At 54.9% G+C, this 52,962-nt stretch carries 69 protein-coding genes and 6 tRNA genes (2 of these 75 only partly in view); 72 read left to right on the top strand and 3 right to left on the bottom strand.

Annotation, left to right across the window (positions count from 1 at the left end):
- The 39 genes from ACTQY1_RS04425 to ACTQY1_RS04235 form a co-directional block, all read left to right on the top strand.
- Positions 1-14, top strand: the 3' end of a protein-coding gene (locus ACTQY1_RS04425) for a hypothetical protein (protein ID WP_441373843.1). 382 nt of this gene lie to the left of the window's left edge; the window shows 14 of its 396 coding nt (coding positions 383-396); the start codon falls outside the window, past its left edge; the stop codon is at positions 12-14.
- Positions 7-447 carry a single-stranded DNA-binding protein gene (locus ACTQY1_RS04420; protein WP_441373842.1) on the top strand — a complete coding sequence of 147 codons (441 nt, stop codon included), beginning with the start codon at positions 7-9 and terminating at the stop codon, positions 445-447. Before ACTQY1_RS04425 ends, ACTQY1_RS04420 begins: the two co-directional genes overlap by 8 nt.
- 11 nt (positions 448-458) lie before the next feature.
- Positions 459-800, top strand: a complete 342-nt coding sequence (locus tag ACTQY1_RS04415; protein WP_441373841.1) for a hypothetical protein — start codon at positions 459-461, stop codon at positions 798-800.
- A 178-nt stretch (positions 801-978) separates the two neighbouring features.
- Positions 979-1,182 carry a hypothetical protein gene (locus ACTQY1_RS04410; protein WP_441373840.1) on the top strand — a complete coding sequence of 68 codons (204 nt, stop codon included), beginning with the start codon at positions 979-981 and terminating at the stop codon, positions 1,180-1,182.
- Between the two features lie 390 nt (positions 1,183-1,572).
- Entirely contained in the window at positions 1,573-2,073 is a 501-nt protein-coding gene (locus ACTQY1_RS04405; protein ID WP_441373839.1) for a hypothetical protein, read from the top strand.
- Positions 2,074-2,254: 181 nt separating this feature from the next.
- Complete coding sequence (locus ACTQY1_RS04400) at positions 2,255-2,596, top strand: HNH endonuclease (protein ID WP_441373838.1); 342 nt, start codon at positions 2,255-2,257, stop codon at positions 2,594-2,596.
- 174 nt (positions 2,597-2,770) lie between these two features.
- Positions 2,771-3,130 (top strand): hypothetical protein, encoded by a 360-nt coding sequence (locus ACTQY1_RS04395; protein WP_441373837.1) that lies wholly within the window; start codon positions 2,771-2,773, stop codon positions 3,128-3,130.
- Complete coding sequence (locus tag ACTQY1_RS04390; protein ID WP_441373836.1) at positions 3,127-4,794, top strand: terminase large subunit; 1,668 nt, start codon at positions 3,127-3,129, stop codon at positions 4,792-4,794. The genes ACTQY1_RS04395 and ACTQY1_RS04390 overlap by 4 nt, the downstream gene beginning before the upstream one ends.
- 16 nt (positions 4,795-4,810) lie before the next feature.
- Positions 4,811-6,088: a phage portal protein gene (locus ACTQY1_RS04385; protein ID WP_441373835.1), complete on the top strand. Its 1,278-nt coding sequence runs from the start codon at positions 4,811-4,813 to the stop codon at positions 6,086-6,088.
- The gene (locus ACTQY1_RS04380) at positions 6,078-6,677 is read left to right on the top strand and encodes an HK97 family phage prohead protease (protein ID WP_279002466.1); all 600 of its coding nucleotides are present in this window, start codon (positions 6,078-6,080) and stop codon (positions 6,675-6,677) included. Before ACTQY1_RS04385 ends, ACTQY1_RS04380 begins: the two co-directional genes overlap by 11 nt.
- 15 nt (positions 6,678-6,692) lie before the next feature.
- Entirely contained in the window at positions 6,693-7,862 is a 1,170-nt protein-coding gene (locus tag ACTQY1_RS04375; protein WP_441373834.1) for a phage major capsid protein, read from the top strand.
- A gap of 14 nt (positions 7,863-7,876) precedes the next feature.
- Positions 7,877-8,188 (top strand): head-tail connector protein, encoded by a 312-nt coding sequence (locus tag ACTQY1_RS04370; protein ID WP_441373833.1) that lies wholly within the window; start codon positions 7,877-7,879, stop codon positions 8,186-8,188.
- Positions 8,185-8,544, top strand: a complete 360-nt coding sequence (locus ACTQY1_RS04365; protein WP_441373832.1) for a phage head closure protein — start codon at positions 8,185-8,187, stop codon at positions 8,542-8,544. Before ACTQY1_RS04370 ends, ACTQY1_RS04365 begins: the two co-directional genes overlap by 4 nt.
- Entirely contained in the window at positions 8,528-8,950 is a 423-nt protein-coding gene (locus tag ACTQY1_RS04360) for an HK97 gp10 family phage protein (protein WP_279002462.1), read from the top strand. Before ACTQY1_RS04365 ends, ACTQY1_RS04360 begins: the two co-directional genes overlap by 17 nt.
- Positions 8,943-9,443, top strand: coding sequence for a phage tail terminator family protein (locus tag ACTQY1_RS04355; protein ID WP_441373831.1), 501 nt, complete (start codon positions 8,943-8,945; stop codon positions 9,441-9,443). The genes ACTQY1_RS04360 and ACTQY1_RS04355 overlap by 8 nt, the downstream gene beginning before the upstream one ends.
- Positions 9,444-9,450: 7 nt before the next feature.
- Positions 9,451-10,635, top strand: a complete 1,185-nt coding sequence (locus ACTQY1_RS04350; RefSeq protein WP_441373830.1) for a phage tail sheath C-terminal domain-containing protein — start codon at positions 9,451-9,453, stop codon at positions 10,633-10,635.
- Positions 10,636-10,648: 13 nt separating this feature from the next.
- On the top strand, positions 10,649-11,086 hold the full coding sequence (locus tag ACTQY1_RS04345) for a phage tail tube protein (protein ID WP_441373829.1): 438 nt from the start codon (positions 10,649-10,651) through the stop codon (positions 11,084-11,086).
- Between the two features lie 11 nt (positions 11,087-11,097).
- Positions 11,098-11,517: a phage tail assembly chaperone gene (locus tag ACTQY1_RS04340; protein WP_279002458.1), complete on the top strand. Its 420-nt coding sequence runs from the start codon at positions 11,098-11,100 to the stop codon at positions 11,515-11,517.
- 26 nt (positions 11,518-11,543) lie between these two features.
- Entirely contained in the window at positions 11,544-11,702 is a 159-nt protein-coding gene (locus tag ACTQY1_RS04335) for a hypothetical protein (protein ID WP_441373828.1), read from the top strand.
- Between the two features lie 2 nt (positions 11,703-11,704).
- A complete protein-coding gene (locus ACTQY1_RS04330; RefSeq protein ID WP_441373827.1) occupies positions 11,705-14,002 on the top strand; it encodes a phage tail tape measure protein in 2,298 nt (765 codons plus the stop codon).
- Positions 14,002-14,760: a hypothetical protein gene (locus tag ACTQY1_RS04325; RefSeq protein WP_441373826.1), complete on the top strand. Its 759-nt coding sequence runs from the start codon at positions 14,002-14,004 to the stop codon at positions 14,758-14,760. The genes ACTQY1_RS04330 and ACTQY1_RS04325 overlap by 1 nt, the downstream gene beginning before the upstream one ends.
- 12 nt (positions 14,761-14,772) lie before the next feature.
- Positions 14,773-16,305: an XkdQ/YqbQ family protein gene (locus ACTQY1_RS04320; protein WP_441373825.1), complete on the top strand. Its 1,533-nt coding sequence runs from the start codon at positions 14,773-14,775 to the stop codon at positions 16,303-16,305.
- Between the two features lie 4 nt (positions 16,306-16,309).
- Positions 16,310-16,714: a DUF2577 family protein gene (locus ACTQY1_RS04315; RefSeq protein ID WP_441373824.1), complete on the top strand. Its 405-nt coding sequence runs from the start codon at positions 16,310-16,312 to the stop codon at positions 16,712-16,714.
- Between the two features lie 2 nt (positions 16,715-16,716).
- Positions 16,717-17,148: a DUF2634 domain-containing protein gene (locus ACTQY1_RS04310; protein ID WP_441373823.1), complete on the top strand. Its 432-nt coding sequence runs from the start codon at positions 16,717-16,719 to the stop codon at positions 17,146-17,148.
- A 4-nt stretch (positions 17,149-17,152) separates the two neighbouring features.
- A complete protein-coding gene (locus ACTQY1_RS04305; protein ID WP_441373822.1) occupies positions 17,153-18,241 on the top strand; it encodes a baseplate J/gp47 family protein in 1,089 nt (362 codons plus the stop codon).
- Positions 18,238-18,876, top strand: coding sequence for a putative phage tail protein (locus ACTQY1_RS04300; RefSeq protein ID WP_441373821.1), 639 nt, complete (start codon positions 18,238-18,240; stop codon positions 18,874-18,876). The genes ACTQY1_RS04305 and ACTQY1_RS04300 overlap by 4 nt, the downstream gene beginning before the upstream one ends.
- On the top strand, positions 18,876-19,835 hold the full coding sequence (locus tag ACTQY1_RS04295) for a phage baseplate protein (RefSeq protein ID WP_441373820.1): 960 nt from the start codon (positions 18,876-18,878) through the stop codon (positions 19,833-19,835). The genes ACTQY1_RS04300 and ACTQY1_RS04295 overlap by 1 nt, the downstream gene beginning before the upstream one ends.
- Positions 19,836-19,849: 14 nt before the next feature.
- On the top strand, positions 19,850-20,572 hold the full coding sequence (locus ACTQY1_RS04290; RefSeq protein ID WP_441373819.1) for a hypothetical protein: 723 nt from the start codon (positions 19,850-19,852) through the stop codon (positions 20,570-20,572).
- A 12-nt stretch (positions 20,573-20,584) separates the two neighbouring features.
- Complete coding sequence (locus tag ACTQY1_RS04285) at positions 20,585-21,817, top strand: DUF6273 domain-containing protein (RefSeq protein ID WP_441373818.1); 1,233 nt, start codon at positions 20,585-20,587, stop codon at positions 21,815-21,817.
- A gap of 48 nt (positions 21,818-21,865) precedes the next feature.
- Entirely contained in the window at positions 21,866-22,312 is a 447-nt protein-coding gene (locus ACTQY1_RS04280; RefSeq protein ID WP_441373817.1) for a hypothetical protein, read from the top strand.
- A 267-nt stretch (positions 22,313-22,579) separates the two neighbouring features.
- Positions 22,580-23,776 (top strand): reverse transcriptase domain-containing protein, encoded by a 1,197-nt coding sequence (locus ACTQY1_RS04275; RefSeq protein WP_441373816.1) that lies wholly within the window; start codon positions 22,580-22,582, stop codon positions 23,774-23,776.
- A 20-nt stretch (positions 23,777-23,796) separates the two neighbouring features.
- Positions 23,797-23,940, top strand: a complete 144-nt coding sequence (locus tag ACTQY1_RS04270) for an XkdX family protein (RefSeq protein ID WP_441373815.1) — start codon at positions 23,797-23,799, stop codon at positions 23,938-23,940.
- Positions 23,927-24,088 (top strand): hypothetical protein, encoded by a 162-nt coding sequence (locus tag ACTQY1_RS04265; protein WP_441373814.1) that lies wholly within the window; start codon positions 23,927-23,929, stop codon positions 24,086-24,088. Before ACTQY1_RS04270 ends, ACTQY1_RS04265 begins: the two co-directional genes overlap by 14 nt.
- Before the next feature lie 20 nt (positions 24,089-24,108).
- Entirely contained in the window at positions 24,109-24,246 is a 138-nt protein-coding gene (locus ACTQY1_RS04260; RefSeq protein WP_441373813.1) for a hypothetical protein, read from the top strand.
- A 3-nt stretch (positions 24,247-24,249) separates the two neighbouring features.
- Positions 24,250-24,603: a hypothetical protein gene (locus ACTQY1_RS04255; RefSeq protein ID WP_441373812.1), complete on the top strand. Its 354-nt coding sequence runs from the start codon at positions 24,250-24,252 to the stop codon at positions 24,601-24,603.
- A complete protein-coding gene (locus ACTQY1_RS04250; RefSeq protein ID WP_441373811.1) occupies positions 24,596-24,778 on the top strand; it encodes a hypothetical protein in 183 nt (60 codons plus the stop codon). The genes ACTQY1_RS04255 and ACTQY1_RS04250 overlap by 8 nt, the downstream gene beginning before the upstream one ends.
- A complete protein-coding gene (locus ACTQY1_RS04245; protein ID WP_441373810.1) occupies positions 24,768-25,349 on the top strand; it encodes a GH25 family lysozyme in 582 nt (193 codons plus the stop codon). Before ACTQY1_RS04250 ends, ACTQY1_RS04245 begins: the two co-directional genes overlap by 11 nt.
- 14 nt (positions 25,350-25,363) lie before the next feature.
- A complete protein-coding gene (locus ACTQY1_RS04240; protein WP_441373809.1) occupies positions 25,364-25,663 on the top strand; it encodes a hypothetical protein in 300 nt (99 codons plus the stop codon).
- Positions 25,664-26,157: 494 nt separating this feature from the next.
- Positions 26,158-26,400, top strand: a complete 243-nt coding sequence (locus tag ACTQY1_RS04235) for a hypothetical protein (RefSeq protein WP_441373808.1) — start codon at positions 26,158-26,160, stop codon at positions 26,398-26,400.
- A 157-nt stretch (positions 26,401-26,557) separates the two neighbouring features.
- Here the strand turns inward: ACTQY1_RS04235 and ACTQY1_RS04230 are convergent, their stop codons facing one another.
- Positions 26,558-27,118, bottom strand: a complete 561-nt coding sequence (locus ACTQY1_RS04230; RefSeq protein ID WP_329777840.1) for an ECF transporter S component — start codon at positions 27,116-27,118, stop codon at positions 26,558-26,560.
- 169 nt (positions 27,119-27,287) lie between these two features.
- Here ACTQY1_RS04230 and ACTQY1_RS04225 point away from each other — a divergent pair, with 169 nt between their 5' ends.
- The 8 genes from ACTQY1_RS04225 (at position 27,288) to ACTQY1_RS04190 (ending at position 33,724) form a co-directional block, all read left to right on the top strand.
- A complete protein-coding gene (locus ACTQY1_RS04225; RefSeq protein ID WP_154487702.1) occupies positions 27,288-27,878 on the top strand; it encodes a hydrolase in 591 nt (196 codons plus the stop codon).
- A 93-nt stretch (positions 27,879-27,971) separates the two neighbouring features.
- On the top strand, positions 27,972-28,772 hold the full coding sequence (gene udp / locus ACTQY1_RS04220; RefSeq protein WP_022487171.1) for a uridine phosphorylase: 801 nt from the start codon (positions 27,972-27,974) through the stop codon (positions 28,770-28,772).
- Positions 28,769-29,992, top strand: a complete 1,224-nt coding sequence (locus ACTQY1_RS04215) for a phosphopentomutase (protein ID WP_154487704.1) — start codon at positions 28,769-28,771, stop codon at positions 29,990-29,992. The genes udp and ACTQY1_RS04215 overlap by 4 nt, the downstream gene beginning before the upstream one ends.
- On the top strand, positions 29,989-30,603 hold the full coding sequence (locus ACTQY1_RS04210) for a hypothetical protein (RefSeq protein ID WP_308664301.1): 615 nt from the start codon (positions 29,989-29,991) through the stop codon (positions 30,601-30,603). Before ACTQY1_RS04215 ends, ACTQY1_RS04210 begins: the two co-directional genes overlap by 4 nt.
- A gap of 12 nt (positions 30,604-30,615) precedes the next feature.
- Positions 30,616-31,401, top strand: a complete 786-nt coding sequence (locus tag ACTQY1_RS04205; RefSeq protein ID WP_154487706.1) for a ZIP family metal transporter — start codon at positions 30,616-30,618, stop codon at positions 31,399-31,401.
- Positions 31,402-31,527: 126 nt separating this feature from the next.
- Positions 31,528-33,165, top strand: coding sequence for a hydroxylamine reductase (hcp, locus tag ACTQY1_RS04200; protein WP_022487175.1), 1,638 nt, complete (start codon positions 31,528-31,530; stop codon positions 33,163-33,165).
- A gap of 6 nt (positions 33,166-33,171) precedes the next feature.
- Positions 33,172-33,333, top strand: coding sequence for a hypothetical protein (locus tag ACTQY1_RS04195; RefSeq protein ID WP_022487176.1), 162 nt, complete (start codon positions 33,172-33,174; stop codon positions 33,331-33,333).
- Between the two features lie 19 nt (positions 33,334-33,352).
- Positions 33,353-33,724: a DUF488 domain-containing protein gene (locus ACTQY1_RS04190; protein WP_022487177.1), complete on the top strand. Its 372-nt coding sequence runs from the start codon at positions 33,353-33,355 to the stop codon at positions 33,722-33,724.
- Between the two features lie 21 nt (positions 33,725-33,745).
- On the opposite strand, the gene ACTQY1_RS04185 is transcribed toward ACTQY1_RS04190, so the two are convergent.
- Positions 33,746-34,582: an alpha/beta hydrolase family protein gene (locus tag ACTQY1_RS04185; RefSeq protein ID WP_288311005.1), complete on the bottom strand. Its 837-nt coding sequence runs from the start codon at positions 34,580-34,582 to the stop codon at positions 33,746-33,748.
- Positions 34,572-35,861: a dicarboxylate/amino acid:cation symporter gene (locus ACTQY1_RS04180; protein ID WP_022487179.1), complete on the bottom strand. Its 1,290-nt coding sequence runs from the start codon at positions 35,859-35,861 to the stop codon at positions 34,572-34,574. Before ACTQY1_RS04180 ends, ACTQY1_RS04185 begins: the two co-directional genes overlap by 11 nt.
- Before the next feature lie 713 nt (positions 35,862-36,574).
- Between ACTQY1_RS04180 and ACTQY1_RS04175 the strand changes: the two genes are divergently transcribed.
- The 25 genes from ACTQY1_RS04175 to ACTQY1_RS04055 all read left to right on the top strand — a co-directional run.
- Complete coding sequence (locus tag ACTQY1_RS04175; RefSeq protein WP_022487180.1) at positions 36,575-37,150, top strand: biotin transporter BioY; 576 nt, start codon at positions 36,575-36,577, stop codon at positions 37,148-37,150.
- Positions 37,140-38,360 carry a thiolase family protein gene (locus ACTQY1_RS04170; protein ID WP_022487181.1) on the top strand — a complete coding sequence of 407 codons (1,221 nt, stop codon included), beginning with the start codon at positions 37,140-37,142 and terminating at the stop codon, positions 38,358-38,360. Before ACTQY1_RS04175 ends, ACTQY1_RS04170 begins: the two co-directional genes overlap by 11 nt.
- 18 nt (positions 38,361-38,378) lie before the next feature.
- The gene (locus tag ACTQY1_RS04165; RefSeq protein ID WP_022487182.1) at positions 38,379-39,704 is read left to right on the top strand and encodes an AMP-binding protein; all 1,326 of its coding nucleotides are present in this window, start codon (positions 38,379-38,381) and stop codon (positions 39,702-39,704) included.
- An 84-nt stretch (positions 39,705-39,788) separates the two neighbouring features.
- Positions 39,789-41,222: a hypothetical protein gene (locus tag ACTQY1_RS04160; RefSeq protein WP_288311001.1), complete on the top strand. Its 1,434-nt coding sequence runs from the start codon at positions 39,789-39,791 to the stop codon at positions 41,220-41,222.
- Positions 41,223-41,255: 33 nt separating this feature from the next.
- A complete protein-coding gene (locus ACTQY1_RS04155; protein WP_022487184.1) occupies positions 41,256-41,891 on the top strand; it encodes a YSC84-related protein in 636 nt (211 codons plus the stop codon).
- Positions 41,888-42,592: a tRNA (N6-threonylcarbamoyladenosine(37)-N6)-methyltransferase TrmO gene (tsaA, locus tag ACTQY1_RS04150; protein WP_279126789.1), complete on the top strand. Its 705-nt coding sequence runs from the start codon at positions 41,888-41,890 to the stop codon at positions 42,590-42,592. Before ACTQY1_RS04155 ends, tsaA begins: the two co-directional genes overlap by 4 nt.
- A gap of 162 nt (positions 42,593-42,754) precedes the next feature.
- A complete protein-coding gene (locus tag ACTQY1_RS04145) occupies positions 42,755-43,375 on the top strand; it encodes a hypothetical protein (RefSeq protein WP_308664298.1) in 621 nt (206 codons plus the stop codon).
- A 1-nt stretch (position 43,376) separates the two neighbouring features.
- Complete coding sequence (locus ACTQY1_RS04140) at positions 43,377-44,801, top strand: lipase family protein (RefSeq protein ID WP_308664297.1); 1,425 nt, start codon at positions 43,377-43,379, stop codon at positions 44,799-44,801.
- Entirely contained in the window at positions 44,788-45,681 is an 894-nt protein-coding gene (locus tag ACTQY1_RS04135; RefSeq protein ID WP_308664296.1) for an amidohydrolase family protein, read from the top strand. Before ACTQY1_RS04140 ends, ACTQY1_RS04135 begins: the two co-directional genes overlap by 14 nt.
- Entirely contained in the window at positions 45,678-46,148 is a 471-nt protein-coding gene (locus ACTQY1_RS04130) for a YhcH/YjgK/YiaL family protein (protein WP_441373807.1), read from the top strand. The genes ACTQY1_RS04135 and ACTQY1_RS04130 overlap by 4 nt, the downstream gene beginning before the upstream one ends.
- 26 nt (positions 46,149-46,174) lie before the next feature.
- The gene (locus tag ACTQY1_RS04125; protein WP_441373806.1) at positions 46,175-46,546 is read left to right on the top strand and encodes an ABC transporter ATP-binding protein; all 372 of its coding nucleotides are present in this window, start codon (positions 46,175-46,177) and stop codon (positions 46,544-46,546) included.
- The gene (locus tag ACTQY1_RS04120; RefSeq protein WP_441373805.1) at positions 46,543-47,196 is read left to right on the top strand and encodes a MotA/TolQ/ExbB proton channel family protein; all 654 of its coding nucleotides are present in this window, start codon (positions 46,543-46,545) and stop codon (positions 47,194-47,196) included. The genes ACTQY1_RS04125 and ACTQY1_RS04120 overlap by 4 nt, the downstream gene beginning before the upstream one ends.
- Positions 47,193-47,615 (top strand): ExbD/TolR family protein, encoded by a 423-nt coding sequence (locus ACTQY1_RS04115; protein ID WP_022487192.1) that lies wholly within the window; start codon positions 47,193-47,195, stop codon positions 47,613-47,615. The genes ACTQY1_RS04120 and ACTQY1_RS04115 overlap by 4 nt, the downstream gene beginning before the upstream one ends.
- Entirely contained in the window at positions 47,602-48,402 is an 801-nt protein-coding gene (locus ACTQY1_RS04110; RefSeq protein WP_441373804.1) for a TonB family protein, read from the top strand. The genes ACTQY1_RS04115 and ACTQY1_RS04110 overlap by 14 nt, the downstream gene beginning before the upstream one ends.
- 104 nt (positions 48,403-48,506) lie before the next feature.
- Positions 48,507-50,489: a TonB-dependent receptor plug domain-containing protein gene (locus tag ACTQY1_RS04105; RefSeq protein ID WP_441373803.1), complete on the top strand. Its 1,983-nt coding sequence runs from the start codon at positions 48,507-48,509 to the stop codon at positions 50,487-50,489.
- Between the two features lie 11 nt (positions 50,490-50,500).
- On the top strand, positions 50,501-50,665 hold the full coding sequence (locus ACTQY1_RS04100) for a flavodoxin family protein (RefSeq protein WP_441373802.1): 165 nt from the start codon (positions 50,501-50,503) through the stop codon (positions 50,663-50,665).
- Between the two features lie 107 nt (positions 50,666-50,772).
- A tRNA-Asn gene (locus ACTQY1_RS04095) sits at positions 50,773-50,847 on the top strand.
- Between the two features lie 3 nt (positions 50,848-50,850).
- A tRNA-Glu gene (locus tag ACTQY1_RS04090) sits at positions 50,851-50,925 on the top strand.
- Positions 50,926-50,933: 8 nt separating this feature from the next.
- Positions 50,934-51,009: transfer RNA gene (locus ACTQY1_RS04085), tRNA-Val, on the top strand.
- A 50-nt stretch (positions 51,010-51,059) separates the two neighbouring features.
- Positions 51,060-51,136 (top strand) — tRNA-Pro (locus ACTQY1_RS04080).
- 11 nt (positions 51,137-51,147) lie between these two features.
- Positions 51,148-51,221, top strand: a tRNA-Gly gene (locus ACTQY1_RS04075).
- A gap of 8 nt (positions 51,222-51,229) precedes the next feature.
- A tRNA-Arg gene (locus tag ACTQY1_RS04070) sits at positions 51,230-51,306 on the top strand.
- Positions 51,307-51,675: 369 nt separating this feature from the next.
- Positions 51,676-52,209, top strand: coding sequence for a transcription repressor NadR (locus tag ACTQY1_RS04065; protein WP_022487195.1), 534 nt, complete (start codon positions 51,676-51,678; stop codon positions 52,207-52,209).
- A 142-nt stretch (positions 52,210-52,351) separates the two neighbouring features.
- The gene (locus tag ACTQY1_RS04060) at positions 52,352-52,822 is read left to right on the top strand and encodes a DUF805 domain-containing protein (protein WP_022487196.1); all 471 of its coding nucleotides are present in this window, start codon (positions 52,352-52,354) and stop codon (positions 52,820-52,822) included.
- 135 nt (positions 52,823-52,957) lie between these two features.
- Positions 52,958-52,962, top strand: partial view of an AAA family ATPase gene (locus ACTQY1_RS04055; RefSeq protein ID WP_022487197.1) — the start only. 913 nt of this gene lie beyond the right edge of the window; 5 of the gene's 918 nt are visible here — the first part of the coding sequence; its start codon is at positions 52,958-52,960; its stop codon lies beyond the right edge, outside the window.

Genomic DNA, 52,962 nt, shown 5'->3' with positions numbered 1-52,962 from the left:
AGAACCATGAATAGAATCATCCTCTTGGGCCGTCTGGTGCGGGATCCGGAAGTCCGGGTCACTCCCACGGGAAAAACGGCCTGCACCTTCACTCTAGCTGTTGACCGTCCCTTCACTGCGAAGGACGGCCAGCGGGAAGCAGATTTCATTCCTATCCAGACCTGGAATAAAACCGCAGAAATCTGTGGGAACAGCCTGAGCAAAGGACAGAGAGCCCTGGTGGAGGGCCGGCTGCAGATCCGTAGCTTTGATGGAAAAGACGGGAACAAGCATTATATGACGGAAGTCATTGCCGACTGGGTGGAATTCATCGAGCGGAAGGGCTATGGCAGCAATCCGGCTGCCGGCCAGAAGAAACCTGAACCGGAAAAACAAGGGTTCGAAAGGTTCGGACAGGATGTGACCCATGATTCTGACTTTCAGTTTGATGAAGAAGTTCCGTTCTAGGAGGTGGCAGCATGGTCAACGGGAAAAAGAAAGGCAAGAACGGGGAACTGGAAGTGGTCCGGCTCTGCCGGGCACAGGGCTATGAAGCCAGGCGCTCTGCCCAATTCTGTGGCAATAACGAAGAGGGCACTGCCGATGTGGTAGGCCTGCCGGGGATCCACATCGAGGTCAAGCGGGTGGAGCACCTGAACCTGGACGATGCCCTGGCGCAAGCCACCAGGGACGCAGGGAAGACTACGGGGAACATCCCAGCTGTTTTCCATCGAAAAAACGGCACCAGATGGAAGGTGACCATGGGGGCAGACGACTGGTTCCGGCTCTACCGGGAATGGGAAGCGGGAGGAAAGCCATGAAAGTCGTGGACGCCAAAAGGCAGGAAGCCAGGATTAAAAAGCGCTGCACTGGATGTCAGTGGGCAAGCCCAAAGGAATTCCAGAAGTATGACAGGCTTTGGCCGTTTGTGACCTGTACTGGCTGTGCTGGAAAGAAATGTTTTGAGGTGACTATCTGCCCATATCGGGGGGAATGAAAATGAGCATGTACAGCTTCAAAGGAAACTTCAAGAAATGCGAAGAGTGCGGGGAGACTTTTTACAAGCATCCTTCCGTTGATAGATGGAAATACAAAATCCATGACTTTATGGGCATCCATTGGTTCTGCGGGTATAACTGCATGATGAAATGGGAACGTCGGAAGGAACGGTACATGGCCAGAAAAGGAAGGAGGCAAAGATAGTGGAAAACATGGTGATCTTTGGATTAGGCATGCTTCTGGGCGGATTCATTTCCGGATTCGTCCTGAGCCTAGTCATGATTCATAGGCGTTTGGAGGATTAGGTATGGCAAGAAGGAATAGACGGAAGATCTTCAAAGGATTGGATGAAATGCAGGAACTGATTGACAGAGAAGACTCCAGACGGATCTATTTTGGGAAATGTGCTTATTGTGGTCGGAATCTTGGCCCTGCAGACTGGCATTGGATGCGAGACGAATTTGGCCAACGGGTCCGAAAATGCAATAACGAGAGGCGCTGCTATGCCAGCCGGAAATCGGAAGCGGATGCAGCCTTCAGGAGAGCAATGCGGAAATAATTCGGAAATAACGAACAGGTAAGGGAGGAAAGGGAATGAAAAGCAGTACGAAAACGATTCAGGACCTTTTGGAGCATTATAATGAAATCCAACAGTACATTACCAATGTGAATGCAGACATCGAGGACTGCCAGAGGATGTTGGATCTGGAAGCTGCTCCGAAATCTCCCTGCCTTTCAGCAGTTGGCGGCAGCGGAGGAGAAAAGTGTTCCTCCGAAGAAAAAGATGTTTTCCATCGGGAAAAGCTACAGACACAGTTGGAAAACTACCGGGCAGAACTAGATAAAATCGAACCGACTTTCAACCGGCTGAAGAGGAGCTTGGAAAGCCTGAAGTCATTTGACTTTATCCAGTTCCGGATCCTGAAGGTGAAATACATCCAGGGCAAGACCTGGGACGCAGCATCCTATTATTCAGGTCTGCCGAACAGTACCTGCAGGAGCCAGGCAGATATGGCTCTTTACCGACTGAGCATCATGGTATTTGGATTCGATGATATCCCGGAACAGCTTTCCCTGGACTTTTTACAGAGTTAGCAGATTTTCGCAGAATTCCGCAGAATTCAAGCAGAAACAGGCAGATCTCCGTGATAGACTGATAGTATAAAATCGAATAAGGAAAACAAAGTCATGCAGACAGCATGGCTTTTTCTTTTGCCCAAAATAAAAACAAAAATAAAAATTGAAAATCAAAAGTGAAACAGGAAGTGGAAACGAAATGGCCAGGGATTTCAGTCGGGACATATACAACAGCCACCGCTGGAGGAAGGTGGCCAAGGCCTATGCTGAGAGCCAGCACTACGTGTGCGAGCGTTGCCACAACCGTAGCTTCGTGGGCACGGGCAAGCCGGCCAGGTTCATCGTCCATCACAAGCAGCACCTGACTCCTGATAACGTGACGGACGACAGCGTGGTCTATGGGTGGGACAACCTGGAGCTACTGTGCATCTACTGCCACAATGCTGTGCACGGGCAGGGGCTGGACCGTGAGGTGCTGTTCGACGACGAGGGGCAGCCGGTGGGGCTCATAAACCACAATACAATCTCAAAAACAAAATGACTTTGAGCCTATACCTGTTAGGGGTACCCCCCTACGTGAGCCCTTGATTCCTGAAAAAGCTACGCCGGGGGCGGGCCTTCGCTTAAAACGCAAGGTGACCGCCAGGGGGGTGTAGTTATCCTCAAATTAAGGGGGGTATAGGTAATCTGGTAAAAACAAAAAGAAGGTGAGGAAATGAGCAGGCTAAAACCGGAAACACAGATCAAGAGACGGATCCAGGAGATAGAAGGCATCCTGGCTACGGCAGACGAAGACAAGCTGGCCCTGGTGAGGCCGCTGATTACCCAAGTAGCCCACCTGGAAGTCCAGCTGGAAGGTCTGATGGCCAAACTGGAAGCCGAAGGCTTCGTGGAGGAGTACAAAAATGGTGAAAATCAGTTTGGGACAAAAGAGAGCACGGTGTCTAAAGCATATTCATCCACCTTCAAGAACTATGTCAATGCAGTCCGGACCCTCATTCAGTGTCTGCCAGTGGCGGCCCAGCCGGACGCTGAGGATGCCCTGACGGACTTCATCAAGGAACGGCCACGATGAACTACATCGAAAAGTACTACAACCAGATTGAATCCGGGAAAGCTGTGGTCTCGGAAAAGGTCCGGAGAACCTACAAGCACCTGATGGACAAGCTGGTTCGGGACGGTGACTCTGCTTACATCTACGATGACCGGAAGGCCCAGTACGTCATTGACTTCATCCAGACATTCTGCAAGCACTCCAAGGGCAAGTGGGGCGGCAAGCCGGTGGTCCTGGAATTATGGCAGAAGGCTCTGATCAGTGCCCTGTTCGGTTTCGTGGATAAATACACGGGGCTCCGGGAATACCGGCAGCTGATTCTGATCATCGGCCGGAAGAACGGAAAATCCACACTGGCCTCCTGCATAGGGCTCTATCTCCTTGTGGCCGACGGGGAAGCAGGTCCGGAAATCTATTCTGCTGCTACGAAAAAAGACCAGGCCAAAATCATCTGGAAGGAAGCCCGGTCCATGATCAAGAAAAGCCCGGCCCTGGCCAAGCGCCTGGCACTGCGAGTCAGTGAAATCCGGTGCGGATTCAATGAAGGGACCTTCGAGCCTTTAGGCAGTGACTCCGACAAGCTAGATGGACTGAACGTCCATGGCGTACTCATCGATGAACTTCACGCATTGAAGGACAAAAACCTGTATGACGTCCTGGTTGACGGCATGACCGCCCGGGAACAGCCCCTCTGTGTGATCACCACCACCGCAGGCACGGTCCGGGACAACATTTTCGATTTGAAATATGACGAATGTGAACGGATCATCAAAGGATATGACGATCCAGAAGGCTATGTGGATGAAACGGTACTCCCGATTGTCTACGAGCTGGACAAAAAAGAGGAATGGGCCTATCCAGACTGCTGGGCAAAGGCTAACCCGGGCCTGGGAAGCATCAAGAACCGGGAAATCCTGGCTCAGAAGGTATACCAGGCCCAGCATGATGCTTTGCGGGTTAAGAATTTGCTCTGCAAAGACTTCAACGTCAGAGAGACAAGCGGCCAGGCCTTCTTTAGCTTCGACCAGCTGAACAACGAAGCCACCTATGATCTCAAGAGCCTCCGGCCTAAATACGGCATCGGGGGATTTGACCTTTCTGAAACCACGGACCTGACCTGTGCTACCATGCTCTTCTGTGTCCGGGACGATCCAAACATCTACGTAAAGCAGATGTACTGGATCCCGGAGGAACTGCTGGACAAGCGGGTGCGGGAAGACCAGGTACCTTATGACATCTGGAAAGAAAAAGGATGGCTGCGGACATCGCCCGGCTTCCGCAATGACTACCGGCTCATCCTTCAATGGTTCGTCGATGAAATGGAACAGGACGACATCTATTTATTTAAATGCGGCTACGACCGATGGTCAGCCCAGTACCTGGTTCAATCTATGGAAGAACGGTTTGGAGAAGACATCATGGTCCCTGTTGCCCAGGGCAAGCAAACACTGTCTGGGCCTATGAAGAACCTGGCCGCCGACATGACGGCCGGCCGGATCATCTACGACAACAACCCTGTTCTGAAGTGGTGCATGGCTAACGTGGCCGTGGATGTGGACCGGAACGATAACATCCAGCCCTGCAAGACCAGCAACCCACGGAAGCGTATCGACGGCTTTGCTTCTCTGCTGGACGCTTACACGGCGTATGAGAAATACAAGGAAGACTACATGAACCTTATCTAGGGAAGGGGGTGAAATCATGGAAATCAGATCGATGTTCAATACCATCTTTGGCAAGCTGTTCAACGGGCCCAGGAATCTGACCAGGGCCAAACTGTTGGACGGCTATTCCAATGACTTCATCCCATTTCACGGGGACGCTTATGACAATGCCACTGGCCGAAACTGCATCGACACCATTGCCCGGCATGTAGGGAAGCTGCATCCGCGGCATATCGTCCGAAAAAATGGGAATATCGTCAAGAATGCGGACAGCCGGCTGCAGTACCTCCTGGGGAACCGGCCGAACCCTCTCATGACGGCCAGCGAGTTCCTAGAAAAGATCACGGCCCAGTATTACTGCTACAATAATCTCTTTGTTTATGTCCAGCGTGACATGAACGGAAATGTGATAGCCATCTGGCCGCTGAATTTCGCTTCCACAGAGCTTTTTGAGGACGACAAAGGGAATCTATACTGCAAGTTCTTTTTCAACTCTGGAGAGCAGGCTACGGTCCCATATGGGGAACTGATCCATATCCGAAGGCACTTCTGCCGGGATGAACTGTTCGGGGACCCGGAGGGCAAGATCCTGGCCGAAGACATCAACCTGCTGAAGGCTGTGAAAACTGCAGTGATCAACGTTGTGAAGAACTTCACCAAGCTCCGGGGAATCATCCAGTGGACCGGAACGGTCCGGCCAGAAGACCAGGAGAGCATGTGGCGGAAATTCGTGGAAAGCTTTGCGGGTCCTTCTAATGGCAGCGGGATCGGCTCCCTGGACAACAGGGGCAAATTCCAGCAACTTACCACTGATACCCAGACCTTCAGCGACAAGCAGATGCGGTTCGCTCGGGACAACCTTTACAAGTATTTTGGCGTTTCCGAGCATATCGTTTCCGGGGAGTTCACAGAAGAAGAATACCAGGCTTTCTATGAAAGCACGGTGGCTCCCATTGCTTTGAAGCTTTCCCAGGAATTCACCGAAAAGATTTTCACACCGAAAGAACGGGGATATGGGAACGAAATCGTGTTCGAAGGGAACCGACTGACCTATATGAGCACGCGTTCTAAAGTACAGATCGCTGCTGCTATGATCCCGGCTGGGGCCATTAAGCGGAACGAAATCCGGGAACTGTTCGGGTATGCAGGCCTGCCTGGCAAGGAAGGTGAAGAAATCGTGGTTTCCCTGAACTACGTCAAGAGCCAGGACCAGAGTAAGTATCAGATCGGGGCTGACGAAGACCAGGACAAAAAGAAGAAAAAACGGACGGAAGATGATGACACAACGGAAGGAGGTGATGGGGATGACGAATAGAGTTGAAATCCGGAATGTCGAAATCCGGGCGGCGGACGGAGGAGGGGAAGAACTCCATGTGGAGGGGTATGCTGCGGTTTTCCAACAGCGGACCCTGCTTTGGGAATCTCCCTTCAGCGGCACCAAGTACTACGAAATCATTGCTCCGGAAGCCGTGGACAGCCGGACGGACATGAGCGATGTGATTCTGCGGTATAACCACAGCGATGCAGCCTTGATTCTAGCCAGGAGTTCCAATGGGACGCTGACAGTCACTCCGGATGAAACCGGCCTTAAAATTTCCGCCAAAATCGCTCCGACTACGGCCGGCAAGGATATCTACCAACTGATCAAACGGGGAGATATTTCCAAAATGTCCTTTGCCTTTGCCGTAGACAAAGACGAATGGGAAAATGACCAGGCAAACAAGACCCAGACAAGGACTATCCGTCATATCAGCATGGTCTACGATGTGTCCCCGGTGGATGTCCCTGCTTATGACGGCACCAGCATCACCGCCCGGAACGGGCAATCCGTTGTTGACGAATTGAAGGAGCGGGAAGCCCAGGAAAAACTGCGGCAGAAGCTCATTGTCCAAACCTATCTGTGAGAAAAGGAGAAAATCATGAATCCGAGACTGCTTGAAATCAGAAAGAGAAAAGAAGAAATCCGCGCGGCCCTGAATGGCAACGAAAAAGTGGACCTGAAGGCCCTGCAGGAAGAACTACGAAGCCTGGACGCCGAACAGAAAGAGCTGGAAGAACGGGAAAGGGTGGCCCAGTCCATTACCCTTGGCAATGTACCGGAAAACGTCCAGCAGCGGCAGAATCCTGCGGCAGCAGCACGTCCCGCCCAGGGACTGGACTCTGAAGAATACCGGAAAGCCTTCATGGCCTATGCCCTGCGTGGTACCCCTATTCCGGCTGAATTCCGGTCCGATGCGGTAGCCAGTACGAAGGATGCCGGGGCGCTGATCCCTCCGACTACGCTGAACCGCGTCATTGAAAAGGTGCGTACCTATGGCAATATCCTGCCTCTGGTGACCCGGACCGCCTATAAATCCGGCCTGGCCATCCCGACTTCCGACGTGAAGCCTGTCGCTACCTGGGTAGCCGAAGGCACCGGCAGCGACAAACAGAAAAAGGTCCTGGGGACTATTACCTTCAGCCACTTCAAGCTGCGCTGTGCTGTGGCGGTTACCCTGGAAGCTGAATACATGACCCTTTCTGCCTTTGAAGACGTGCTGGTGAACAACATTGCCGAAGCGATGGCAGTTGCTCTGGAAGAAGCCATCATCAAAGGGAACGGAACCAGCCAGCCGACCGGGATCATCCATGATCTGAGCAAAGGTCAGACTCTGAATGTAGCATCCCTGAGCCTGGATACCCTGGTCAAGGCGGAAGCTGCTCTTCCCCAGGCCTATGAAGCCGGATCTGTCTGGGTGATGACCAAATCCACCTGGATGCAGTTCGTGGGCATGACGGACAGTGCCGGCCAGCCCATTGCCAGAGTCAATGTCGGAATCAACGGGGTACCGGAACGGAACCTGCTGGGACGGGACGTTAAACTTTGTGACTATCTGACCGACTTCTCCAGCACCCTGACCAAGACTGATGTGTTCGCTTTCATTTACCGCATGAAGGACTATGTACTGAACACCAACTACAATGTCGCCATGAAGGTCTACGAAGACAATGAAACCGATGACATCATCAGAAAATCCATCATGGTGGTTGACGGGAAGCCCGTAGATTTCAACTCCCTGGTGTTGCTGACCGGCAACAAAACTGCCTGAACGAGGTGAGAACTATGGCCGTGACGCTGTCTCAAGCCAAGAACTGGCTGAAAATCGACTCTGACATCACGGAAGATGATGAACTGATCACGGAGCTGATCTCTGCGGCCAACGAGTACATCGAAGGAAGAACGGGGAAGCGGAACAACGGATCGGCCTTGTATGACCAGTGTATCAGGCTTTTGGTCTGCCATTGGTATGAGAACAGGGCTATCTACAGCTCCAAGCCGGGAGCCATCAACCCGATTCCCCATTCAGCCGATGCACTTATCATTCACATTGCTCAGTGCGGCATTTTCCCAGTGATAGGAGATGATGCCCCATGATCAACGTGGAAATCGGCACCCTGGACAAACGGATCCGGTTGCTGAAATACGCTGAAACAGAGGATGAATATGGGTTGACACACCAAACCCTGGTGGATGCTATTGGGCACAGACTGTGGGCCAGAATCGAACCGGCCAGGGGCAAGACCTACTATGAGCAGTACAAGGATAAGGTGGAACTGGTGACCAAGATCACCGTCCGCTACCGTCCGGGAATCACCGATGCCATGCTGGTACAGTACGGTGGCCAGACCTACAAGATTACCTCAGTGGTGGATCCCTACCAGGCTCATGTGAAGCTGGAGCTCATGTGCAATCTGAAGAGAGTGGGTGAGGCTGATGGGGATTTCCATTGATGAATTTGTGGAAAAAATAGACAAGATGGCTGCTGCCTATGGATCCGACGCTTCCGACGTGCTGGAAGAGGGCGCGAAGGATATGCAGAAGGCCCTCCGGAAAGACTCTCCAGTGGGCCATGCAAAACACAAGCACAAATTGAAAAATTCCTGGAAGATGGAAGTCATCGACCGTCTGGGACAGGAACCGGAAGCTCACATCCGGAGCACCGCTCCTCATTTTCACCTGGTCAACCGGGGCGTGCAGCATCCGAAAGATCCGCACGGCAAAGACAAGCCGGAATGGTTGGACGCCTTGAACAAGCATGTCGGTTTTATGCAGCGTTCTGTAGCAGACCATTGGCCAGAAATCAAAAAGAAAATGGCCGAAGGGTTCTATGGGAAGGTGCGTGGGCATCTTGGCTGAAGTCGTAAAACAGGCCCAGGTTCTGAGCCTAATCATTCAAAAATTAACAAAAGAGTTCAACTGCAAGGTTTATTCCGATGAAGTCAAGGAGGACTTCCGGAAGCCTTGCTTTTTTATTGCCGCAACAAGTGTGATGAAGCCTATGACCGTGGCCTGGATGCAGAAAGAGCTGACGGTGGGAATCACCTTCTATCCAAAGGACCAGGACAAGAACGAACTGGTCTATATGGATACCATCGATCGAGTCCAGGCTCTTTTCCAGGTTGGAATCCAGCTGAAGGAACGGAACCTGAAGATAGAAAGCATCGAGGACGACCGGGTGGGAGAAGAACAGGACATCTTGCAGGTCCGGATCACGATCCCTTATCTGGAACAGGTGACCGGAGATCGCAACCACGGATCCGATCTCATCGAGGAAGTGGACATGGAAACCATCCATGACGGCGGCAGAAACCATCAGGAAATCTTTCCTGATGTCATTGCAAAGGAGTGAATAAGATATGGCAAAACTTGGAATGCCTTCTGTCAATATCGCTTTCATAGAAGCCGGTATTGAGGCTATCCAGCGCAGCCAGCGAGGAATCGTGGCCCTGCTGCTGGAAGAGCCCCAGGATACCATCACCAAGCTGCTGAAGGACCATGAAATCACCAGCGGGAGCGGTGATACGGCGTCCACTACTAAAGTGAAGGCTATCAGCAATCCTTTTGTGGTCTATACCAGCGATGATATTCCGTCTGAACTGAGCGAAGAAAACAAGGACTATATCACCAAAACCCTGATTGGCTATACCAAGGCCCCTTACAGAGTGCGGGTTTACCTGATGGCCAAGGATGAAACCAATGATTCCAAGGCCGACAAATTCGCAGAGGCTCTGAAAGGAATGGCAACGGACCGCTGGGATTACCTGGCTATCCCGACAATTACCCAGGCCCAGTGCGAAAGCGTGGGGACATGGCTGAAAACTAACCGGGAAAACAAGCATAAGCGCTCCAAGGTGATCCTGCCTGGCTATGCCGGGGACTATGAAGGAATCATCAATTTCAGCAACACGACCATCGTGACGGCCAATAAGACGTACACCGGGGCTCAGTATATCCCTCGGATTGCCGGCTTGCTCTGCGGGACGCCTATGACCATCAGTGCCACCTATGCCCCGCTGGCTGAAGTCATCGACTGCGATCGATATACGGCGGACGAACGGGACGAAAAGGTCAATAGAGGGGAGTTCTTTGTCTGGTTCGATGGGGAAAAATTCAAAATGAGCCGGGCCATGAACTCCCTGGTAACTACTACTCAGGGCAAACAGGAAGCCTACCAGACCATTAAATCCGTGGACATCATGGACATGATCTATGACGACATCCGGAAAACCTGCGAAGACAGCTACATCGGGAAATATGCCAACGACTTCGACAATAAAATGCTGCTGATCAGTGCCATCATGGGCTACTTCCGGGAACTGGAATCCGGCCGGCTGCTTCAGAAAGAATACTCTACGGGGTATCTGAACGAAGAAAACATTAAGAACTATCAGCTCCAGCATGGCCTCTACACCAAAGACGAACTGGCTGATATGACGTCTCTGGAAATCCAGAAACTGGATACCAAGAAGAAAGTGTTCCTGGGATTCAACATCAAGATCCTGGACGCCATGGAAGACTTTGATCTGCCAATCAATATCTAGGGGGTGAGGAACAATGGCTGAAGCAATGGATGCCCAGCAGGTCATGAGCGGGACCGAGGGCGAAGTATGGATCGATGGGAAGTATATGGGCCAGGTGACGGCCTTCAAGGCTGTAGTGAACTTGGAAAAGGTGGAAGTCAACCAGGTGAAGGTACGGGGCAAGAAATACAAAACTACTGGTTGGGAAGGCAAAGGCAATGTGAAACTGAACCACATGAGCTCTTTCTTCATCGACCTAATGGCCGACAACATCAAGAAGGGACACCAGACCAAGGTGACCATCCTGGCCAAACTGGATGATCCGGACGCCATCGGAGAAGAACGGGTGGTCATCCGGGATGCGACCTTCGATAAGCTTACCCTGATGGACTGGCAGGCGAAGAAACTTGTGGAAGATGACTATGATTTCACTTTCACTGATTTTGATGTTATGCAAACTGCTAGCGAATAAGGAGAAAGAATATGAATTTAGCTGAAGCACTGCTGGCTGCGGATGCCGGCAAAATCGCCAGAAAGGCTACTGAACAAATTGAAATCCCCAGACTGACGAAATTGTTTGGGGTTCCCTTTATCCTTGACCTGAAACAGATCCCCTATCGGAGAATCCGGGAAATCCAGGACAATGCTACCAAAATCAACAAGGATAAGACCATCACGGTAAGCAATGGCGAAATGTACATGGCACTGCTGTGCGATGGGATTGCCAATAAGGAATTCGACCAGCTTGAAGTCCTGAAAAATTTCGGCTGTGCTACCCGGAAGGATCTTTTTGCAAAAATTTTTTTGCCGGGGGAGATTCAGGATATCGCAGATGAGATCTCCAAGCTGTGTGGCTACAGCACTAAGAATATCCAGGAACTGACTGAATCCGTAAAAAACTGATCAGCTCTGACGGGGATGTTCAGGCTATGTACTGGCACTACATCCGGCATGGCCTGAAACCGTCAGAATACTACCAGATGGGATACGGGGAACGACTGGTTCTCCGGGCCTTCATGGAAAAGGAATGCCAGGAGATTAAAGAAGAGGAAGACGCTATCAAGAGAAAGGCGAAAGGGGGGATGTGACCATGGCAGAAATCATTGATGTAATCATGAGACTGAAGGACGAAACGACCAACAGCCTGCGCCGGATCCGGAATGGAATGGAAGAAACCGCCAAAGCCAACATGAAGCTGGGACGGGATATCACAAATGCCGGGAGAGGCATCGGGAACATTGCCCATGCCATGGCCCCTCTGGCTGCCGGGATTGCAGGCGTTGGAGCCATTTCCGCCAAAACCTTCATGGACTTTGATGCAACCATTACAGGTGCTGCCGTTAAAGCAGGGGCCACAGCCGAAGAGATGCAGAAGATGAAAGACGCTGCTGCAGCTATGGGGGCTAAATTCCCGACTACGGCACGGGATGTGGCAGCCGGCATGGACCGGCTGGCAGCAGGAGGCTTCAACGCCGAACAGTCTATCGGAGCCATGCCGGGCATCATCGAATCAACCATCGCCTCCGGGGAAGATCTGGCAACTACCTCTGACGTAATCACGTCCGCCCTTTCTATCTGGAATCTGACCCAGGGTGATGTGGCAGCGAATACCACCCATGTGGCCGACGTTGTGCAGGCTGCGGCCAATGCATCCAAGCTGGGCATGCAGGATTTCGGGGTGGCCATGCAGTACGCCGGGGCTCCAGCTGCGGCATTAGGCATCAACATCGAAGAGCTGGGCACGGCCATGGCCATCATGAGCAACAACGGGATCGAGGCGTCCACCATTGGTACTTCCATCCGGTCCACACTGTCTCGTCTGGCAGACCCACCTAAAAAGGCTGCTGCTGCACTTGACCAGCTGGGTATTTCCATGGCAGATCTCCAGAAAGGAGACGGCAGCTTCATCGGGCTATCCGGTGCGGTGTCTCTGCTCCGGGATAAGATGAGCGGAATGACGGACGTACAGCAGGTGGCCATGGCCAAAGCCATTGCAGGGCAGGAAGCCTACTCCGGACTGCTGGCTCTGATCAAAACCGCCCCAGGCGATTATCAGGCGATGACCAATACCATCACCAATTCTGCCGGATCGTCCCATGCGGCTTACCTGCGGATGCAGGATACCCTGAAGGGATCCATCGATGCCATGAAGAGTTCCATCGAAGCACTGGCCATATCCTTTGGTTCTGCCCTGGCTCCTACTATCCGAAGAGCAGCAGGAGCCATCAAATGGGTGGCTGATATTTTCACCACCATGAACCCTAACACCAGGCAGATGATCATCAACATCGGGGCAGGCGTCATTGCTTTCACGGGAATGGCATTTGCAGTCAGCAAGGTTACACTGGCTGCCGGCAGTCTGGTAAGCACTTACGGCATGATCAGCCGGGCTATGGCTGGACACGCTATCCGTAATAAGGCTCTGCAGTTTGCTGTGCAGGGGACCATCAAAGGCTTCGGACTTATGAAAGCGGCGGCCACTACCATGATGGGACCGATGGGCCTAGTGGTAGCCGGAATCGCCCTGGCTGCTGTTTTGATTTACAAGAACTGGGACAAGATTGGGCCGTTCTTCGTCAGAATCTGGGGCATCGTAAAAAATTCCTTTGCCGGGGCCATTGCACTTATCCGGCCGGCTGTACTGAAGCTACAGCTTGCCTGGATGAATCTGGTCAATGCCTGGAACAATGGAATGGGTGTCATCGGCCTGGTTAAAGGTAACCTACAGTTCCTGGCCGGGCTCCTGGGAGGGGTTCTTACGGGAGCCATCATCGTGGTATCCAGCGTGATTACCGGGGTGCTCACGGGGGCTTTCCGAATCATTACGGCGGTGGTCGGTTCGGCCATTGACGTCTTCGGTGGCATCATTGAGTTCATTACGGGCGTTTTTAGCGGAAACTGGGCAATGGCCTGGCAGGGTGTTGCGGATATTTTCAGCAATATATTCGGCGGGCTTACTGGCATCTGTGAAGGTGTTGTGGAAGGCATCAAGTCGGCTATCAATGGAGTCATTTCCGGCATCAACGGAATCTCCGTTGATATCCCGGAATGGGTGCCCAAGTTTGGCGGATCGCATTTCAGCCTGAATATCCCTTATCTCGCCCATGGTACGGACAACTGGCCTGGTGGGCCGGCTATCATTGGGGAACGAGGCGCCGAATTCGTGAACCTGCCCAAGGGATCCAGCGTGACTTCTCATGACAGATCCCTGCAGCAGGCTTACGCCATGGGAACCAATGCCAACCATGGGGACGGAATCACGGTCAACATCAACGGGGCTGTAATTTCCGGGACCGATGATATCAAGGCCCTGGCCAGGAAAGTGGCCGAAGAGATCCAGGAACAGATGGAAAAAGTGGCAATCAACAGCACAGTGGGGGCGATCTAATGGCAAGCTTTTTGAACTTCTTTTCTGAGGCTTCCAGCATCGTCTCTGAGGTGCTGGGGGTGTTCGGGGACGGTGGCAGCACGGGAGGACTTTTCACCCTGTCCGGTGGTACTGAAGCAGTGGTATTCCCGGTGAATCCACCATCTTTTGATGTATCCAATGGCTACAAGCATACGGTGGTGAATATCCAGAACCTGGGGGATATCAACCTGCTGGGCAAGCGTGGTCTGGCTTCCATCAAGTTTAGTTCCTTCTTCCCGGCCAATGACTATGAATTTGTCCAGCTGCTGACTGTCCAGGCTCCCTATGTGTATGTGGGGGTCATCAAGAAAATGGCGGAATCCAACCAGCCCTGCACTTTATCTATCACTGGGACGGATGTCAGTACTCCGGTGACCATTGACGAATTCACTTTCGGTGAAAGAGACGGCACGGGAGATGTCTACTTCAGCCTGCAGCTGAGGGAATACCGCTATGTGATGCCGGCATCATCTCTGACCAGTGCTGTCACTGACCTGAAAAGCAGGGTGGCGACTACATTGGAAAACAAGACGACCACAGTCCTGGGTGTCAGCCAAGCAGATTTGGACACGGCCCAGCGGGCAGTGCAGAAGACCACAAGCATTGTCAACCAGGGGAAAAGAGCCCTGGGGATTTGGAAAGCTATGGTGAAAAGCGGCGGAGTGAAGCCTGGAACCATCCTCAACACCATGCAGGCCGGGGTTATGGCTAACGGTGAATGGTTGAAGAAGTTTTAGGAGGGATGCTGCATGATCATTTTGAGATACAGCGACCCTCCAGAAACCGAAAAGGAAGTTAAAGCCCGGAAGGACAGCAATGGGGCTGAACCCCTGGACAACTTTGATATTTCTGCCTATGTGCGGAAAGTAACCTGGTCCGGGGACTGTGACCAGGCTGCCCGGAAGCTGGACTTTTCCATTGCCTACAATACCATTAACAAGGATAGGACATTCCAACCACTCAACCTGAAACTGGGCGGATTTGTCTATATGTTTTACCAAGAAACGGTTGCGGATCCGGAAATGGAAGTATTCCAGGGCCGGATTTTTTACAGAAAACGGACCAGTGGGAGCTACAGCTTTGAATTTACCTGCTTTGACGATCTGATCTACCTGGCCAAAAGCCAGATGCGGATAGTTATCAAGGGAACCGTTGCTGATGGAATCCGGCAGGTCTGCCAGGAAATCAACATCCCGGTAGGGACTTTACCTCAGGATCTGACGGCAACCGTAGACCTCTTGGTGGATGGAAAATCCGGCACAGAAGCTCTCCGGATGCTCATGGATCAGCAGCAGGTGGCCGATAAAACAGCGGGTAAAGATACCGCCTATTTGCCTGTTTGTCTGAAAGGCCAGGTCAATGTGGTGGCCAAGGGTTCTCTGATTGATGGCTATACAGCGTCTGCTGACACCAACGTGATTTCCGCCGATCACTCCGAAAGCATCCAGGATATGGTGAACCGGGTGAAAGCAGTCGATGACAATGGAACCGTCTGTCAGATGTTCACCATCAATGACGATGTGACCCACTTCGGGATGATCCAGAAGATTTACAAGATGCAGCCTCCCAAGAAGGACGCAACGGTGGACAATACGGCTGCAGCCAAAGCGGCCCTGGTCCAGCAGAAAGACGAATCCTCCCTGAAAGGAACGGGCTTCATCCAGTGCATCACAGGTTATTCCATCCTGGTGCAGGAAGAACAGCTTAAGGGCAAGTTCTACATCAAATCCGATTCCCACCAGTTTGAGAACGGGCAGCACATGATGAACCTTACTTTGGAGTATATGCCAGATCAGCAGGAACAGCCGGAAATCGAACAAGTTGACTATGCTCAGCCGGTATTCAAGTCTTCCTCCGGAAAGATGAAGAGCAAGCGGGGAACAGGGAACGGTTCTTCCAGTGTTGATGCGGGCCTTTCTGCCGGCTGGGATGCCTGGGGCGGCACGACCATGGACAATGGTCCGGAAGGATGCGCAGAGTTCGCTGGAAAATGCGGAAGCTACTACAGCCCGTTCCTGTCCCAGGAGTGCGATAACGGTGTCGTCAAAGTACCCGACATGGTATCCGATGCAGATGCTGCCGGGCTCCTGTCCTATGATACAAGCGACCTACAGAAAGGTGATGTGTTGGTTTACGACGATAACGATCATGTTGTCATTTATGATGGACAGGGTGGCTACTATGGCAACAGCAGCAGCCGGAATGTTACTGTCCATGGCGGTGATTATACCGAAATGGACGGGATGCGGGTGACCAAAGTCATCAAGGCCAGCAGGGGGTGAGCGCATGAAAACGGAAAATCCTTATAAGGCCCTGGTGGCCATGCATAGGAGAATTGCCCAAGGGGCAGCCCTGCAGCCGACCGTTGGAATCGGCGTAGTGGTCAGCCCGCCGCCTGCAGTCAAGATTCGCTATAATGGCTACGACCTGGATGCCAGCAGGCTCTGGATCGATGACTACTGGATCCCTGGCCATACCAGGCATATGGTGGGGGCGACCTCTTACCGTGGTGGCGGATCCGGTGAGCCAGCTTACGCGAGCCACAATCATCCCATCGACAACGATGAGCAGCTGACTGACACGTGGATTCCTGGGGACAAGGTACTGCTGCTTCCAGTGACAGGTGAAGATAACCGGACGGTGAAGCAGTTTGTGGTACTCTGCAAGCTCAAAAGATTGGATGGTGAGTGACTATGGCGAATCCTTTTGTCATCGGGCCAACGACGACAACCGAAACTGCCCAGGGAAACCTTCCTATTTTCAAGGAGTTTGCCTGGGACTTTGACAGGAACCAGTTCCTCTACAATGATGATGGCTCTCATAAGATTGTAGAGGGAAACGAGGCCATCAAGGTATGGGTACTACACTGCCTGTTGGTGGAGCGGTACCGGTATCTGGCCTACTTTGATGATTACGGCATCGAACTTGAACCTTTTGTAGGGACGGGCCCCAATGACAGCCAGAGGGCCAGTGAGTTGTACCAATACATAAAGGATGGGTTGCTGGTCAATCCTTACATCCTGGACGTCATTGCCATCAGCACGGAACAAGTCCATAAAAAAATCAAGATGAAGCTGCAGCTGGCTACGGTCTACGGCAGCACATCTGTAGGAATCGAGGTGTAGGACGATGTTTGAAGCGGAAACCAGAGCAGCCATCCTGGAACGGTTAAAAGAGTACCATGATGAATTCCAGGGAGCCGGAACCAGCGCGGTTGAAGGCACCTTCGCTTTTGACACGCTGGCAGCTAACGCCAAGGAGTTTGAAAAAACCTATGCCGAAATGGACCTGATGATGGAAGCGGCCTTCCCCCAGACGTCCTGGGGGAGCTACCTGGATTACCTGGCCGATGAACTGGCTGGGCTATCTAGGCGGAAGGCAACGGCCGCTACTGCAGTTTTGACTATCAGCGGCACCGCCGGAGCAAAGATCCCGAAAGGCAGCGTCTTCAGCACGGGGTCGTTAAACTTCACGACCAAGGCTGAAACAGTGGTTGGATCTGATGGAGTCGTAAATGTGAAAGCTATTGCATCGGCAACGGGAGCCGGCGGGAATGTGGGAACAGGGACCATCATCAAAATCCCCATACCCATTTATGGCGTAAGCCAGGTGACTAATAAAGAAGCTGCATCCGGTGGGTATGAAGAAGAATCTGATGATGCCTTGCGGGAACGGCTGCTCTTTGCGGTACGGCAGCCGGCCACATCTGGGAACGTCTACCACTACATCGAATGGGCTACGGCCGTCCCTGGTGTGGGTGTAGTTAAGGTGCTCCCGCTCTGGAACGGAAATGGTACTGTAAAAGTGATTGTGGTTGATGCCAACAAGGACAGCCCTGGAGACGAGCTGCTCCAAGCAGTACGGGATGCCATTGCTGTCCAGGCTCCCATTGGAGCAACGGTAACGGTAGTGGGTCCAGTGCTGACTACTGTGAATCTGGCCTTGAAAGTAACATCTGGAATCGGGAACGCGGAAGCCATTAAGACAGTACTGACTAAATATTTCAAGGGAAGCGTATTCGGAACTGACTACACGAATATGGCTGCGATGACTGATACTGTGACCATCTCTTATGCGCAGATCGGGCGGATTATCCTGGACAATGCTGACAGCACCGGAGTTAATGACTACACCGGATTGACCATCAACGGTGGGACGGAAAATGTCGTGGTGGGTGCTGATAACCTGCCTGTAGTTGGGACGGTGACGCTGACATGAAACATGAATGGATGAGGCAGGCTGCCATTAACATCCTCCGATATCTACCTGAATTCCTGGCTAAGGACAAGACCTTTAAGGCAACAAACGATGCCGACAGCAGGGAACACAATACTATCCGAATTGACTTGCAGGAGCTGCTGGATCAGTTTTTTATCATCAGTGCCACCTATGGACTGTCAGACTGGGAAGATCTGGTGGGCATCGAAACAGATCCGACTCTGGATCTGGATGCACGCCGACAGGCTGTGATGGCCAAGCTGCAGAATCCTGAAAGCGTCACTGTTGCTTTTCTTGAGAAGCTCATCAATCAGTACATCGCTGATAAGAGCGGCACAGTCACAGATCATCCGGAGACATACAGTGCGGACTTTGACATCCCACTGCTTGACAAGAAAAATCTGGCTGGGCTGACAAGGGACGTGCGCGTGCATATCCCTGCACATATCGGGCCGGTCTATAAGGCTCATACGATTGCCAGCACGGAGAACCGCATCGCTATGATCAAGTCAACCGTAAAGACTGTAGACGTCTATCCTGCAGCCGTTGAGCAGATTAAGCCGGAGTCCACGTACTACGTCGCACTTGCTATAACGACGACGGAAAAACTGATTTTGCAGATAGGAGGTATTTGATGGCAACCTACAATCAATTTGTCGTGACAGACGCCGGCCGTGCTCTGCTTGCAAAAGCGGTAGCGAATAAAGGCACTTTTACGATATCGTCTATCAAGACAAGCTCGCACACGTACACGCAGGGCGAGATTGCAGCCCTGTATAATCTGGATGATGTAAAGCAGAGTTTCCCGCTGGCGTCGGCGATGACGATAGACGGCACGACGATAAAACTACAGTTTAATGTAACCAACGTTGGCCTGGCTAAGTCGTACACATTGGCTACGCTGGGAGTCTACGCGATGTACAACAACTCCGAGACGCTTTTTGCCGTCAGCACGGCGAATAATCCGGATGTCATGAATGCCGAGCAGGCAGGCGCACTGGTACGCAATATCCTGGCCACGGTCTACATCAAGACATCGAATGCATCGAGCATCAGCATTGCCGTGGATATGGATACCTACGTGACCAAGGCAATGCTGGACGCCGCTGAGAAGAAAGTCCTAGACCTCGCGCACCCGATTGGTAGCGTATACCTGCAGGTCGGTGGCACGGATCCGGCGACGGCTTTCGGGGGAACTTGGAAGAAGATTGAGGGGTCGTACCTAATTGCGTCTGGGAGCTATGACGGTGTGACGCTAAAACCGGGATCCCGAGTCGGTGAAACTCGACATGAAATTTCGCTGAAAGAGATGCCAGAACATGACCATGAAGGAGATACTGATCATAATGGTAAGCACCGTCATGGCACCTGGGGCGAAAATCCTAAATACGGTGGCGGTCCATTTGGCATTTATGATAACAAGCCCAATCACGCTGGTTCTAACGGCGGCATTGACTACGATAATCTAATTTACAATACGTCAACAGACGGGGACCATACCCACCACTTCACGACCGGCAAATCCGGAGGCGGCAATCCGATGAGAGTCATGCCACTCGCTACCGTAGTCGATGCATGGTATCGGACAGCATGAGGAGGTGACACAGCATGTCAAATTTTTCGAGTGGCTACGCACTGACGAATGCCGGCGCAAAGCTCATGGCCGACGTCGAAGCTGGCAATCTCGCGCTCAAGCTGACAAAGATGCAGCTAGGCAGCGGGCAGGCGAATACCGTCGATGATTATGTCGCACGATCGGCGCTCTTTGCACCGCAGAATACGATGGTCATCACGAGTATCACGACAGAGGACGTCGGCGATGTGCGCACGTGCCTACTCAAAGCGTCACTGACAAGCGAAGCAGTAGAATCTGGATATGAAGCGACAGAGCTAGGCATTTTCGCGCAAGACAGTACTGGCAAAGAAATCCTTTACGGGGTTTGCTATGACAGCACGCCTGGCTACATAGCATGCAAGACGGATGGCAATAATGCACAGATGGTTTTCTACGTACGCATCGTCACGACGAGTAAAGCGATGGTCAAATTGGCACTGCCGAAGACCGCCGAAGAGCTCGTCGCGCTGGCCCAGCAAAAATCCGCTGAAGCTATCGACTCTGCTACCGCTGCAGCATCCAGCGCATCCAGCGCTGCTACCAGCAACACGTACGCACAGCTGGCCATGAGCTCTGCGTCTGACTATGCGACGAAAGCCCAGAAAGCAGCGGAATCGATTAAAGAGAAGGAAATCCTGGCTATCACAGATTCCGTTGCCCTGGCTATTAACACAGAGGACAGCGGGCTTGACATAGTGGTCACAACTAGTGAATAAGGAGGAAGATTAATGACGCAATACATCATTAAAACCCCACGGCCGGAAGATGTTCAAGGCATTTCGGCTGCCATTATCAAACAGAATGACTTGCTTGAACAATATTTCAAAACCGTCCAAACGGGTTTCACACCCATAACTACATGGGAGGGATTTAAAAATCTCTGCCGCGCCGGTTCCATTCGCTCTTATTACAAAGTCGGCGACCAGCTCCAATGTAAACGTGGTAGCGCTACGCTAACATGGGATATTGTTCACATTGGTGATGTAGAAGATACAGGCGGCAACTATGTGATCCTCCAGATGCATGACTGTTTTCCAGACGGAACACTAGAATTTGACCAGCGAGAGGCTATTTTCCTGGCAAAGACGGAACTAGCGGCAGGTACGTATCACTTCACGACCGTGACGAGCGGCATCACAGATACAAACTGGACGGACAGCACAAAATCCGGCTGGACAAAAACATGGCAATTTACAACTACAAAGACCATCCCCAAAGGCGGGCAAATCTGCTTTAGCAAAGGTATGGAATGGAATACAGACTTGTCGACGCTCAGCATCTCGACGTACTCGAAGCCGGCCGACACGACGGCGCTTGAAACCGTCGCAATGACCTTAGGTACTGGTGGCACTGACCTTGCAACGCTGGGCACGGTCAACCATGCACAGCGTATCTGTTACGGCTATAACCGCTGGAGCCAGTCGAACCTCAGACAATGGCTCAATAGCAGCGCCGCGGCTGGCGCGTGGTGGAGCCCACAGAACGACTTCGACCGCCCGCCGCGCTACGCGACATCGGAAGGCTTCATGAACGGGCTCGACAGTGATTTTCTCGCCGTCGTCGCAAAATCGAACCTCATCACGGATATCAATAAAATCAGCGACAGCGGCGGCCACGATACGACGCAGGATCTGTTTTTTCTGCCGGCCATGGTCAATATCAACGGCGGCAACAACTTTTACGATTCGCCGGGCTCGGCAGTACAGGACATTGAAGACACGGTCGTCTGGGACTACTACACGAAATTCCGCCGAGACGGCAAAACCGGCATAAATACAGAGCAGGACGATAACCGCCGCAAGTACAAACAAGGCAGTTCGACGGAATGGAGCTGGTGGGAACGCTCGCCGGGCTGCGCCAGTGCGTGTTACGTTCGCTACGTCTCTGATGGCGGGCGTGCCTGGTGGGGCCGCGGCGCGTTCGTCTGGGGCGGTGTGGCCCCGGCTTGCCGCATCGAATAATCAATTAATCAGCCGCCAACAGCGGCTGGCAGACAAAAAGGAGAGAATATGGCTATTCCTAAATCTAAACGGTCAACAACACCACTAAGCGTACTTGTGGAGGCTGATATATTAGTCTGCTATACAATCCAACTATGTACTGATGAAAAGCGCTTCCCTAAGCGATACCGCTGGTGCTTAACTCAGCAGATTGTCAATTCTGCCGTAGAAGCCAAAGCAAATATGGCCAAAGCCAATTCCGTTTTCGTCAATGATACAGAAACCGCTAAACTCCGGAGACTGTATCAGCAGAAAGCACTTGCGGAGCTGGCAGCCCTAAGCGCTACCATGGATACAGCTTTCAAGACATTTAGTGGACTTCGTGATTTAGGAGAACCAGGCAGAGCTCAAAAGCACGTCAATATAGCTGTATGGACAAGTCAATTAGACAAGGTTAAAACTCTCCTACTGGCCTGGAAGAAGGCGGACGCCGAAAAATACAAAGCCGTGGGCTGAGCGCTGTAGGGTCGCCGAACTGCGCCAATGCGTATAACGTTCGCAACGTCACTGATGGCGGGCGTGCCTGGTGGAACAACAACGCGTACAACTGGAACGGTGTGGCCCCGGATTACATGGGCCGGTTTAAAGTAACCGCCTTGCGGTGAAATCTGTGCCGATGCAAGGAGCGCGAAGCCCGTCCTCCGTCCATAGAAGGAGGCGAACAAGATGCTGCGACGCAGGCAGCTTCCGAGCTGGTCCTGCTGTAAGCGCAGCTTTTAAACCATGAAAACAGTAAAAGAAGTCGTTACGGATTTTGGCAATCTTTATGATGCTATGCAGCGGTGCGCCAACGGGGTTCGCTGGAAAGCAAGCACAATTAAATACCTGCAAAACGGTTTAACGAATACGGAAAAGCTCAGAGAAGAACTCCTGAACGGAAGCTACAAGCTAGGGAAACAAGTGGAATTTAAAGTCTTTGAACCAAAAGAACGAACAGTTGTGGCGATGCGGTTCAGAGACAGGCAGATTCAGCGCTCTCTGCTCCGCAACTACCTGGCAGATGAATTAACGCGCCATTTCATTCACGATAATGCGGCCGGACAAATTGGCAAGGGGCCGGACTTTGCTATACGCAGACTGAAAGTCATGCTGGGGAAAGCACACAGACTGTACGGGGAAAGAATGTACGCCTATACTTACGACATTAAAAGTTTCTTTGGTAGCACCCGGCACGATGTAGCAAAAACAGCTATTCGTAAGCGTGTCAAAGACGAATGGGCACGGGGCCTGGTTGAACAGATAATTGATAGCTTTCCAGGAAATACCGGTATTGGACTAGGCTCCGATGTTGCTCAATATATTGAGCTGGCGGTCCTTGACGACCTGGACCATTTCATCAAGGAACAGCTGCACGTTAAGTTTTACGTGCGCTACATGGATGATTTCATAATCATCACTGATGGAAAAAGGAACGCCGCCAATTACAGAACGGCTATCGAGCGGGAGCTAGGGAAAATCCACCTACAGCTGCATCCGAAGAAATGTCGTGTGGTTCCGGTCTCTTGTGGATTCAAATGGCTGGGGTTTCGTTTTAGAGTAAAGCAATCAGGAAAAATCCTAGTAACCCTGAATAAAACAAAAATATATCATGAACGAAGAAAACTGAAAAAGATGGTTCAACTTGCAAGAACCGGGAAAATACCACGCACAACGGCCGATGAAAGTATCCGGTGCTGGGCTGCTCATGCAGTCCGCGGGAATAATCATAGGATTATCGGGAAAATGTACGACTTCTACTATGGACTATGGAGGAAGAACGATGTTCAAAAAAATCTCGATGGAAGAACGACTTCAACAGGCAGAAGCGGAAAACAGATCCCTGAAGGCCCAGTTGACCCAAACAGTGGCCCAGACAGCCTACATCGCCATGATGAGCGATGTGGAACTGCCGACTACCAGCACAACGGCGCAGGGAATTAGTACGGAAGGAAGCGGTGAAGATGAGTAAGTGGTTTAAGAAAATTAAAGTATGGTACGAAGCAGGCTATTGGAATACCGAAATGGTGAAAAACGCAGTGGTCAAAGGGAAAATTACCACCGAAGAATATAAAGCCATCACCGGAAAAGAATATGTCACTGATTGAAATCATTGACGTGCAATGCGAAATCATCAAGATGCAGAGTAACCTAATAAAAAGGATGGCATTTGAAATCGGCCAGAGAAATATTTTTGCAGAAGAGATGAAACGCATTGACTGCTTAAAAGAAAGAATCGAGGCGCAAGATGAATGAAGTCGAGGAGGTTGGCTAAAATGGCATTTTTCAAGCTGAAAAAACGTTGCCCTTACTGCGGCACTGCCCTGGATGATAAGGGCAACTGCCCCAACACTGGATGCATCAATTACCAGACCGAATCTAAAGAGGAGGAAACTTCTCAGAAAGAAGGCTGATCCATGGATTGGCTATCGATCGTTTTACCTAGCCTTTCTTCCCTGCTGAGTGGTGTGCTGCTGTTTAAGTTCAAGGAACTTCAGGCGGCAGGGAATAAAGAACAGGCCGAAAGAGCAAAGAAACATGAAGCCCTGGTGACAGGAGTGGTGGCCATGCTGCGGGATCGGCTCATAGATGCCATGGACTATTACCTGGCTCTGGGCTGGGTGCCCCATCACAAGGCTGAAGTGGTCAATAAAATGTACATCGCCTACCATAACCTGGGCGGGAATGACATTGTTTCCCTGACTTACCAGCATTTCATGACCCTTCCCCACACTGCCCCCAGCAAGGAAGAAGGGGAATCCGATGTTTGAGTTTGAGAAAATAGACCTGGAAAACATCTTAGTCATCATTGCGCTGTCTGCCAGCCTTGTGATGGCTATTTTTTATGGCCTGGACAACCTGGCCATGAGCATTGTGACCGGCCTCCTGGGATACATTGGAGGCACGGTGAAAACAGGGAAAGGTGGTGAAAAAGATGGCAAATAAAGTAATTGACGTATCGTACTGGCAGAAAGATCTGAACTATGACCAGGTTAAAGCTGCCGGGGTAAGAGGCGTCATTGCAAAAATCACCGAAGGACAGAAAATTGAAGAAACCTGGTGGGGCCATGTGGCCGAAGCCGAAAAACGGGGCTTGAAGTGGGGCGTGTACTGCTACAGCCATGCGACTACTCCGGAAGAGGCGGCAGCAGAGGCAAATGAGGTGCTGTATCTGCTGGGTGGTGAAATCCCTCCCATGGGTGTCTGGTTCGACTTTGAATCTCCGGCCTGCCTGGGTGCAGATGATCCTACTGCAGTCTGCAGTGCCTTCATCAATGCCATCAATGCGAAAGACATTCCGTGCGGCATCTATGCCAGCCTGTCCACCTTCGAAGATGTTATTGATGTGGAAGCCCTGGCCGATTATGTGCCGTATTGGGTGGCACAGTACAGCAAGACGTGCGATTTTCCGGCTGAATATCCCGGCAAGCTCCTGGCCGGCTGGCAGTACAGTGATAAGCTCAGCATCGGCGGGGTAAACGTGGACATGAACGATTGGTATCAGGATTTAGACTGAATGGAGGAATTATCATGAGCAAATGGACTGATTTTAGAGACAGCATGGTAGACGCGATGAACCTGGACAGTGTAGTCAATGACCTGAAAGATCAGCTGGTTTCCAGCCTGACTTCTGACGGCTTTCCTGTCATTGAAGAACTGGCCAGCACTTTCATCAGCAAGATCCAGGAGCAAGCTGCAGCTGAATCCGGCTGGAATAAGATCCGGGACAGTGTGGTTCTGCCACTGGTGATCCGTCTGGGCCTGTACATGATGAAGGCCGTCCTGGCCGGCAGTGCCAAAGAGACTGCAGAACCTACCAAAGCTGAATAGAGCAAGAAGAAACCCGTAGAGCTAGAAAAAAAATCGTGCTCTACGGGCTTTTTTTATGTTCAAAACTTGTTTAAAATGATTGACAAAATAAACAAAGTGATGTATAATTAAATCATCAAGAGGAGGTGAGAAAATGTGGTAGATGAGATTAAGGCAGCGGTTACCAACTTCATCTTAGTAGTCAATTTCATCCAGGCACTTAGTTGGACTTGGGACAAGATGAAGATGGTAAACAAAAAGCTCCGGAAACTTTCAAACAGCCGGCAAAGCAAGCGAAAGTAACCAGAGCCACCGGGGAGCCGAAAGGTTCCCCACCTGCCTTGATTTTACCACATGGTTACTATGAAAACAATGATTTTCATTACTGTGTTTGCCTTATTCGCCACGTTTTGTACCGGCTCCATAAATTGGAGTAGCTGGCTCCGGGGACTTGTCTGCGGTGCTGTATCAGCAGCTTGGGTGGTCTATGTTGCGCTGAGAAAAGGAGGCAAATAATGGAAACGAAATCTGGATGGGGTGGCAGGCGGCCTAATCAAACGGGCCGTCCCAAAGGAACGGTAAAAGAAATCCATAATCCGCGTCCTCAACATCAGGTCAGAGCTTTTGAGGAGGAGTGGGATTTAATCAAGCGCTTTGCAAAATTGGTAAAACATGGAAAAGCAGAAGTCTGCCGGCAGGCTCTGGAAGAACTGGAAGCAGACGGCAAAAAAACGGCAAAAAAAACTATAGAAAATTAGCCAATTCATACAAATTTTTATCTTTCACAAAGAATGGCCACCGGGATATATACACGCTCCACCAATTCATGCAAAATTTTCCTTCATTAAATGTATAATGCGAAGTAGAAATAAAAAAGGGCTGTTGCATGGGCAACAGTCCTTTTTTATTTGTGGGTCACAGCCCTATGCTTTTCTCCATCACCCGATACAGCACCACTGCCAGCACCACGGACACCACATTGCTCACCGCCATGCTGACGGCGCAGTTTATGGCGCTTACGTAGGCGATTGGTTGGGGCAGGCCCAGGATAAACACCTTGAAACTGTAGCGGATCAGGGGCTCGGTGATCACGTTCACCATGGAACCGAAGATGGAGGCCAGGGCCGCGGCCCGGAGCCGGGCTCTGTCTTCCGTGAGTCGGTCCAGGTGGCACAGGTGCTGAGCCGCCCAGGCGGTGGACCAGCCCAGGAGGAACTTGGCCAGGAAGGTAGGCGGGGCGGAGGTGGTGTACCCGGCCAGCAGGTCCGCCAGGGCCAGGCCGATGGCCCCGGACAGGGCTCCGTATCTGGCTCCCAGTACCAGGGCGGACAGCAGGATGAAGGCGTGGCCCACATAGATCTTCCCGGTAAGCCCCATTCCCATGGGGATCTCGATCCGGAGATAGGAGAAGCAGGCGAAGGCCAGTGCGGCGAACATCCCTGCCAGTGTCAGTTTGCGTATTTGCTGTTCCTGCAATTTCATCAACTCCCTTATAGCTTTTTATTATAGCGCCGGCCTTCCTGTGAAAAAATACACGGTTTGAACGTTTTTGAAAGAAAAATGTGCTTCTTCCGGAACTTTTGTTTCTCCTTTCTCCACCCCTTGTGGTATACTGGGGATAATGACGTTGGAAGGAGAGACAGAAATGGCCAATACGCGCGAAGAAGCTTGGGAACTGCTGAAAGAATACAACCAGGAACCCTTCCATCTCCAGCATGGACTGACGGTGGAAGGCTGCCTGCGGTACTTTGCCCGGGAACTGGGCTATGGGGATGAGGAAGACTTCTGGGGCATGGTGGGCCTGCTCCATGACCTGGATTTTGAGAAATATCCGGAACAGCACTGCCGGAAGGAAGCGGAGATCCTGAAGGAAAAAGGCTGGGACGACCGGCTGATCCATGCGGTGGCCAGCCACGGATGGCCCCGGTGCAGCGATGTGGAACCCAGGGAGGAAATGGAAAAGGTTCTCTATGCGGTGGACGAACTGTCCGGGCTCATCGGGGCAGCGGCCCTTATGCGCCCCAGCAAAAGCGTCCAGGATATGGAAGTGAAGTCCCTGAAGAAAAAATTCAAGGACAAGCATTTTGCTGCCGGATGCAGCCGGGACGTGATCCAGCAGGGAGCGGATATGCTGGGCTGGGATCTGAACAAACTGTTCGAACAGAGCATCCTGGCCATGCGGTCCTGTGAGGAAACCGTGCGGGAAACCATGGAAAAAGAAGAAGGAAAGGCCTGAAGGGCCAAAAACAGGGGGAGCGGGGCCTTGAACAGGGGTCCTGCTCTTTCGTATAATAAAGGGTAAGAGAACTGCAACCAAGGAAGTGATACCATGGATCGTCATTATGCGGAACCTCATGAAGTCATGTATCATACCCAGCTGTCCCGGGAACGGCTGATGGGAGCGGATACGGCCCTGCTGCCCGGGGATCCGGGACGGGTCCGGTCCCTGGCGGAAGCCATGGGCCCTACGGTGGATCTGACCAGCCACCGGGAATACACCAGCTGTCTCACCCAGGTCCAGAACCGGCCGGTACTGGTGTGCTCCACCGGCATGGGAGGCCCTTCCACCGCCATCTGCCTGGAAGAACTGGCCCGGCTGGGGATCAGACGGGTGATCCGGGTGGGGACCACCGGCTCCATCCAGGACGGCCTGGAACTGGGAGATGTGGTGATCATCAAGGCAGCGGTCCGGCTGGAGGGCACCAGCTCCCACTATGCCCCCCTGGAATTCCCGGCGGTGGCGGATTTTGAACTGACCCAGCTGCTGGCCTATGCGGCCCTGGTGGAAAACGTGCCCCATCAGGTGGGCATCTGCTGCAGCTCGGATACCTTCTGGCCCGGCCAGGAACGGTACGACAGCTTCACCGGCTATGTACTCCGCCGGTTCCAGGGGAGCATGAAGGAATGGCAGCAGCTGGGGGTCACCAACTACGAAATGGAAACCGCTCCGGTGTTCGTCACCTCCCAGGCCCTGGGCCTGAAGGCGGCCAGCCTGTGCGGGGTGGTGGCCAAACGGACGGAAAGCGAAAGCATTGCCTCGCCGGAAATCTACCGGCTGGCGGAGAACCGGTTCCAGACCATTGTCCGCCGGGCATTGAACGAGTTGTTGGGAAGGGAGGAAAAGAAATGAAACGGTGCATCATCCTGATGATGGATTCCTTTGGCATCGGGGGCGCCCCTGATGCGGCAAAATTCGGAGACGCCGGAGCGGATACCCTGGGCCACATTGCCCGCTGGTTTGCCCGGCAGAAGGAGCAGGCCCCGGGAGCGTCCTTCCTGGCCCTGCCCAACCTGGCCCGGTATGGGCTGGAACTGGCCCACAAAAGGAGTACTGGAGAGGACCTGGCCCATTCCATCGGCAGTCCGGAACCCCTGGCCGGGGCCTATACCTATGCCAAAGAGATCAGCAGCGGCAAGGATACCCTCAGCGGCCACTGGGAACTGACAGGAGTGCCGGTGATGTTCAACTGGGGCTATTTTCCCGACAAGCCCCACTGCTTCCCGAAGGACATCATTGACGGGCTGATCCGGGAAGGCCATCTCCCCGGTGTGCTGGGGGAAAAGCACGCTTCCGGCACGGTGATCATCCAGGAACTGGGAGAAGAGCACATGCGTACCGGCAAGCCCATTGTCTACACTTCCGCTGATTCGGTGCTCCAGATTGCCGCTCATGAACGGACCTTCGGACTGGAGAATCTGTACAAACTCTGTGAGATTGCCTACAGACTTGTCCAGCCCTACCACATCGCCCGGGTCATCGCCCGTCCCTTTGTAGGGGAAAAGGCCGGGGAATTCACCCGTACCGGGAACCGCCACGACTATGCAGTACCGGCGCCGGAAAAGACCCTGCTGGATGAAGTGTACGAAAAAGCCGGTGGGGTCTATGCGGTGGGGAAAATCGCAGATATTTTCGCCCACAGGGGGATAACCCGGGCCTGGCATGCCACCGGCCTGGACGCCCTGTTCGACGCCACCCTGGAGGCCCTGGACGCTGCCGGAGACCGGAGCCTGGTGTTCACCAACTTCGTGGATTTCGATTCCACCTACGGCCACCGGCGGGACGCCAAAGGCTACGGGGAAGGGCTTATGACCGTGGACCGGCGTCTGCCGGAACTGGCGGCCCGGCTCCAGCCCGGAGACCTGGTGCTGGTCACTGCGGACCACGGGTGCGACCCCACCTGGAAAGGGACGGACCACACCCGGGAACACGTGCCCATGCTGTTCTTCGGGCCGGAAGTGAAGCCCGGGCCCCTGGAACCCATGGATACCTACAGTGATGCAGGGCAGATCCTGGCCCATCATCTGGGACTGGAACTGGCCCGGGGGAAAGCCCAGGAGGTGCTGAAATGAAAAGAGTCCAAAAGCTGCTGCTGACCCTTTGTTTCGTCCTTACGGGACTGTTCCTGATGGTGCCGGCAGAGGCGGCAGAACAGGCGGCCGCCCCTGACCTGCTGGATCGGAAGACCATTGCCTTTGTGGTCTATGACCATACGGGAGAAGCCACAACCTCCATGAAGGAAGTGTGGAAGCGCCAGGTTCGCCAGGCCTATCCCCGGGCGAAGTTCGTCTTCCTCCCTGATGCCCAGGCGGCGGAAGAGGCCAATGAGGTGCTGCTCCAGTTCGGAGGAGACGGGTACCCTATTGAAAAGGAAGTCCTGGATAAGATTGCCGACAAAACGGGAGCCACCGTGGTGTCCCTCCTGGTGGTCCGGGCCATGGACGAATTCTACATCCAGCCCCTGTTCCTGGGAGGCTGGGACGATGACGGACCGGATACCCTGCTCCGGGTGGTGTCCGGGGCGGATATGTACATTTATCGGAAGGATACGGGGAAGTACATGAAGAAAAAGCTCCGGAAGGTGGAAACTACGGATATCGCCCTGGCGGTCCATCCGGAAAAAGAAATCCAGTACGCCCTCAGCAACCTGGCCATGACCATGGAGGGGAAAGATTTGATTTGAAGGAGGTGAATGATGATCAGTCCTGAAGTTTGGAAAGGGATCCTGATCCCTTTTGCCGGAACCAGTCTGGGGGCCGGCTGCGTGTATTTTATGAAGGAACAGCTCCACCGGAATGTCCAGCGGGGGCTCACCGGCTTTGCCGCCGGTGTCATGGTGGCAGCATCCATCTGGAGCCTTTTGATCCCGGCCCTGGAGGAAAGTGCCGGGCTGGGGAATTTCGCCTTTGTACCGGCGGTGGTGGGCTTCTGGGCGGGAATCCTGTTCCTGCTGCTGCTGGATGTGGTGATCCCCCATCTCCACATGAACACCGATGAACCGGAAGGGCCCCGGAGCCATCTGGCCCGGACCACCATGATGCTGCTGGCGGTGACCCTCCACAACATCCCGGAAGGGATGGCGGTGGGGATGATCTACGCAGGGTTCCTCACTGATCCCGGATCCATTTCCCTGGGCAGCGCCATTGCCCTGTCCCTGGGGATCGCCATCCAGAATTTCCCGGAAGGGGCCATCATTTCTCTGCCTCTCAAGGCGGCAGGGATGAACCGGCACCGGGCGTTTTTGGGCGGGGTACTGTCCGGCATCGTGGAGCCCATTGCGGCGGTGGGGACCATCCTGGCCTCCGGGGTCATCGGCCACCTGCTGCCCTATTTCCTCAGTTTCGCCGCCGGGGCCATGCTCTATGTGGTGGTGGAGGAAATGATTCCGGAAATGTCCGAAGGAGAACATTCCAATATTGGAGTCCTCACCTTCGCCCTGGGGTTCACAGTGATGATGACCCTGGATGTGGCACTGGGGTAGAGAAAATCATAAAATTTTCTATGCGTTGTTTAAACAACGGATTCTTTTCCTGCTCCGGACTATAATAAAGCCATCGAGTGAGAAAACAATCTGTTGAAGTTTTTATAAGAAAAGGGGAGTATACCTATGGAAAACAAGATGTTCTGTTATCAGTGTCAGGAAACTGCCGGCTGCAAAGGCTGCACCGTTGTCGGGGTCTGCGGCAAGAAGCCGGAAGTGGCTGCCATGCAGGATCTGCTGATCTACGCCACCAAGGGTCTGTCCGCTGTGACTACCGCCCTGCGTGCCGCCGGCAAATCCGTCAGCCGGAACGTGAACCATCTGGTGACCGTGAACCTGTTCACCACCATCACCAACGCCAACTTCGACCGGGAATCCATTATTGCCCGGATCAAAGAAACCCTGGCTGTGAAAGCTGATCTGCTGACCCAGCTGGATGACACTTCCAGCCTGCCTGCTGCAGCTCTGTGGAACGGGGACGAAAGCGAATTCGACGCCAAAGCCAAAACCGTAGGCGTCCTGGCCACCGAAAACGAAGACATCCGGTCCCTGCGGGAACTGATCACCTATGGCCTGAAAGGCCTGTCTGCCTACAGCAAGCATGCCAACGTGCTGGCTCAGGACGACGAAGAAGTGGATGCTTTCATCCAGCGGGCCCTGGCTGCCACTCTGGACGACAGCAAGAGCGTGGATGACCTGGTGGCTCTGACTCTGGAAACCGGGAAATACGGCGTACAGGGCATGGCTCTCCTGGACAAAGCCAACACCACCGCTTACGGCAACCCTGAAATCACTACTGTAGACATCGGCGTCCGGAAGAACCCGGGCATCCTGATCTCCGGCCATGACCTGAAAGACCTGGAAATGCTTCTGGATCAGACCGAAGGCACCGGCGTGGATGTATACACCCATTCTGAAATGCTCCCTGCCCACTACTATCCGTTCTTCAAGAAATACAAGAACTTCGCCGGCAACTACGGTAACGCCTGGTGGAAACAGAAGGAAGAATTCGAAAGCTTCAACGGGCCCATCCTGATGACCACCAACTGCATCGTTCCTCCCAAAGACAGCTACAAGGGCCGTCTGTGGACCACCGGTGCCACCGGCTTCCCCGGCTGCCGTCACATTGACGCTGACGAAAACGGCCACAAGGATTTCAGCGAACTGATCGCCCAGGCCAAGACCTGCCCGGCTCCCACTGAAATCGAAACCGGCAGCATCGTAGGCGGCTTCGCCCATGAACAGGTCTTTGCCCTGGCTGATAAAGTGGTGGATGCTGTGAAATCCGGCGCCATCAAGAAGTTCGTGGTCATGGCTGGCTGCGACGGCCGGATGAAGAGCCGTGAATACTATACGGAATTTGCCAAGGCTCTGCCGAAAGATACGGTGATCCTCACCGCCGGCTGCGCCAAATACAAATACAACAAACTGAATCTGGGTGACATCGGCGGGATTCCCCGGGTGCTGGATGCCGGTCAGTGCAACGACTCCTACTCCCTGGCTCTGATCGCCCTGAAACTGAAGGAAGTCTTCGGCCTGAAAGATGTCAACGAACTGCCCCTGATCTTCAACATTGCCTGGTACGAACAGAAAGCCGTCATCGTCCTGCTGGCCCTGCTGTACCTGGGTGTGAAGAACATCCATCTGGGACCCACCCTGCCTGCCTTCCTGTCCCCCAACGTGGCCAATGTGCTGGTGAAGAACTTCGGCATTGCCGGGATCACCAACGTGGAAGACGACATGAAACTGTTCTTCGGAGCCTGATCAGCCATGATCAAACTGTACGATCCGGATACCTGCCCCTGCAGCCATACCCACTGCCCCCGGTACAAGGACTGTGAGCCCTGCATCGAATTCCACCACAATTCGGAGGAATATCCCCTGACCGCCTGTGAGCAGGTGGCTGAGAGGGAAAAACGGCAGGCCCGCTGACAAGAAAGAAGGCTTTTCCATGGGAAAGCTGCAAGTAAAACGGATTTACGAAGACCCCGCTGAGACGGACGGCAGCCGGTTCCTGGTGGACCGGCTGTGGCCCCGGGGCATTAAAAAGGAAAACGCAGCCCTTACCGGTTGGGACAAGGAGATTGCTCCCACCAACGGACTGCGTCGGTCCTTCGGCCACGATCCGGAAAAGTTCCCGGAATTCGCCGCCGGCTACCAACAGGAGCTGGAAGCCAATCTGGAAGCGGGACCCTTTGTGGAAAAAATAAAAAAAGCCCTGGCCCAGGGCAACGTAACCTTGCTGTACGGAGCCAAAGACCAGGAGCATAACAATGCGGTTGTGTTGAAAAAGTGGATAGAGAAAAAAGAGACTGGTGCCTGAGCATCAGTCTCTTTTTCTCTGTCAGCGGTCAATGGTCTCCTCGATCCACTTCCCGATCACCCGGGCCAGTTCCAGCCGGGCGGTGTCCAGTGCGTGGTTGCTGGGGAGGATCACTTTTTTGTGATGGCCGGTACCCGGAAGGGCTTCCAGCTCTTTCCACAGGGGCTCCACCATCCATTCCGGAGGGGCCACTGTATCCCGGCTGCCTCCGATCAGCAGCAGGTTCCGGTCCTGGAACCGGTGGGCGTTCTGGACGAAGCTCCATTGCCGGGCGTGCTGGACGCTGTCCTGCCACAAATCCTCAAACCGCCCCACATGGAGCACGGCGGCCGCCTGGGCAAACAGCTCCTTCAGCTGGCTGTGGGGCACGTGTTCCAGCCCCGCCTGGTGGTCGTAGGGACAGAAGGCCACGGTGCCCCGGAGAAAGGGCAGGACCCGGGAAGCGTTCAGCACCGTGTTCCCCCCATTGGAATGGCCCACCAGGAAGATGTTGGCCGGATCGATGGCGTAGGCTTTGGCTACCTCTTCCCGGGCCCACCGGGCCAGGGCCACTGCGTCTTCGATGCAGTGGGAGAAGGAATAGGTACCTTCGCTGCCCCAGGCTCCCCGGTGGTAGGGGCGGATCACCACACAGCCCATCCGGCGCAGGCACTGGGCCAGGTCGTCATTGTTGTTGGTGCCCGGGATACCGTGGCACAGGACCACCGCCGGGTGGGGTGCCTCATAGATCCCCGAGGGCAGGTAGATTTCCCCCAGCACCCGGTCCCCGTCAATGGGCAGGTCCAGTTCCAGGGAATCCGGCAGGGGAGCATCCTGGTAATCGGGCTCTTCCAGCACATAACGGGCATCAATTTTCATAAGTCAAAGCTTCCTTTCCAGCAGCGTCTCCGTTGAGATTCTTTTTGTACCAGTCTTTTCCGTGGAAGATCCGGGTAATCAGCATGGATACCACCGTATCCCCGCAGGAGTTCAGCAGGGTGCACCCGGGGTCGAACAGTTCAATGACCATCAGCAGGATGGGGAAGGCGCTTTCCGGCAGGTGGAATACGGAAACGATCATGGTTTCACCGGCAGCTCCGCCTCCCGGTACGGAAGAAGTGGCCACGGAAGCGGCAACCCCCAGGAACAGGGCCAGGATGAAGTCAAAGCCCGCCAGAGGATGGCCGAACAGAGTGGTGGCCAGTACTTCCGAATAGACCACGGCGATGCAGGCACCGTCCATATGGCAGGTGGCTCCCATGGAGACCACCACGGAAGAAATGTCCCGGGGTACCCCCAGTTTGTCACAGGCTTCCATCTGGAGCGGGATGGTGGCGGCGGAAGAACGGGTGCCCAGAGCCGTCAGGGCCGGAGCCAGGATCACCCGGAAATAGTTCTTCACGCCCCAGGTGCCGGCGGCCAGCCAGGCATAGAATCCCAAGAATACGAAGAAGTATACAAAGACCACGGTGTAGAACACCACCATGGCACTGCCGTAGGTCTTCAGCAGGTCGATGCCGTAGGTGCCGGTGAGATCCGCAAAATAGGCGCCCAGGCCGATGGGAGCCGCCTTCATGAGAATGGCCACCATTTTATAGCACACCAGGCTCATGGCGTTCATCCAGTCCACCACCGGTTTGGCAGGTTCCCCGATCAGGGAAACGCAGATGCCGAAGAAAATGGTCAGGATGATGAGGGGCAGCACATGGAACCGGGAAATAAGGAGCGGCAGATCTCCCACCGTAAGGGTGTTGACGATCTGGTCCGCAATGGTCACCGGTTTGGCCGCTGCCTGGGTTGCTGCCGCCGCAGGAGCTGTAAAGGAGGTGGGCACTCCGGTGAAATGGGTCACCAGCAGGATCAGGCCACCGGAAATGGTGGCCGTGAGAACGAAAATGATCAGGGTATAGCCGATCATTTTCCCCACCTTACCAGTATCTTTGGTAGCGGCAATGGAGCCGGCAATGGAGAAAAAAATCAGCGGTACGATGAGACAGAACAGCAGGTTCAGGAAAATCTGTCCAATGGGCTTCAGGAAGGAAGCCTTGTCTCCCAGTACCAGGCCCAGGATGGCCCCCAGGATGCAGAAGGTGATCAGGATAATGGGATCCCGATAGTTGGCCAGGGCGGAACGGCCCGACCGGTTTGCGGTTGTCATAAAAAGTCCCCCTAACTGAGTATGAATGAAGATATGAACAAATTATAGAACTTTCATTGTCAAAACACAAGAAAAAGTCAGCTTTTTTGCAAGATGTCTATTGTGGATGCATGGGATTCTGGAAACCATCAGTTGCGTTAACCTGAAACAATCAGGGGTTGAACAATCAGTCCAAATCCGCTACACTAAAACCATTATGGAAGAATACACTGAAGGATACATCAGAGCCCTGGGCCAGTTCCAGGGCAGCCGCTATGACCACAGCTTCATTGCCCGGATCCATTATGCCAGGGTCCGGAAAGCCGGGCCGGACTGCCGGTTCCGGTGCGTGTGCCTGAAGGACCGGAAACGGAGCCAGCTGCTCCAGGCGGAAGCCTGGGAGGGAGAAATCCAGGTGGGGACCCTCCAGGTAGAACTGCTTTTTGCCGGCTCAAAGGTAAACCTTACAGAAAAAATAGGTTTACTGAAACGGGACCCCGGACCTCCGGAAGGGTACGGGCCCTGGCGGGCCTTTTCCCCGGAAGAAGTGAGGGAGTTTTCCCGGCGCACCGGGGATACCAATCCCATCCATCTGGATGGCCGGCCGGTGGTCCAGGGACTGCTCCTGTGGCAGAGCCTGTTCCGGCACCTGGGAGAACCGGAAACCATCCATATGTTGTTCAAAGCCCCCGTCCACGGGGGAGAAATGATTTACTGCAGGGAGGAACCTATCAATGAGCGAAATGAGAAAGAATTTGCATCCGTCTGTGGCCGCAACCGGGAGCCGGGAACAGATCCGGTTCATGACCGGCAGCGCCGTCTGTGTCGCGCTGTTGGCGGTCTCGGCGTACATTTCTTTTCCGCTGCCTTTTACTCCGGCCATGGTAACAGCACTGACCATTATGGTGAACCTGGTGGCCTTCATCATGAAGCCGAAACAGGCAGCGATCATCCTGGGAATCTATCTGCTGCTGGGAGCCGTGGGGGTTCCGGTGTTCGTGGGAGGTACCTCCGGAATGATGAAGCTGGTCGGGCCCACCGGGGGCTTCAACCTGGGCTTTCTGGCGGCGGCTGTGGCCATGAGTGCCGTCCGGGGGAACACCCGGTCCTTTAAGAAGCTGGTGGCCGTCGGCATCTGTGTGGGCATGCCCATCATTTATGTGGGGGGCTGCCTGAGCATGTACCTGGTGGCTAAAGTGGGGGTTTGGAAGACCCTGGTGATGGCTGTGTTCCCCTTCCTGATCGGGGATACCCTGAAAGTGGTCCTGGCTGCCTTCCTGGCCAACCGGCTCCAGCGCTATGGATTCTGAGAGAACGGTCCAGGACGTGTTCCTGGTGGGAGGCCTTCGGAGCCATCTGGGCCTCCAAAATGGAATCTTTAAAAATGTACCGCCGGAGAAACTTGGCGCTGCTCTTCTCCGGCAGCTTTGTATCCGCTGCCCGGCAGCCCGGGAGGCCCAGCTGATTTTAGGCGGCAATGCTGTAGGCAGCGGGGGGAACCTGACCCGGCTTATGGCCCTCACTGCCGGATTCCCTGTGGAAACGCCGGCCCTTACCCTGGACATGCAGTGCGCTTCCGCTCTGGGGGCCCTGTCCCTGGCCTGGGGGAAGATTGCCAGCGGCCAGCTGGATGTGGTCCTGTGCGGGGGGGTGGAATCTTCCTCCATGCAGCCCCGGCGGGTGTACCAGCCCTGGGACAGCCGGTACACCCCGGAAGGCTACATGACCGCCCAGTTCTCTCCGGATACCCATAGCCCCCGGGCCATGCTGGAAGGAGCGGAACGGACGGCCCAGGTGTATGGGGTGCCCCGGGAGGAACTGGACAGCTGGGCCGTGCGCAGCCACCGGAGGGCGGCCCAGGCGGCGGAAGAAGGCCGGCTGGGACCCTGGGTGGTGTCCCTGTTCGGCAGTACAAGAGATGAAAGCATCCGGCCCCGGATGAACGGGAAACTGGCCCGGCGGATGCCCACCCTGTTCACCCGGGAGGAAACGGCGGCCCTGCTGACCCCGGAAGAACGGAACCTGGCGGGAGACTGTACCCCCACTCTGACTGCGGCCAATGCCTGCCTGACCCAGGACGGGGCAGCCTTCCTGGTGCTGGCTTCCGGTCGGCAGCTGGCTGCCTGGCGCCGGGCCGGGAAACCGGTGCGGCCTCTGGCCCGGATCCTCCACGGTACGGAAGCGGGCGTGGATCCCCGGTTCAGCCCTCTGGGCGCCCTGACCGTGGGAGAAAAGATCTTGGAAGAAACCGGGCTCCCGGTGGAAGCCATCGACGATTTTGAATACAATGAAGCCTTCGGGGTGATCTCCGCCCTGTTTGCCCGGCAGTATCCCACCTGTACCGATCGGTACCTGCCTCTGGGGGGTGCCCTGGCCTATGGCCATCCTTATGGATGCAGCGGTGCTGTGCTGGTGCTCCATGCCCTGGCGGCTCTGGAGGGGCAGGAGGGAAAAAAGGCCCTGTGCGCCATTGCCGGAGCCGGAGGCACAGGAGCCGGGGTACTCCTGGAAACTTTGTAGCAGAAAGAAGAATCAGCCATGGATTATGGAACGATACTGGAACAATGGGCCCGGGTCCAGCCGGAAAAGGCCTGCCTGGTGGAAGAGAAACAGGTCTTTTCCTATGGGGAAATGGCCCGGAAGGCCCGGGTGTACAGGGACAGCCTGAAGCAGCTGGGGATTCCCCGGCAAACTGTTCTGATCATCCGGCCCAGACCGGCGGCTCAGCTGGAAGCCTTTTTGGGCGCGGAACTGGCAGGCTGGGTGCCGGTGTTGGGCCATCCGGACCTGTCAAAAGAGGCGGCGGACGAACTGGCTCGGGTCCGGCAGATCGGGTGGATCGACGACGGAATCCTGCGGCCCGGGTGCCCGGAGGCTCCAGTGCCGGCCAGGGAACTGTGCATGGGGGTCCTGAGCAGCGGCTCCACCGGGCTGCCCAAGCTGATGTTCCGGACCTATGGCAGCTGGGGGGATTTCTTTCCGGAACAGGACCGGAAGTTCCAGGTGGACCGGGACACGGTGGGTTTCTGTGAAGGGAGCATGAGCTTTACCGGGAACCTGAATGTGTGGGCCCAGCTGCTCCATGCCGGTGCCACCCTGGTGCTGGCCACCAACCTTCGGAGCATCCGATGGAAGGACCTGCTGGACCGGTACCCGGTGACCCTGCTGTACCTGGTGCCGGTGAAGCTGAAACTGTTGCTCCAGGTGCTGGAGCGGTCCTATCCGGCCATGAAGACGGTGCTGGCAGGGTCCCAGCTGCTGGATGGGGAAACAGCCCGGACCCTGAAAGCGCATTTTCCTTCCAGCCAGGTCCTGCTGTATTACGGGGCCAGCGAACTGGACTACATCACCTGGCTCACCTATGAGGAGCTGCTGGCCCATCCCCAGAGCGTGGGAAAGCCCTGCCCCGGGGTGAAGGTGGAGCTCCGGGAGGGGATGATCTGGATCGATACGCCTTACCATGTGGCTGGTCTGTCCCGGCCCTGTACCCTGAAGGATATGGGATATTTCGATAAGGACGGATATTTGATCTTCCTGGGCCGCCGGGGTCAGGTAATCAACAAGGGAGGCCTTACCATCAGCTGCAGCCGGGTGGAACAGGCCCTGCTGCAGGTGCCTGGGGTACGGGATGCCTGTGTGGTGCCCGTCCGGGACGAAAAGCGGGGAGAAGACCTGGGCGCTGGTGTGGTGCTGGAACCGGGGATCACCCTGCCCCAGGTACGAAAAGCCCTCCGGAAAACCCTGCTCCCGGGAGAAATCCCCGGCCGGTGGGAACAGCTGGACCAGCTGCCCCTTACGGGAGTGGGGAAGGTGGATTACAAGAAGGTGAAGGAGAGTCTGGCGTTCTCATACCCTCATTCGTGACAAAAGGGTGCCATCGTTTACGGTGGCACCCTTTTGCGGTATACTATATTATGTAGAAGTATATACAGGAAAGTAGGGATTCCCATGAAAAATTCCAAGATTTTAACATTGGCCATCCTGGCCTCTTTGCTGTCCACCCCTTGCGCCTGGGCGGCCCATAAGACCACGGCGGCTGCTGCCGCCACTTCTGCCCAGACGGAAACGGCGAAACCGGCCAAGGCCGAAAAAGCCGCTGCCAAGGCGGAAAAAACGACTGAAAAGACTGCCCCGGCGGAAACGGCAGCTGCAGAAACCACGGCGGCAGAACCCCTGCCGGCGGACAATTACAGTGCTGCCAAGGTGGTCAGCGGCGAAAAGACCGCTCTGGCTGACAGCTATGCGGCTCTGGTGGCGGACGAAAGTGCCCTTCTGGTGAAGAACGGGGCGGACGTGACACTGTCCCATGGGGCCATTACCAAAAGCGGCGCCACCACTGACGTGCTGGGCAGCAAGTTCCACGGCCAGAATGCAGCCGTGCTGGCTGCAGACGGAGCCCTTGCCATGGACGGGTGCACCATCCGGACGGAAGCGGACGGGGCCAACGCCGTGTTCGCCACTGGGTCCAAAGGCAGCGTGAAGCTCCACGATTCCAACATCCGCACCACCGGGGCTTCTTCCCGGGGCCTGGATGCCACCGAAGGGGGTACCATTACGGCGGACAACATCAACATCGGTACCACCGGTATCCGGTCTGCGGCCCTGGCAACGGAACCTTCCGGAGCCAGCGTGACAGTGAGCAAGAGCACCATCAACACTTCCGGAGAAGGCTCTCCCCTGGTGTATTCCAAGGGAACCATCAAGGTCAGCGAAGTAAAGGGCACCGCCGGAGCCAGTGAAATCGCCGTGGTGGAAGGGAACAACTCCATCCATCTGGAATATGTGGATCTGTCCGGCAACGGCAGCCACGGGGTGATGCTGTATCAGAACAAGACCCGGGACAACGGCACTGACGGCAAGGCCCTGGGCCGGTTCGCCGCCAAAGGGTCCGCTCTCCGGAGCCTGAAGGAAGGCCCCCTGTTCTACGTGACCAATACCGCAGCCCGGATCTATTCGGAAATGACCACCATGCAGTATCTGGGGGGCACCCTGATCCGGGTGGAAGCCAACCAGTTCGGGGACGCCGGGACCAACGGCGGTGACCTGACCTTCATGGCCAACAACCAGGGGCTTTACGGCAATGTGTCCGTGGACGCCAGCAGCACCATCTTGATGGACCTCCAGAACGGCAGCCACTGGTCCGGAGCCATTAATACGGATAACACCGGCAAGAAGGTGGACGTGAACCTGGACGCCTCCTCCAGCTGGTCCCTGACCGCTGACAGCCATGTGGACGGGTTCACCGACGGAACTACGGCCCTGACCAACCTGAAGGGCAACGGCCACACCCTGTACTACAACAGCAGCAGTGCCGCCAACGCCTGGCTGGGCGGCAAGACCTACGAACTCCAGGGCGGCGGGTATCTGAAGCCGGAGAAATAAGAGTGAAGAGTAAAGAGTGAAGAGGGTCTGATCATGAAACAAACGAAAAAAATCACGGCGTCTCTGCTGGCGGCTCTGGCTTTGACGGCTCCCTGCTTTGCTGCGGGGGCTGCGGCCCAGCCGGCCGGTGATAAAACGGCCCAGACGGCTCCTCTGACCAAAGAAGACCGGGAACGGGCGGAACTGCGGACCAAGACCTACAAGGCCCTGCTGGATCTGTACAAACGGAAACCCCAGTCCCGGAAGGCCATCCAGAACGCTTTTGGCTATGCAGTGTTTGTGGACACCAGCTACAGCGTGGGACTTTTAGGTGGGGGCCACGGCCGGGGACGGGCCATCAACCAGCACAGCGGCCGGGAAGTGTTCATGAAAATGGGCGAGATGAAAGTGGGCCTGGGCCTGGGGGTCCGGCAGTCCAACATCATCTTTGTGTTCGGCAATGAAGACGCCTTCAATTCTTTCATTACCAAAGGATGGACTTTTGGTGGTGAAGCGGTGGCTGCTGCCGGAGACGGAGTCAACGGGGACGCCCTGGAAGGCTCCTTCCAGGTGGCACCGGGTATGTGGATGTACCAGGTGACCACCAAGGGTCTGGCCGCTGATCTTACCGTAAAGGGCACCCGGTTCTATGTGGACAAGGACCTGAATGTGAACACGGTGGTGAAATGACGGAACCTCAATCCCTGGAACAGGGCCTCCTGACCCTCCGGCCGGTGGCCTGGTACCGGGGCCTGCTGCCGGAAAAATTCGGCCTGCCCCGGCAGAGCGGCCTGGTGCCGGATCTGACAGGACGGGTGGAAATGGCGGAAGGGTTCCGGGAACGGGAAGCCCTCCGGGGCCTGGAAGGGTTCTCCCACCTGTGGCTGATCTGGGGCTTTTCCAAGAACCACACCTGGTCGCCTACCGTGCGGCCGCCCCGGCTGGGAGGCAATACCCGTCTGGGGGTCTTCGCCACCCGGTCCCCCTTCCGTCCCAATCCCCTGGGCCTGTCCCTGGTGGAACTGGACAAAATCATCTGGGAGGGCCCCCATGGCCCGGAACTGTGGGTGAAGGGGGCGGACCTGATGGACGGTACCCCCATTTATGACATCAAGCCCTATGTGCCCTACGCCGATGCCCGTCCCGACGCACGGAGCGGCTTCGCCCAGGGGGCGGACAGCACCCTGGAGGTCCGGTGTTCCCCGGACCTTCTGGCCAAACTGCCGGAAGACCAGCGGGGGGCCCTTTTGGGGATCCTGTCTCAGGACCCCCGGCCCCATTACCAGAAAGATCCGGACCGGATCTACGGTATGGCCTTCGGAGAATGGAATGTAAAGTTCCGCATTGCAGAAGAAAATGTAACTGTAATTTCCATTGAAAAGATTCAATAATCATCAAAATAAGAAAAAAAGAGCTGTTACCTGTATTTTACAGAGAACAGCTCTTTTTTTATCTGTCTTGCAATTCCCTCTTCCGACCAGATGCGGTTGTTTATCCAACCGCATCTTTTTATGTTATACTAGGAATATTAAGGAAAAAAGGAGCGTGGAACCATGTTTAAAAAAGCGGCTTTGGCGGCTCTGGCCCTTTGCTTCAGCCTGTCCGTCCCGGCTTTTGCCGAGGTGGAAAGCCAGCAGGCCCAGGTGGGGAACCTGGAAATGACCTGGCCGGTGGTACATACCAAGAACAAAAAAGCGGATACCATGATCAACAAGGACATCAAGACCTTTATGGATGATTTCCGGGCCGGGTTCGTGGACCGGAAGTTCACCTCCGGCCGGACCTGGTATGAAACCAAATACGAGGACAACCAGCTGGTTTCCCTGGTGCTCAGCGATCTGCGGACCCAGGGCAGCGACAACAAGGTCCGGACCAGTGCCGTGGTGTATGAACTGGCCAGCGGCCAGCGGCTGCCTCTGTCCGCCTTTGTACGGGTGACGGTGGCCGACCTGAACGGATACCTGGCCAACCAGTGCTACAACAGCAGTGATGTGAAGATCCATCCCACCAAGCAGGTGACCCGGGTGCCGGAAGATTTCTTCCTGAACCAGGACGGGAGCATTTCCATCCTGTTCCAGACGGACGAACTGGGAACCCTCCTGGACGGGCCGGTGTATATCCGTCTGAGCCAGCCGGACCTCCAGGACCTGAACACCCGGAATCCCCGGGCCTGAGATGGTCCTGAAAAGAAATCAAGGGGGACGGCTGGTCCGTTTTCTGGCGGCCGCTGCCCTGCTGGTGCTGCACCGGGCGGCCTGGGCGGCCTCCCAGCCGGCGCCGGACCGTCCGGTGAAACAGGCGGCCATGACGGCCATGGCAGCGGCCGTGTGCGCCGGCAGCTATCACCCGGAAAACAGTGAAGAAGTCCGGTATCTGGAAGACTACGGCTGGAAGCTCACTCCCTATACCCTGAAGGACGGGAAAACGGAAGTGAACTTCACCCTGGCCCGGAAACCGGATCCCCTCCGGGGGAAAATCTGGAATGTGCTGGCCTTCCGGGGCAGTGCCTCCAAAGGGGACTGGAAGCTGAATCTCCAGATGGAGACGGTGGACTATCCTTCCGGGAAACCGGCCGTCGGAGAAACGGACAGACCAGCGGTCCACAAAGGCTTCCTCCAGTACGCCCGGACGGCTCTTTCCCAGCCTCTGGATGTGGATGGGGACGGGAAGACGGAAAACCTGGGGGACTACCTGAAAACCCATCCCAGGGAACGGCTGCTGCTCACCGGCCACAGCCTGGGCGGAGCCGGGGCCACCCTGGTGGGAGAAGAACTGGCGGCCCAGGGGGTATCCCGGGCCCAGATCCCGGTGATCACCTTCGGGGCCCCGGCGGTGGGAAACCGGGCTTTTGCCCGGGAATACGGAACGAAGATCAGCCTGCTCCGGGCGGTGACCTCTCTGGACCCGGTGCCCGGGGCGCTCCAGACCGTGACCCGGTCCGGGTATCAGCAGTTCGGAGAAAAGAAAGAATATGCCCTGTCGGGAAAATACACGGACTACCAGCATCCCATTTCCTATTATCTGGACCTGGCGGTGCGGGATTATTATCAGGAACGGCAGAAGGCGGTGGAAGCGGGAATCTGGCCCCCGGCGCCCTGGGAGCAGCGGGAAGGCGCCGGTCCCTTGACGGCCCTGGTGATCCTGAGCCGGGACAACGGGGCGGATACCCGGTATTCCCCGGATCTGGGCCAATTCCTGCTGGATGAATACCGGAACCTGCTGCCCCGGTATGTGGTGCTGGAGTACCGGCACACCGCCGGCAGCGAGGATCTTTGGTCCCAGGAAGAGATCCGGCAGAAAGCCCGGCAGGCCGGGGCGGACATCCTGGTGGTGGCCCAGGTGGATCGGCACCGGGTGGGCCAGAGCGACAAATGGTCCATCCAGCTGGGCCAGGAAGTGCTGGACCTGAGGAATGGCGGAGTCCACCGGGTCACAGCAGGAACCACCCGGGTGCGCTTCGAGCAGGGAGTACTCCAGAGCCTGCTGACCCTGTGGGAAGAACAGAAAAAAGAAGTACAGAACGTCCTGCCGGAAGCCAACAGGCAGGAACCATTGTGGATATTTTTGCGGGAAGAGGGGAATTTGAATGAAAATCATTGACGGCCATATGCATTTTTTCCGGTATGAAGGCTTCGACCAGGTGGCTAAAGCCGCCGGCCATGAAAATACAGTGGAGAACTATTTGAAGGCCTGCCGGGAGAACAACGTGGTGCTGTCGGTGGCCATGGGCAACGCACCTCTGGGGCCCAGCCGGTTCGGAGGGGTGGTGCCCAGGGTGCCGGATCTGGCGGGCCCCTGCACCCTGGATCCTTACAACCAGCCGGCGGAAATCGCCTTCTGTGCCGGGCTGGAAAGCAACGCCCTTACCAAAGAGAACTGCGAAAAGACCGCCCAGGAATTCGAACCGGTGGTCCGGAACCCCCACTGTGTGGGGATCAAGATCTACACCGGCTACAACCAGGTGTATGCCTATGATCCACGGCATTTTCCCCTGTATGAACTGGCGGAAGCCTACCAGGTGCCGGTGGTGTTCCATACGGGAGACACCGCCGGGGGCCACGGGTTTCTGAAATACGCCCATCCTCTCACCATCGACGAAGTGGCGGGCCAGTTCCCCCGGGTGAAGTTCGTCATTGCCCACTGCGGCAATCCCTGGATCCTGGACGCCATGGAAGTGGTGGCCAAGAATCCCAATGTGTATGTGGACCTGTCTGGGCTCCTGGAAGGGAAGTTCGACGGGGCCATCTTCTACGAAAAGCACCGGGATTATTTCCGCTATATCCGGATGTGGCTGGACTATGTGGACCGGTATGACAAGGTGATCTACGGCACCGACTGGCCGCTTATCAATATCCACAGCTATATCGAAAATATGAAGCTGGTGGTGCCGGAAGCCCACCACGAAGAATTTTTCTACAGGAACGCCCTGCGGGTCTACACCAAGCTGCTGGGGCTCCTGCCCAAGGAGGAGAACGCATGATTACAGGAAATCTGGACCATCTGGACCGGCTGGCAGGCCAGCTTACCGGGCCGGTGAAAAAGGCCCTTGAACTGCTGGCGGAACGGGATGTAACGGAGCTGCCGGTGGGAAAGAAACTGCTGGCCGGAGAAGACATCTTTGCCAGCGTCAACGAGTATGAAACGGAACCGGCCCGGGACCGGCGGCCGGAAAAACACTTTCAGTACATCGACATCCAGATCCTGGGTGCCGGACGGGAAGCCATCGGCTACACCGACGTGGAAAATGCCGGAGAGATCACCGAAGACCGGCGGGAAGCCAATGACGTGGTGTTCTACGGCCAGGTGAAAAAGGAAAACGTGGTGAAGCTGGAAAAACGGGATTTCGCCATTTTCTACCCCTGGGAAGTCCATCGGCCCAACTGCCAATTTGACGGGAAGGCGGAAAAGGTAAAAAAAATCGTAGTCAAGGTACGGATGGATCAATAAAAGCAGGGAGTCAGCCTGCTTTTTATGTGAAAACCCTGCAACATTTCTGCGACTGTTCCGGAGGCGAAGCCCAGCGGGTGTGGATCGCCACGGTGCTGGCCCAGCAGCCGGATCTTCTGTTCCTGGACGAACCAACTGCTTTTCTGGACATTTCCTACCAGGTGGAAGTGATGCAGCTGGTCAAGAAGCTGAACCGGGAAAATGGTATGGGCATCGTCATGGTCCTCCATGACCTGGGCCAGGCTCTGGAAGTCAGCGACCGGGTGGTGGTGATCCAGAACGGGAAGAAATACGCGGAGGGCCCTCCGGAAGAACTGCTGGCCCGCCGGGGCCTGTATTATGCCTTATGGAAGAAAGAAGCCGGAGACAATGCGGCTGGAAAGAGAGAGGAAACATGAACATACTGACTGCAGGCGTGGATTATTTCATCAAAGGGGGCTGGGTCATGTGGCCCCTGCTTTTTTGTTCCATTGCTGCCCTGGCCATCGGGGTGGAACGGATGCTGTTCTTCCGGAAGGCAGACAGCGGCCGGGAATTCACCAAGGACTTCTGCACCTATGTGGAAAACAATGACTGGTACCAGGCCAAGGAACTGGCGGACCACACCCAGGGAGAAATCGCCAAGCTGGCCACCATTGTCATGGAGCGGCATGACAATTACGGGTACCTGGAAAACTTCATCAGCTACCGGGCGGAACGGGCCCTGGACAAATTCGAGAAGAACCTGCCCTATCTGAACATTATCGTGACCCTGGCTCCGGTGCTGGGACTTTTGGGTACTGTTACCGGGATGATGGGAGCCTTTACCCACCTGACCCAGCGGATGACCAACCCTATGGGAGTTACCTCCGGCTTGGCGGAAGCCCTGATTACCACGGTATTTGGCCTGTGCATCTCCATTATCGCCGTAGTGTTCCATGGATATTTTGAACGGCGGATGAAGACCATCACCCTGAACATCGAGGAAATGGGCAACACCCTTCTGGAAGCGGTGCGGAAGAAGGAAACCTTCAGCGTATGCAGCCATTCGGAACGGAGGCGGGCATGATCAAGCTGAAGGACCGGAAAAAAAACGACCTGGGAATCATGATCAGTCCCATGATCGACATGAGTTTCCTGCTGCTGGTGTTCTTCATCGTTACCACCATGAACATGAGTGAAGTGGAAACGGTGCCGGTCCAGCTGCCAGCGGCCACCCAGACCCGGATCCAGCCGGAGGCCCGGTTCAATGTGGCGGTCAAGGCGGACGGCAGTCTGTACCTGGGGACGAAACCGGTGACCCGGGAAGCCCTCATCGCCCAGGCCAAAGCCGCTGCGGCCAAAGACCCCCAGTTTTCCCTGGTAATCTACGGGGACGGGCAGGTGCCCTATGAAAAGGTCCTGGGGCTCCTGGACGACTGCAAGGCCGCCGGGATCCTCCGGGTGGGCCTGGCGGCGGAAAAGGCGGCGGACCATGGGCAGCAGTGACAGCCGGAAGGGGCTGCTGGTGTCCCTGGGGGTCCATCTGGCGGTGTTCCTGGTTCTGGGGAGCGCCGGGTTCCAGGCCTGGCAGAAACAGCAGGAACAGGATAAAGTCTACACCGTAAACATCGTTTCTGGCAGTCCCTATCATGGGTATGGGGAAGTGCCCGGGGCCCGGCTGGGGAACGGGAACCCTCCGGCTCCTGCAGCAGGACAAAAGCCGATGACTGCTGCTTCCCGTCCCCAGGTTCCGGCGGTGCCCCGGATGACGGCCCCGGATGCCATTCCGGAAGAACGTACCGCTGCCCAGAACAGCCCGGCAGCCCCTGTACCGACAGAAAATGCCAGTTCGGCTCTGACCGGCAGCGGAGACGCATCTTCCAGCGGCCAGGCTGCCGGGGATCTGGAAGGGGGCAGTCCTGACGGAGTCTCCAATGGGGGCAATCCGTCAGGCAGCCCGGGAGAACCTCCGGGCCCGGCAGGGGCGGATGGCCCCGGCTTCGACACGGAAGCGGTTCAGTCCGATGTATCCGCCAGCTTCCTGGGAGGGCCGGCGCCGGAATATCCTGATGCGCTCCGGAATCACGGGATCCAGGGCTCCGTCCGGGTCCGGATGATTGTGGGGAAGGACGGCTCCGTGGAAAGCGCTTCGGTGGTGTCCAGTTCCGGCTATGGTCCCATGGAACAGGCAGCCCTGGATGCGGCCTACGGCTATGCTTTTGAACCGGCGTACAAGGAAGGATACCCGGTCCGGTGCTATGCGACAAAAACATTTACCTTCCGGCTGAACTGACCGGGGAGACCGGCCGCGGCTTTCGGGCGGACCGGTCTCACGGGGGGAATCTGAAACATGCGGAAAGGAATGACCTGCAAAATACAGTGTAAAGGAGCGTTACCATGGATCAAACGTGGCTGAAAAGAAGAATCCTGCTGGCGGTAAGCCTGGCAACCGTACTGGGCGGTGCCCAGCTGTGCAGTGCCGCAGAGGCATCTGATACTGCGATGGACAATCTGGAACTGGGAGAGACGGTGGTCACCGCCACCCGGACCAAGCTGGAGGAAAAACAGGTCCCCATGGCGGTCCAGGTGATCAAGGCTGACGAAATGAAAAAGAAAGGGGCCTACAACGTCCGGGACGCCATCAAGAACGCCACGGGCATCGACGTGTCCCGGAACGGCACCTCCATGGTGGGGAACAAGGTAAGCGTCCGGGGCATGGGAACCACGGAAACCCTGATCCTGGTGGATGGCCGCCGGATTGCCGGAGAAGATTCCGCCAGCACCATGAATGCCTACGAGCTGGACCGGATCAACGTGAACCAGATCGACCGGGTGGAAATCCTCCGGGGATCCGGTTCCGCCGTCTGGGGCAGTGATGCCACCGGAGGCGTGATCAACATCATCACCAAAAAGAACAAGCCCCAGGGCGGCTATGCGGGCACCCGCACCGGCAGCCTGGAATCTTCCGTGTACGGAGGCTTTGCCACCGGGGACATGGGGAAGCTGAACATGAACTTCGATTTCAACCTGACCAAGGTCCGGAAGGAGGACAACAACGGCAGTACCAACATGTACGGCCCCCGGCGGAATTTCTCCTTCAATGGGAACTACCGGTTCAATGATCACAGCGGCCTGGACTTCGGGGCCAGTTTCATGAAAGAACAGCTCACCAGCCTGTCCGGCAGCACCACCGCCGGCACCACCACCAGCTACTATGACAACAACCGGTCCGACTATCATGTGAAGTACTACGGCTTCGACCGGAAGAACGACTGGGAGATCCAGTCCTACTACAGCCGGCTGGGGAAAGTGGGCCGTACCCGGACAGCCGCCTGGGACGATTTCAACCATGCCCGGTATTCCACCTGGGTCAACGAAGCCAAGAACACCTACAAGATGGACAAAAACAACACCCTTACCTACGGCATGGAAGTGAAGAACCAGAAAGCCGGGGGCACCCGGTTCGCCAACCCGGGCGGGGACACCCGGATCGAACGGTATCTGGGCATGACCAGTCCCTACGGGTCTGCCAGCCAGAATTCCTATGCCTTCTATCTGGAAGACGAAATGAAGCTGGGAGACAAGCTGCTGTTCGTTCCCTCTGTCCGGTTCGATCATCATGACAGCTTTGGCAGCGAATGGTCCCCCCGGGCCGGGCTCACCTACAGCTTCAGCAAGGCCAGCCGGCTGAAAGTGAACTACGGCAAGGCCTTCCGGGCTCCCACCATCTTCGAACTGTACTCCCAGATGATCCATTCCCCCATTGCCTCCATGCGGGTGATCGTGGAAGGGAACCCGGATCTGCAGCCGGAAAAATCCACCAACTTCGACATCAGCCTGGAAGGGGAAAAGGGCAAGGCCACCGGGAAACTCACCTACTTCCACAACAAGATCTCCAACCTAATTGATTCGGAAAGAGTGTCCCTGAGCTTCAGCGGCGGGATCCGGAACTTCCTGTACAAGTACCGGAACGTGGACAAGGCCACCTTTAACGGGGTGGAAGCGGAAACCCGGTATAAGTTCGACAAACACTGGAGCGCCCGGGCCAACTACACCTACCTGGATGCCCGGGATGGGAACACCAACAAGCGGCTCACCGGCCGGGCCCTGAATACCGGCACTGTGGAACTGTCCTGGACCGATGCCAAAAAGGATCCCTGGACTGCCACCCTGTACAACCAGTGGTACCAGAACTATCTCACCAGCGCCGACAACAAGTCCTATTCCTACAGCCTTACCAATTTCGTGGTGACCAAGGACATCGGCAGCCTGTCCCTGTACGCAGGGATTGACAACCTGTTCAACAAAAAATTCGACAGCAGCGACAGCATCTGGACCGACGGACGGGTCTGGAGAGCCGGCGCTGAATGGAAATTCTAAGAAGGATGCCCATGAAAACCATCGTACTGTATTCCAGCCGTACCGGCAACACCCGGAAGGTGGCGGAAACCATAGCCGCCGCCCTGCCGGGATCTGGAAAACGCCGCCTGGTTCGCCCGTCCCTTGTTCGAAGCCAAGTGCCTGGTATTTGGCTTCCTTTGGCAGCTGACCATTGACCGTTGACTTTTTTTTCTTTTCCTCCAAAAAAAATTGGAAAAACCTGTTGACATTTTGTACCATCTTTTATATAATAACACTCGCAGCGCATGAGCGTCGCAAGAATTCCCCGATAGCTCAATGGTAGAGCACTCGACTGTTAATCGAGTTGTTGTAAGTTCGAGTCTTACTCGGGGAGCCAAGTGGCCGGATGGTCAAGCGGTTAAGACACCGCCCTTTCACGGCGGTATCGGGGGTTCGATTCCCCCTCCGGTCACCACTTCTTTTGGGCGCTTAGCTCAGCTGGGAGAGCGTCTGCCTTACAAGCAGAATGTCAGCAGTTCGATCCTGTTAGCGCCCACCATATTTTTTTTACCTTTTTTTGTTTATAACCAAGTTGGCCTGTACGTGCGACGGGGCGTAGCTCAGTTTGGTAGAGCACCTGCCTTGGGAGCAGGGGGTCGTAGGTTCAAATCCTGTCGCTCCGACCAATTTTTCTCATGCGGGTGTAGCTCAATGGTAGAGCCCTAGCCTTCCAAGCTAGTTACGTGGGTTCGATTCCCATCACCCGCTCCATTTTATTTGGCCCTGTAGCTCAGCTGGATAGAGCAACGGCCTTCTAAGCCGTGTGTCGAGTGTTCGAATCACTCCAGGGTCACCAAGTGAAAGTGCAGAGGATATTGCAGAAATCATGCAGTATCCTCTTTTTTTGTCAGCGGTCAACGGCCGAAGGAAATCAATTTTTGCAAATTGATTTTGAACGAGTACCTCTCAGGCACCTCCCTTTTCCAAATGAAAATAAAAGATTTTCATAAAATATTCATAAACAAATAATAAACTTATACCCCGGATTTTCCTGATGGAAGCAAGTTTGGAAAAAACAACTTAAAACGAATTTTATTTAGACAATCATAACTAAATATGATACAATACAGCTGAATTGCTTTAGGATTGACGCCCTGCCAGATGGATTATGCAACTGAACCGGTCCAGGGAATCCGAAAGAAAGAATCTAAACGGGAGGGGTATTATGAAGAATCAAGAACGCAGAAAGAAAATCCTGGAAATTTTGCGCAGCAGCAATGGCCCGGTGACTGGGGATCAGCTGGCCAAGGACCTGAATGTATCCCGACAGGTGATTGTTCTGGATATGGCTCTCCTGCGGAGCGCCGGTACGGCCATTGTTTCCACCCGGAGGGGGTATCAGATCAACGGCCGGAGCCTGAGCATGGACTTTGAATGCAGATACAAAGCCATGGATACGGACAGCGCCCGGGATGAACTGAACATTGTGGTGGACAACGGGGGCATGATTGCCAGCATTACCCTGGTGCCGGATTTCTGCGGGCCCATCCAGGCGTTCCTGAACCTGAAGAACCGGCGGGATGTGAAGCAGTATCTGGACAATTTCCGCAAATACAACATCCCTCTGATCGCTACCCTTTCCCAGGGGGTCCATACCCTGACCGTGGCCGCGGATTCCCAGGATGAACTGGAAGCCATCCGGGACAGCCTGAAGGAAGGCGGTTTCCTGATTGCGGAAGGGCCGGAAGAAAGCAAATAAAAAGAGGCGCATTTCAGGACGGAAACGGTTTTTGTCGTGAAATGCGTTTTTTTTGTGTCCTGGCCTCTTTCTTTTCTCGCTAAAAATAGATATAATATCTTTCGACTGAAAACATAGGAATCGCTGATGGCAAGGAGGCTGTATGGATTTGCATGTTGAAACTTCTGCGATAAAAAATGAAAAACTTTCCCCCTATCAGTGGATGGAACGGCACTTTTTTGCCCGGCAGATTCCCCGGGACTGGGCGTCTCTCCTGGATTTGTATCTGAATTTCCACGGCCGTCTGGGCCGGGTGGAGCTGGCCCTCCGGGGGGCTCTCCTGTTGGGTGGGGCCAGCTGCCTGACCTTTTTCCTCATGGGCTGCGTGTTCATCTTCACCTTGTTTGAAAGCGGGGTGGGGGCCATTGCTCTCATGGGCCTGTGGATGCTCACCTATCTGGTGATGTTCCTGTGCGGCCTGTCTCTGTTGGCCCGCCGGTTCCACGATATGGACATGAGCGGCTGGTGGACCCTGCTGTTCCTGGTGCCCATCCTGAACCTGGCCACGTATATTTACCTGATGGTGAAAAAAGGTGACAGCGGAGCCAACCGGTTCGGAGGAGTGCCGGAATAAGGTTCTGCAGCAAGAGCAGCAGAACTGTCAACGGCAGCTGACCGCTGACAATCAGGGGGCATTGCACGTAACGTGCAATGCCCCCTTTTGTGCTATAATAATTACTGATGCAAATGTCAAGCGAGGGGAGCCCTTATGAT

This window comes from Acidaminococcus sp. HCP3S3_G9_1, assembly GCF_052122455.1.
GTDB lineage: Bacteria > Bacillota > Negativicutes > Acidaminococcales > Acidaminococcaceae > Acidaminococcus.
Note: the sequence above shows the minus strand (reverse complement) of the source record. Positions and strands in the feature narration are given on the sequence as shown.

Excerpts from the sequence above, each read along its gene's own strand:
- ACTQY1_RS04420 (WP_441373842.1), top strand. The coding sequence starts at position 7 with ATGAATAGAATCATCCTCTTGGGCCGTCTGGTGCGGGATCCGGAAGTC.
- ACTQY1_RS04415 (WP_441373841.1), top strand. The coding sequence starts at position 459 with ATGGTCAACGGGAAAAAGAAAGGCAAGAACGGGGAACTGGAAGTGGTC.
- ACTQY1_RS04410 (WP_441373840.1), top strand. The coding sequence starts at position 979 with ATGAGCATGTACAGCTTCAAAGGAAACTTCAAGAAATGCGAAGAGTGC.
- ACTQY1_RS04405 (WP_441373839.1), top strand. The coding sequence starts at position 1,573 with ATGAAAAGCAGTACGAAAACGATTCAGGACCTTTTGGAGCATTATAAT.
- ACTQY1_RS04400 (WP_441373838.1), top strand. The coding sequence starts at position 2,255 with ATGGCCAGGGATTTCAGTCGGGACATATACAACAGCCACCGCTGGAGG.
- ACTQY1_RS04395 (WP_441373837.1), top strand. The coding sequence starts at position 2,771 with ATGAGCAGGCTAAAACCGGAAACACAGATCAAGAGACGGATCCAGGAG.
- ACTQY1_RS04390 (WP_441373836.1), top strand. The coding sequence starts at position 3,127 with ATGAACTACATCGAAAAGTACTACAACCAGATTGAATCCGGGAAAGCT.
- ACTQY1_RS04385 (WP_441373835.1), top strand. The coding sequence starts at position 4,811 with ATGGAAATCAGATCGATGTTCAATACCATCTTTGGCAAGCTGTTCAAC.
- ACTQY1_RS04380 (WP_279002466.1), top strand. The coding sequence starts at position 6,078 with ATGACGAATAGAGTTGAAATCCGGAATGTCGAAATCCGGGCGGCGGAC.
- ACTQY1_RS04375 (WP_441373834.1), top strand. The coding sequence starts at position 6,693 with ATGAATCCGAGACTGCTTGAAATCAGAAAGAGAAAAGAAGAAATCCGC.
- ACTQY1_RS04370 (WP_441373833.1), top strand. The coding sequence starts at position 7,877 with ATGGCCGTGACGCTGTCTCAAGCCAAGAACTGGCTGAAAATCGACTCT.
- ACTQY1_RS04365 (WP_441373832.1), top strand. The coding sequence starts at position 8,185 with ATGATCAACGTGGAAATCGGCACCCTGGACAAACGGATCCGGTTGCTG.
- ACTQY1_RS04360 (WP_279002462.1), top strand. The coding sequence starts at position 8,528 with ATGGGGATTTCCATTGATGAATTTGTGGAAAAAATAGACAAGATGGCT.
- ACTQY1_RS04350 (WP_441373830.1), top strand. The coding sequence starts at position 9,451 with ATGGCAAAACTTGGAATGCCTTCTGTCAATATCGCTTTCATAGAAGCC.
- ACTQY1_RS04345 (WP_441373829.1), top strand. The coding sequence starts at position 10,649 with ATGGCTGAAGCAATGGATGCCCAGCAGGTCATGAGCGGGACCGAGGGC.
- ACTQY1_RS04340 (WP_279002458.1), top strand. The coding sequence starts at position 11,098 with ATGAATTTAGCTGAAGCACTGCTGGCTGCGGATGCCGGCAAAATCGCC.
- ACTQY1_RS04335 (WP_441373828.1), top strand. The coding sequence starts at position 11,544 with ATGTACTGGCACTACATCCGGCATGGCCTGAAACCGTCAGAATACTAC.
- ACTQY1_RS04330 (WP_441373827.1), top strand. The coding sequence starts at position 11,705 with ATGGCAGAAATCATTGATGTAATCATGAGACTGAAGGACGAAACGACC.
- ACTQY1_RS04325 (WP_441373826.1), top strand. The coding sequence starts at position 14,002 with ATGGCAAGCTTTTTGAACTTCTTTTCTGAGGCTTCCAGCATCGTCTCT.
- ACTQY1_RS04320 (WP_441373825.1), top strand. The coding sequence starts at position 14,773 with ATGATCATTTTGAGATACAGCGACCCTCCAGAAACCGAAAAGGAAGTT.
- ACTQY1_RS04315 (WP_441373824.1), top strand. The coding sequence starts at position 16,310 with ATGAAAACGGAAAATCCTTATAAGGCCCTGGTGGCCATGCATAGGAGA.
- ACTQY1_RS04310 (WP_441373823.1), top strand. The coding sequence starts at position 16,717 with ATGGCGAATCCTTTTGTCATCGGGCCAACGACGACAACCGAAACTGCC.
- ACTQY1_RS04305 (WP_441373822.1), top strand. The coding sequence starts at position 17,153 with ATGTTTGAAGCGGAAACCAGAGCAGCCATCCTGGAACGGTTAAAAGAG.
- ACTQY1_RS04300 (WP_441373821.1), top strand. The coding sequence starts at position 18,238 with ATGAAACATGAATGGATGAGGCAGGCTGCCATTAACATCCTCCGATAT.
- ACTQY1_RS04295 (WP_441373820.1), top strand. The coding sequence starts at position 18,876 with ATGGCAACCTACAATCAATTTGTCGTGACAGACGCCGGCCGTGCTCTG.
- ACTQY1_RS04290 (WP_441373819.1), top strand. The coding sequence starts at position 19,850 with ATGTCAAATTTTTCGAGTGGCTACGCACTGACGAATGCCGGCGCAAAG.
- ACTQY1_RS04285 (WP_441373818.1), top strand. The coding sequence starts at position 20,585 with ATGACGCAATACATCATTAAAACCCCACGGCCGGAAGATGTTCAAGGC.
- ACTQY1_RS04280 (WP_441373817.1), top strand. The coding sequence starts at position 21,866 with ATGGCTATTCCTAAATCTAAACGGTCAACAACACCACTAAGCGTACTT.
- ACTQY1_RS04275 (WP_441373816.1), top strand. The coding sequence starts at position 22,580 with ATGAAAACAGTAAAAGAAGTCGTTACGGATTTTGGCAATCTTTATGAT.
- ACTQY1_RS04270 (WP_441373815.1), top strand. The coding sequence starts at position 23,797 with ATGAGTAAGTGGTTTAAGAAAATTAAAGTATGGTACGAAGCAGGCTAT.
- ACTQY1_RS04265 (WP_441373814.1), top strand. The coding sequence starts at position 23,927 with ATGTCACTGATTGAAATCATTGACGTGCAATGCGAAATCATCAAGATG.
- ACTQY1_RS04260 (WP_441373813.1), top strand. The coding sequence starts at position 24,109 with ATGGCATTTTTCAAGCTGAAAAAACGTTGCCCTTACTGCGGCACTGCC.
- ACTQY1_RS04255 (WP_441373812.1), top strand. The coding sequence starts at position 24,250 with ATGGATTGGCTATCGATCGTTTTACCTAGCCTTTCTTCCCTGCTGAGT.
- ACTQY1_RS04250 (WP_441373811.1), top strand. The coding sequence starts at position 24,596 with ATGTTTGAGTTTGAGAAAATAGACCTGGAAAACATCTTAGTCATCATT.
- ACTQY1_RS04245 (WP_441373810.1), top strand. The coding sequence starts at position 24,768 with ATGGCAAATAAAGTAATTGACGTATCGTACTGGCAGAAAGATCTGAAC.
- ACTQY1_RS04240 (WP_441373809.1), top strand. The coding sequence starts at position 25,364 with ATGAGCAAATGGACTGATTTTAGAGACAGCATGGTAGACGCGATGAAC.
- ACTQY1_RS04235 (WP_441373808.1), top strand. The coding sequence starts at position 26,158 with ATGGAAACGAAATCTGGATGGGGTGGCAGGCGGCCTAATCAAACGGGC.
- ACTQY1_RS04225 (WP_154487702.1), top strand. The coding sequence starts at position 27,288 with ATGGCCAATACGCGCGAAGAAGCTTGGGAACTGCTGAAAGAATACAAC.
- udp (WP_022487171.1), top strand. The coding sequence starts at position 27,972 with ATGGATCGTCATTATGCGGAACCTCATGAAGTCATGTATCATACCCAG.
- ACTQY1_RS04215 (WP_154487704.1), top strand. The coding sequence starts at position 28,769 with ATGAAACGGTGCATCATCCTGATGATGGATTCCTTTGGCATCGGGGGC.
- ACTQY1_RS04210 (WP_308664301.1), top strand. The coding sequence starts at position 29,989 with ATGAAAAGAGTCCAAAAGCTGCTGCTGACCCTTTGTTTCGTCCTTACG.
- ACTQY1_RS04205 (WP_154487706.1), top strand. The coding sequence starts at position 30,616 with ATGATCAGTCCTGAAGTTTGGAAAGGGATCCTGATCCCTTTTGCCGGA.
- hcp (WP_022487175.1), top strand. The coding sequence starts at position 31,528 with ATGGAAAACAAGATGTTCTGTTATCAGTGTCAGGAAACTGCCGGCTGC.
- ACTQY1_RS04195 (WP_022487176.1), top strand. The coding sequence starts at position 33,172 with ATGATCAAACTGTACGATCCGGATACCTGCCCCTGCAGCCATACCCAC.
- ACTQY1_RS04190 (WP_022487177.1), top strand. The coding sequence starts at position 33,353 with ATGGGAAAGCTGCAAGTAAAACGGATTTACGAAGACCCCGCTGAGACG.
- ACTQY1_RS04185 (WP_288311005.1), bottom strand. The coding sequence starts at position 34,582 with ATGAAAATTGATGCCCGTTATGTGCTGGAAGAGCCCGATTACCAGGAT.
- ACTQY1_RS04180 (WP_022487179.1), bottom strand. The coding sequence starts at position 35,861 with ATGACAACCGCAAACCGGTCGGGCCGTTCCGCCCTGGCCAACTATCGG.
- ACTQY1_RS04175 (WP_022487180.1), top strand. The coding sequence starts at position 36,575 with ATGAGCGAAATGAGAAAGAATTTGCATCCGTCTGTGGCCGCAACCGGG.
- ACTQY1_RS04170 (WP_022487181.1), top strand. The coding sequence starts at position 37,140 with ATGGATTCTGAGAGAACGGTCCAGGACGTGTTCCTGGTGGGAGGCCTT.
- ACTQY1_RS04165 (WP_022487182.1), top strand. The coding sequence starts at position 38,379 with ATGGATTATGGAACGATACTGGAACAATGGGCCCGGGTCCAGCCGGAA.
- ACTQY1_RS04160 (WP_288311001.1), top strand. The coding sequence starts at position 39,789 with ATGAAAAATTCCAAGATTTTAACATTGGCCATCCTGGCCTCTTTGCTG.
- ACTQY1_RS04155 (WP_022487184.1), top strand. The coding sequence starts at position 41,256 with ATGAAACAAACGAAAAAAATCACGGCGTCTCTGCTGGCGGCTCTGGCT.
- tsaA (WP_279126789.1), top strand. The coding sequence starts at position 41,888 with ATGACGGAACCTCAATCCCTGGAACAGGGCCTCCTGACCCTCCGGCCG.
- ACTQY1_RS04145 (WP_308664298.1), top strand. The coding sequence starts at position 42,755 with ATGTTTAAAAAAGCGGCTTTGGCGGCTCTGGCCCTTTGCTTCAGCCTG.
- ACTQY1_RS04140 (WP_308664297.1), top strand. The coding sequence starts at position 43,377 with ATGGTCCTGAAAAGAAATCAAGGGGGACGGCTGGTCCGTTTTCTGGCG.
- ACTQY1_RS04135 (WP_308664296.1), top strand. The coding sequence starts at position 44,788 with ATGAAAATCATTGACGGCCATATGCATTTTTTCCGGTATGAAGGCTTC.
- ACTQY1_RS04130 (WP_441373807.1), top strand. The coding sequence starts at position 45,678 with ATGATTACAGGAAATCTGGACCATCTGGACCGGCTGGCAGGCCAGCTT.
- ACTQY1_RS04120 (WP_441373805.1), top strand. The coding sequence starts at position 46,543 with ATGAACATACTGACTGCAGGCGTGGATTATTTCATCAAAGGGGGCTGG.
- ACTQY1_RS04115 (WP_022487192.1), top strand. The coding sequence starts at position 47,193 with ATGATCAAGCTGAAGGACCGGAAAAAAAACGACCTGGGAATCATGATC.
- ACTQY1_RS04110 (WP_441373804.1), top strand. The coding sequence starts at position 47,602 with ATGGGCAGCAGTGACAGCCGGAAGGGGCTGCTGGTGTCCCTGGGGGTC.
- ACTQY1_RS04105 (WP_441373803.1), top strand. The coding sequence starts at position 48,507 with ATGGATCAAACGTGGCTGAAAAGAAGAATCCTGCTGGCGGTAAGCCTG.
- ACTQY1_RS04100 (WP_441373802.1), top strand. The coding sequence starts at position 50,501 with ATGAAAACCATCGTACTGTATTCCAGCCGTACCGGCAACACCCGGAAG.
- ACTQY1_RS04065 (WP_022487195.1), top strand. The coding sequence starts at position 51,676 with ATGAAGAATCAAGAACGCAGAAAGAAAATCCTGGAAATTTTGCGCAGC.
- ACTQY1_RS04060 (WP_022487196.1), top strand. The coding sequence starts at position 52,352 with ATGGATTTGCATGTTGAAACTTCTGCGATAAAAAATGAAAAACTTTCC.